Origin of the sequence: Cypionkella aquatica (assembly GCF_030161095.1) — a bacterium.
Classification (GTDB): Bacteria; Pseudomonadota; Alphaproteobacteria; order Rhodobacterales; family Rhodobacteraceae; genus Cypionkella; species Cypionkella aquatica.
In genome coordinates, this window is record NZ_BSPP01000004.1 from 165605 (window position 1) to 221560 (window position 55956).

A 55956-nucleotide genomic window follows, 5' to 3' on the forward strand; every position below is an offset into this window, starting at 1 on the left:
GTGATCTGTGGTCCGACGATCCCAACGATTTCGACTATAACCAACTCGTTCGCGCGCCCTACCCTTACAGCCACGAGCAGCTGACCCGTTCAGACCCGCAATATGATCTGATCCTGATCACCGATTGGAACTGGGACGACCCCACCCCCGGCGCAGGGTCCGCCATCTTCATCCACACATGGCGCAGCCCCAGCCACCCGACCGCAGGTTGCATTGGCCTGTCGCGTCACAGCCTGCTCTGGATCGCAAACCGCTTGCGCCCCGAAAGCCGCCTCATCGTGCGGTAAGGGGGTTGGCGTTTTGGTGGAACCAGATCAGAAAACGCCCAGTCCTTCGCGCGGATCCTCATTCAACATAAACGCAAACCGCCTCCAGACTTCCCAAAGCGGTTCGAGCAGCCTATTCTGGCCCCAAATCGGGGGGATAAGATGGCCAAAGCTGCAAAACCAGACGACCAGATTTTCACCCTGCGCATGGCCCGGTCTGCCCCTGATCTGTGGCCGATGCTGGAACAGCTTTACGGCACACACCCCAGCTTTGCTGAATTCTGCACCGATCTGAAAGCCGCCCTTGCCGAAGGCTGGCGCGACCGCCCAGCCGATCTTAAACTCTTGGATCTAAAGCGGGATCTGGAGCCTGATTGGTTCCAACGCGCCGATATGGCGGGTTATGTCTTCTACATCGACCGCTTTGCCGGAAACCTGCGCGGCGTGCTTGATCACCTCGACTATCTCGAGGATCTTGGGATCACCTACGTCCATTTCATGCCCTGCCTCACGCCCCGCCCCGGCGATTCTGATGGCGGATATTCGGTGATGGATTACCGCAATATCAACCCGGATTACGGCACGCTCGATGATTTCAAAGCGGTTTCAACCGCCCTGCGCCAGCGCGGCATCTCGCTCTGTATCGACCTTGTGCTGAACCACACCGCGAAAGAACACGCTTGGGCACAGGCCGCAGCGGCTGGCGACAAATCGGCGCAAGACCTGTATTGGATGTTCGACACCCCCGACCAGCCAAATGCCTATGCCAAAACCCTGGTCGAGGTTTTCCCCGACAATGCCCCCGGCAATTTCACCCATTACCCCGATTTCGGCAAATGGGTCTGGACCACCTTTAACGAACACCAATGGGATCTGAACTGGTCTAACCCAAAGGTTTTCCTGGAAATTACCAAGATCATGCTGCATCTCGCCAACACTGGCGTTGATGTGCTGCGCCTTGATGCGGTGGCTTTCATGTGGAAACGCCTCGGCACCCGCTGCCAGTCGGAACCCGAGGTGCATATGCTGCTGCAAGCCCTGCGCGCTTGTTGCCGCATAGCAGCGCCAGCGGTGATCCATTTGGAAGAGGCCATCGTCTCGCCACAAGAAATGCTGCCCTACCTTGGTCGCGGCAAACATGACGGGCGCGAGGGCAATCTGGCCTATCACAACTCTTTGATGGTGCAATTCTTCAGCGCAATGGCGACCCGCGACACCCGATTGATGACGCATGTGCTGTCCGCCCACTTTCCGGATCGGCTGACCAACGCGACCTATGCCACCTATATCCGCTGCCACGACGATATCGGCTGGGCGATCACCGATGAAGATGCCGCCGCCGTTGGCTTGAACGGCCGCGCCCACCGCCGCTTTCTGTCAGATTTCTACGAAGGCGGCTTTCCCGGCAGCTTCGCGCAAGGCACGCCGTTTCAGGTCAATGAGGCGACGGGCGACAAACGGATTTCCGGCAGCTTTGCCTCGCTTGCCGGGCTGGAAGCCAGCGACCCGCACGACCGCGAGATGGCCGTTCAGCGCATCTTGCTGGGCCACGCCCTGATCGCGGCCTTTGGCGGCATCCCGTTGATTTACATGGGCGACGAGTTGGCGATGCTGAACGACCACAGCTACCGCGCCGATCCCGCTCATGCGCATGACAGCCGCTGGATACACCGCCCCCGGATGGATTGGGCGCAGGCGGCGGATCGGCACTCGGGCGTCTCGGCCGCCTCGCAATGTTTCCTTGGCACCCAAACCATCCTTGCCCGCAGGCGCGCGACGCCGGGGCTGCATGGCGCAAACCCGGTCCAGATCGTGCCGATTGATAACCCAACGCTGTTCGTGGTGAAACGTGGTGCGCCGACCGGGCCGATTCTCTGCCTGTTCAACTTTTCGCAGCATTGGCAGCATGTCGCGGGCGGTTGGTTGCAAGCGCAGGGCATCACGCATTGGCACGACGCTTTGTCGGATCAGATCGTGACGCTGCATGGTGATTATCTGGCGCTGCCACCCTATGCGCGCGTGTGGCTGACCTAAGTGTAAGCCCGCGCGCCGAAAAGCGCCGAGCCGACCCGCACATGCGTCGCGCCCGCCGCGATTGCGGCTTCAAAATCACCGCTCATCCCCATGGAAAGACCTGTCAGCCCATTGCGCGCGGCCATCCCGGCAAGCATGGCGAAATGCGGCGCTGAATCCTCAGCTTCGGGTGGAATACACATCAGCCCGGCAAGGCCGAGATCCATCTTGCGACAGGTGGCAATGAAATCATCCAGCGCATCTGGCAGAACTCCGGCCTTCTGCGGTTCGAACCCGGTATTCACCTGCACGAACAACTCTGGACACGCCCCGCGCGCTTGCGCGAGCTTAGCCAGCTTTTCGGCCAAGGATGCCCGATCTACCGTGTGAATCGCGTCGAACACGTCCATCGCTTGTTTGGCTTTGTTGGTTTGCAGCGGGCCGATCATATGCACGCGCAAAGACCCCGGCGGCGCGTCAAACTCCGCCCGAAACCCCGGCCATTTGCCAGCGGCTTCCTGCACGTAATTCTCGCCAAACAGCCGATGGCCTTCCAATAGCACAGCGCGCACCCGTGCGTCGGGCTGCACTTTGCTGACCGCAATCAATTGCGCCGAACCCGCTGCCCGTCCGGCCAACGCCTCTGCCGCGCGCATCCGCGCTAGAATTTCCTGCAACGCCATGCCAGCCCCCTGTTTTGACGGCACTTGGCCACAGCCTTGCACAAAAGAAAAGAGCGGGCACAAGGCCCGCTCTTTCCATAACGTTTGATCGGTTAAGATCAGAACGACATACGCACGCCGAGGTCAGCCGACATATCGCCGGTGAAGCTCGAGTGAACAGCGCCAGCCAAGGTCGCGCCGCCGAGGTCGTAGGCAGCGCCCAGACCGTAAGCGGTGTCAGCACCATCGGTGTCCGAGTCGGAAACATAGCCAGCAACGGTGATGCCGTTGATGTTGTAGTTGCCGTACAGGGTGATGGTTTTGCCCAGAACGGACAGGCCGTTGTCGTTGTAGTTCAAGCCAACGTTAGCAACGTCGTTGATTGCATAAGCTGCGCCAACGAAGGTGATGTAGTTGCCTTCGATGCCAGCGCCTTGGTCAGCGTAAGCAGCTGCCAGGGTAACTTGGCCGAAGGTGTAGTCAGCAGCGATCGACGATTCGTCAACCGAGTTCGGATCGTCTTGGTTCGACTTGATGTACGAAGCCTTCAGGTTCACACCCGAGTACGAGTAAGCTGCGTAGATACCAACGCGGTCAACATCGTAGCCGCCGCTGGAGAACGAGTAGAACGCGCCTTGCGGATCGCCGAACGACGATTCGGTGAAGCCGATTTCCGGGTTGTACATCAGAGCAACCGAGTCGATTGCGGTGTTGGCGTTACCAACTTCGACGCGGACGCCCGAAGCTTCAACGTACAGCATTGCTGGCGAGAAGTAAGCTTCGCCTGCCGAGCCATCGTCTTGGAAGCGGATACGACCACCGTAGGTGACGCCGTTGTCAGCTTCGAACTTTGCGTTCACGTTGATACGCAGACGGTAAGCCAGTTGGGTTTCAACAGCTGCGGTTTCGTCGTAAACCAGACCGAAACGGCCGGTACCGCTCATGGTCACTTCTGCAGCAGCTGCACCAGCGGTCAGAGCCAGCAGGGTGGTGGAGAGAAGAATTTTTTTCATCGTGTTTCCTCGTTTTTTCTCAAAGACGCGACCATACTCAAGCAAGCCTGAAGCAGGTATGGCGCTGTTTTCCTCCTCCACGGGTCTGATTGCAACGGGAAGCGCACCAATCCGGCCAATCGCCCCTGCGGTGATGCACGCTTGCCACAGTGCTTTCCGGCGCCAAGACACTGGCTTTGGCGCAAAGCCGGGCAGTTTCACATCTTTGGTGCGCGCGGCACTTTGGCCAAACCCGCTGCTTCATGGCTCAATCTGTCCCCGCGGGGACAGACTTGATCGCGTCTGGTATAATCCACGATATCTAGGGCAAGGCACCTTATAGTGTGGCCAGTTGTGCGAGGCCTATACGCGCGGCATGGCTGGAAACCCTGCATCTGGGTGGAAAAGCCTTGGCACTGCGCAAGCTGTCAGTATAAACAGCGACAGGTTGGCATGGGGAAACCGGATGATCTTGCGTCGTATCATGGGTAAAGCGGTGAATTTCGGCTTGATGGCCGCGCTTTTGACCGGGATTTCCGCCTGTGGCGCGCTTGGCAACCGCCCTTATAGCGAAGCCACGCAAGCCCAGTTGTCGCGTGAGAACCGGGATGAGGCAAAGGGCCGTAAAACCGGCATCGGCCAGTTGTTCCGCAAATCGGACAATCCCAACACCACGGTCGAGGTCAATAAGTACCTTTGGAACGCCAGCCTTGATGTGCTGAACTTCCTGCCCATCGAATCGGTGGACCCGTTTTCGGGTGTGATCGTCACGGGCTATGGCACGCCTCCGGGTGGTGGCCGCTCTGTGCGCGCGACGATCTATGTGCAGGATCCGGCCTTGGATGCGCGCAGCCTGAAGATCGCGATGCAGGGCAGTGGCGGCGGTGCTGTCTCGCCCGAAACCATCCGCGCGGTGGAAGATGCGATCCTGACCCGTGCGCGTCAGCTGCGGATTCAGGACTCCAAACTCTAAGCTGCGGAATTGGGGGCGAGCCCTCCGCTGCTGCGGCGTATCTTCGCTTCTGCGCAGCAACCTCTGCGCACACCGGGATATTTGCGCACAGAGGATGAGGGCAGGCTGGACCTTGCCCCCCAAGCCAGTGTATTCGCGCCAAGGAACTAGCCTGAGGGGCCTGATATGTCGCGCTATGAACCCAAAACCATCGAGTCGAAATGGCAAGCGGCTTGGGACGCGGCCGAGACCTTCAAGGCGCGGCGCGATCCGGCCAAGCCGAAGTACTACGTTTTGGAGATGTTCCCCTATCCGTCAGGCCGCATCCATATGGGCCATGTGCGCAACTATACGATGGGCGATGTTGTGGCGCGCTATAAGGCCGCGCAGGGCTTTAGCGTGCTGCATCCGATGGGTTGGGATGCCTTCGGCATGCCCGCCGAGAACGCCGCGATGGAGCGGGGCGGCCATCCCAAGGAATGGACTTACGGCAACATCGCCGACATGCGCGCCCAGATGAAGCCCTTGGGTCTCAGCATCGACTGGTCCCGCGAATTTGCCACCTGCGACCCGGAATATTACGGCCAGCAGCAGGCCATGTTCATCGACATGATGGCCAAGGGTTTGGTGTATCGCAAGAATGCAGTGGTGAATTGGGATCCGGTCGATATGACCGTTCTCGCCAATGAACAGGTGATCGACGGCAAGGGCTGGCGCTCGAACGCCCCTGTGGTGCGGCGGGAACTTACGCAGTGGTTCTTCAAGATCAGCGATTATTCGGCGGAATTGCTGTCGGCTTTGGACGGCTTGAAGGATTGGCCTGAAAAGGTCCGCGTGATGCAGGCGAACTGGATCGGCCAATCGCGCGGCCTGCAATTTGCCTTCACCACCACCGGCGCCCCCGAGGGCTTTGATCGGCTTGAGGTGTACACCACCCGCCCCGATACCCTGCTGGGCGCGTCGTTTGCGGCCATCGCCGCCGATCACCCCTTGGCCAAACATCTGGAGCGTCACGACCCGGCTGTGGCAGAGTTCACCGCCGAATGTCGCAAGGGCGGCACCACCGCCGAGGCGATGGAGACGGCGGAAAAGATCGGCATGGATACCGGCATCCGCGTGCTGCATCCGTTTGATAACTCTGTCGAACTTCCGGTCTATATCGCCAATTTCATCCTGATGGATTACGGCACCGGCGCGATTTTCGGCTGCCCCGCGCATGACGCTCGCGATTTTGAATTTGCCACCAAATACGGCCTGCCGATCCCGGTGGTTTTCGTGCCGGAAGGTGCCGAGGAGGCCGATCTGGACGAACCCTTTGTCCCGATGAAATCCGAGCGTGTGCAGTATATCCGCGGTTTCGCTGGCAATGATCTGCAAACCGGCGAAGACGCCATCGCCGCCGCCATCGCCGAGTGCGAATCCCGTGGCATTGGTCGCGGTGTGACAAACTACCGCCTGCGCGATTGGGGCATCAGCCGCCAGCGCTACTGGGGCTGCCCGATCCCGGTGATCCATTGCGACGCCTGCGGTGTGGTGGCGGAAAAGAAAGAAAACCTGCCTGTCCGTCTTCCCGATGATGTCAGCTTTGACATCCCCGGCAACCCGCTGGACCGTCACCCGACCTGGCGGCAGTGCACCTGCCCGCAGTGCGGTGCCGATGCGCGGCGCGAAACCGACACGATGGATACGTTCGTCGATAGCAGCTGGTATTACGCCCGCTTCACTGCCCCGCATGCGACCACCCCCACCATCGCCGAAGATGCCGACTACTGGATGAACGTCGATCAATACATCGGCGGTATCGAGCATGCGATTCTGCACCTGCTCTATTCCCGCTTCTTCGCCCGCGCCATGCACGCCACCGGCCATCTGCCCGCCAAAGCCATCGAGCCGTTCAACGCTTTGTTCACCCAAGGCATGGTGACGCATGAGATTTACAAAACCACCGACGCCGCAGGCCGCCCGATCTATCATCTGCCCGAAGATGTCACCACCTTCACCGTCGGCGACCGCCGCGTCACCGTGCTGGGCGATGTGGCCCCGCCCGACCCAGATATGATCCCCGACATCAACGCATGGATGCAGGGCCTGAACGACGAGGGTGCGCTGGTCGAAGTCATCCCCTCTGCCAAAATGTCGAAATCGAAGAAAAACGTCGTCGATCCGATGAACATCATCGAAGCCTTCGGTGCCGATACCGCCCGCTGGTTCGTGATGTCCGACTCTCCGCCAGAGCGCGATGTGGAATGGACAGCCTCGGGCGCTGAAGCCACCTTCAAACATCTGTCGCGCGTCTGGGCCCTGTGTTCGCGCATCGGCGACATGCCCGCCGACCACGCAGGCGAGGGCGATGCCGAGATTGCCAAAGCCACTGCCAAAGCCGTGGATGAGATCACCCGCGCCATCGAAACCTTTGCCTTCAACAAGGCCATCGCGGCGCTTTACGGCCTGACCAACACGCTGGCCAAAGCCAACGGCTCAACCCCCGCGATGAAGCAGGCCATCCGCACGCTCGCGCAACTGATGTGCCCGATGACCCCGCATATCGCCGAATCGATCTGGACCTATCAGGGCGGCGCGGGCCTTTGCGCCACCGCCCCGTGGCCAAAGGCCGACCCGGCGCTGCTGGTCGACGATACCGTCACCCTGCCGATCCAGATCAACGGCAAACGCCGTGCGGAAATCAGCGTGCCAAAAGACATGCCTGCATCCGAGGTTGAAAAAATCGCGCTGGCGGATGAAGCTGTGGTCAAATTCCTTGCAGGTGCGCCTGTGAAGAAGATCATCGTTGTGCCGGGGCGCATCATCAATGTCGTCATTTAAAGCGTGCTGCATTAAAATGCCTTTCATTGCGAACCTGAACGCGGTTGCGGTGCAAGCGCTGCCTCAGGTTCGCAATGGAAAAGGTCAGTTTCAATGAACGCAACACGCCCGAACCGCCGCCTGTTCCTGCTGACACCGCTGGCGCTCGTGGCCTGCGGCTTCACACCCGCTTACGGCCCAAACGGCCCGGCGCAGGGCATCCAGACCAGCATCCGGGTCGCCGACCCCACAGACAAAAACGCCTTCGATCTGGTCGAGCGGCTTGAAGAACGCTTGGGCCGCCCGCAAAACCAACGCTTCAACCTGACCTACACCATCAAAACCACCGCCGTTGGCGTCGGCATCACCCCCGACAACGCCATCACCCGCTATAATCTGAACGGCGTCATCGACTGGGCGCTGATCAACCGCGCCACTGATGCCCGCGTCACCGGGGGGCAAGTCACCAGCTTCACCTCTTACTCTGCCATCGGGTCCACCGTCGCAGGCCTTGCAGCGCAAGAAGACGCCGCCCGCCGTTTGATGCGGATTCTTGCCGACCAGATCACCGCAAGGTTGTTGGCGACATCTGGCGTCTGGAACCAATGAAGCTCACCGGGCTTGCCGCCAGCCAATATTGCGCCAAGCCCGACACCAACCGCGCGGGCCTGCTGATCTTTGGCGCCGACACCATGCGCGTCGCGCTGAAACGGCAAGAAGCCATCGCCGCGCTGATCGGCCCGCAAGGCGAATCCGAGATGCGCCTGACCCGCATCCAAGCAGGCGATCTGCGCAAATCCCCCAGCCTGCTGACCGATGCCAGCCGCGAGATCGGCTTTTTCCCCGGCCCGCGCGTGGCCTTTCTAGAGGACGCGACCGACGGTCTGACCGCTTCCGTCGCCGCCACCCTGCAAGACTGGCGCGCGGGTGATGCGCAGATTGTGGTGACGGCTGGCAATCTGACAGGCAAATCCACCCTGAAAACCCTGTTTGAAAAGCATCTGAACGCCGTCAGCATCGGCCTTTATGACGACCCGCCGACGCGCGAGGAAATCGAAGCCGAACTCGCCAAAGCTGGCCTGAAGAACTTTGCGCCTTCGGCGATGGCTGATCTCACCACCCTTGCCCGCGCGCTGGATCCCGGCGATTTCCGCCAGACCTTGGAAAAGATCGCGCTCTACAAATACCAAGACCCCACGCCGCTGACCCCCGACGAAATCCACGCCCTTGCCCCCGCCACGATAGAGGCCGAGGTCGATGATCTGATCGCCGCCGCTGCAGATCAAAATGCCAGCCTGATCGGCCCGCTGCTGCGCCGTCTTGAAGGCCAAGGCATCCTGCCCGTCACTATCTGCATCGGCGCACTCCGCCATTTCCGCAGCTTGCATATCGCCGCCTCTGACCCCGGCGGCATCGCTTCGGGCATCATGAAGGCCCGCATCTTCGGCCCCCGCCGCGACGCGATGCAGCGGCAGGCCAGCACTTGGGGCATGATACGCCTTGAAGACGCGCTTGGCCTCTTGCTGGAAACCGACCTCACCCTGCGCTCGACCTCGCGCGCCCCCGCAATGGCAGTGATGGAACGCGCGCTGATCCGATTGGCGATGATGAAGCGCTAACCACCAAGTCGGCTAACCACCAATCCCCAAGCCAGCTAACCACCAATCCCCAAGCCGCCCGACCACCAATTCCCAAGCCGCCCCGGACTTGATCCGGGGCCTCATGCGTGCCCAAGGCCGCGACATGCTTGCGGATAGGCTAAACAGGGTAATTTCTACAGATTGAAACGCCTGACATCGTCGGCCATCACCATTGCCGCGATGCCATAGGCCAAACCAAACCAAACGGCAGCGCCACCAAAGCTAATGCGACAAACATCATCCCGCGCAGCTCCACCAGCCTCGGCGCAGGCCAAAACACCGCCACCGCCCAGATCAACAAAGCCACCGACAGTGCCACCCGCCGCACCCTCCGCCAATACGCCGGGCGTGACAACAAATGTTTGGGTAGCCAAAGCGGGCGCGGAATTTCTTCGGTCATCACCACCACACCAGATCACCCGCACGGCCGCGCGCCAAGGGCGGAAATCCCCACCCGATTCGCAAACACGGTTAACACCGCCCGCCGCCTGCACCACTGGAAAACTCTATGGCCGCTATATGGCCCTTTTCCATACGGTTTCTGGGTTATTAACCTTTGATAAATCCGCCGATTAACAATGCGTTCTCAATGGCTTGCCCAGACCACACCCCCGATCACCCTCACCCCCCTTAATCCCCCCTCTCCCCTCTCGAAACCCACCTATCGCCGAAAGCCTCACCCCCGGCTTGCCACTTCAGCGACCTTGACCAAGTCTCCCCTACCTGCTTCAACCCAAAGCGAACAAAGCAGGCCCCCATGCCCAACACCACCACACCCATCGAAACCTTCCTCGCCCCACTCAGCAAACTCGCCCTCAAACACCCCGAGGTCGAAGCCGAGGTGATCTGGGCCGCAGACGCCGAATGGGAGCCTCAGCAAGGCACAGATGCCCTGCTAGAGGCCGAGGAAATTCCCTTTTATGCCGAGGGTTTACTGCTCGAAGGCTTTCAGATGCACTACCAGATTCTCGCCGATACCGATGCGGCAAAGCTGCCCGCGCATGTCCGGCTGTTCTTCTGGCAAGCCGATCCACCAGCACTGCCAACCCCAGAACCGGGCCTGATCCTGCTCGCAGGTGCCACATGGACCGCCTAAGGCAAATTCTGCACAGCCTTGGCCCCTCGATGCCAGCCCCGACGCCCACCGAGGCATTGCGCGCAAGCTTGGGTGCAGCCCTTGGCCTCGCCCTCACCGCCGTGGTGCTGTGGCTGCTGAATCCCACGACCAGCCTGATGACCCACCCCGCCCTGATCGCCCCGTTCGGCGCATCGGCGTTCCTGATTTTTGCCGTGCCAAACAGCCCGATGGCGCAGCCTTGGGCGGTGGTCCTGGGCAACACCGCCGCCGCCCTCTGCGCCATCCTGATCCTGCACGCCAACCTGCCAATGCTGCCCACCGCAGCCCTTGCGGTGATGCTCGCAATGCTCGCCATGGCCAGCTTGCGCGCCATGCATCCCCCCGCCGGCGCAGTCGCGCTTGCAACCGTGCTTTCTGCCCACCCCGAGGCCCTGCCGGGCCTGCACTATCTGCTGCTTCCCGTCGCCAGCGGCAGCATTGCACTGGTCGGGCTTGGCGTGATTTGGAACCAAGCAACAGGTCGGCGCTACCCATTCCGGCTTAGCCCCACCCCCACCCCGCACGGCACCAAAGACCCCGCCCAAGATCGCCGTTTTATGCCGTCGCACCAAGTGCTTGCCGCCACCCTGACCCGATTGCGTCTTAGCGCCAACCTTGGCGTCGAAGACCTTGCCCGCCTGATCGAAACCGCCGAAACCGAGGCCAATGCCAGCCTTTTTGGCCCGATCACCGCCGCGCAAATGATGTCGCGCGACATCATCAGCGTCAGCCCTGATACCCCCCTGCCAGCGCTTGCCGAAAGCTTCCGCAGCCACCGCTTCAAGACCCTGCCGATCCGCAATCCTGACGGCAGCTTCGGCGGTCTGGTGTCACAATCCGCCCTTGTTGGCCGCGCCGATCCCGGCCTGACCGCAGCCATGCTGGCAGATGCAAACACCGTCACAGCCACCCCGCAAACCCCACTCGCGCAGCTGATTTCATGGCTGGCAGATGGCGGTCAACAAGCCATCCCGGTGCTCGAAGGCACGACGCTTGTCGGCCTGATCACCCGCTCGGACATGATCGCGTTGCTGTCCGGCCACATGCCAACTGACCCTTTCAGGAGCCTGCAATGACCCAAGTCTACGACACCCTTCACGCCGCTTGCGCCGCCCTTGGCACCCGGCTGTTTACCGTGACGGTGCAAGACCTTACGCTTGATGTCGCCCGCCGCGCCTATACCTCGCATCCGGTGGAATATCCTGTCTCCGGCACCAAGCCGCTGACCCGCGATGGCTGGTATGACTTCTGCATCACCGGTCAGCAAACCTTTGTCGCCAACACCACGCCCGAGTTTGCAAAATATTTCTTCGACCACGCGCTGATCAGCTCGCTTGGCCTTGGCTCTTGCATCAACATCCCGCTGGTGGACGGCGGTGCGGTGCTGGGCACTGTCAATCTGCTGGCCGAAGAGCATCACTTTACCCCCGAAAAACTGGCGGCTTATCAAGCGCTTGTCCAACAGAACCACGCAGCCCTCGCCGCAGAAATGGCCAAAGGCTAAGCATTGCCTAGGGGTGGGGCAGCCCCCCACCCGACCGCAAGCCTTATCGTTTGATCAAAAATCTGCGCGTCGTCGCTAATTTTTCATTGCCAAACAACACCACCCCGCTACCGTGATGCCAAGACCGGGAACCCGGCTTTCGCTCAATCACAGGGAGCTTTCGATGACCAAAACCCGTAAAACTGCCGCCGCTGCCGCCGTTTTGGCCAGCCTTGCCACCGCCATCACCCCCGCTTTCGCCCAGATGACCGAAGTGGGCGCGGGGGAAGGCCAGCTGAACATCGTCGCTTGGGCCGGCTATATCGAGCGCGGCGAAACCGACAAAGCCTTCGACTGGGTGACGAAATTTGAAGCCGCCAGCGGCTGCAAAGTTGCTGTCAAAACCGCCAATACCTCGGATGAGATGGTGGCCTTGATGAACGAGGGCGGCTTTGACGTTGTCACCGCTTCGGGCGATGCCTCGCTGCGCCTGATCGCAGGCAAACGGGTGCAGCCGATCAACACCGCGCTGATCCCCAGCTGGTCAAAAATCGACCCGCGTCTGGTGGATGCCAAATGGCATACCGTCGATGGCACCCACTATGGCACCCCCTATCTTTGGGGTCCTAACGTGTTGATGTATAACACCGATGTGTTCAAAGAAGCGCCGAAGTCGTGGAACGTGGTGTTTGAGAAAATGGACCTGCCCGACGGCAAGTCGAACGAAGGCCGCGTGCAGGCTTATGATGGCCCGATCCACATTGCCGATGCCGCGCAATACCTGATGTTCCACAAGCCCGAGCTGAAAATCACCTCGCCCTACGAGTTGAACGAAGAGCAATACAAGGCGGCACTGGACCTGCTGCGCGTCCAACGCACGCTGGTCAGCCGCTACTGGCACGACGCCTTTATCCAGATGGATGATTTCAAGAACGAGGGTGTGGTCGCCTCTGGCTCTTGGCCGTTCCAAGTTGGCCTGTTGCAATCAGAAAAGCTTCCGATTGCCTCGACGATCCCCGAGGAGGGTGCGACGGGCTGGGCCGATACCACCATGCTGGCCACCGATGCGGCAAACCCAAATTGCGCCTATAAGTGGATGGAGCATACGCTAAGCTCTAACCTGCAATCGGATCTGTCGGTCTGGTTTGGCGGCAATCCGGTGGTGCCAGCGGCTTGCACCGACAAATCGGGGATGCAGACGGCTGAAGGCTGCACTGCCAACGGCTTGGACAACTTCGATAAAATCCGGTTCTGGACCACGCCTGTCGCCAATTGTTCGCAAGGCGAAGGCGCTTGCGTGCCCTACTACCGCTGGGTGTCGGATTACATCGGCGTGATCGGCGGCCGGTAAACTTGGCCTGTGACCTTGCCTCAAAGGGTGCGTGACATCACGCACCCTACCCTCTTGCCGCCTTGCCGGATAAAGGCCTATCGTTCATGCCCGCAGCCGTAGAATTTCGCAGCGTTTCCCGCCATTTCGGCCCCAGTTCTGCCCCCGTGAAAGCCGTGGACAGCGTCGATCTGACCATAGCCGAGGGCGCATTTTTTGCCATGCTTGGGCCATCAGGGTCAGGCAAAACCACCTGCTTGCGGCTGATCTCGGGCTTTGAATCCCCCACAGCGGGTGAGATTTGCATCTTTGGCGAAAATGTCTCCAACACCCCGCCGCATCTGCGCAACGTCAACACCGTGTTCCAGGATTACGCCCTGTTCCCGCATATGAACGTGCGCGATAACGTCGCCTATGGCCTGATGGTCAAGGGCATGGCCAAGGCCCAACGCTATGCCAAGGCCGAAGAAATGCTCGCCCTTGTGCATCTTGACGCTTACGGCAGCCGCAAGCCCGGTCAGCTTTCCGGGGGCCAGCGCCAACGCGTCGCCCTCGCCCGCGCATTGGTGAATGAACCCAAAGTTTTGCTGCTGGATGAACCGCTTGGCGCGCTGGATCTGAAGCTTCGCGAAGCCATGCAGGACGAACTGAAATCCCTGCAACAGCGCCTTGGCATCACCTTTGTTTTCGTCACCCATGATCAGCACGAGGCGTTGTCGATGGCCGATAGCCTTGCCGTGTTCAACGATGGCAAGATCGCTCAGATCGGCACCCCAGCGCAAATCTATGCGCAACCGAAAACCCGCTTTGTGGCTGATTTCGTAGGCTCTTCCAACGTGCTGCCACCCGCCCTGACCCAAAACCTCGGCGGCCCGGCCAAATGGTCCAGCTTGCGCCCCGAATCCCTGCACCTTGACCCAAGCGGGCCGCTGCAAGGCACTGTCACCTCTTTGCGCTACCTCGGCTCCGGCCACCGTGTTGCCATCACCACCCAAGGCCAAGACATCGCCGCCATCCTGCCAGCAGGCAGCCCACTGCCCGAACCCGGCGCGCAAATCCAGCTTGGCTTTGCCCCGGCTGCTTTGCACATCATGGATGAAGTGTAATGGCCGCCGGTTTCATTCGTTTTCTAAATATCCCCGCCGGAGGCTCCCGTAGCGGCACCCGAAGCCTCCGGCGGGAGTATTTCAAAAAGAGCAAATCCAAGAGATGCGCGCGATGAGTGCCGTCCTGCCCGCCAAATCGCTGGCCGACCGGCTGACCACCTTGTTCTGGCGCAAGCCCAAGCTTTTGTTGGCGCTGCTGATCACCCCGCCTTTGCTTTGGCTTGGGGTGATCTATCTTGGGTCGCTGGCCGCCCTTCTGCTGCAATCTTTCTATTCGATCGACGAGTTCTCCGGCATGGTGGTGCCCGAGTTCACCCTGAAAACCTATGCAGAACTGCTGCGACCGCAGAACTATGACATCATTCTGCGCACGCTGATCATGTCCGCGACCGTCACCCTAGGCTCGGTGATCCTTGCGTTTCCAATCGCCTATTACGCCGCCCGCTATGCCAAAGGCCGCTGGAAGGCGGTGTTCTATTTGGGCATCATGCTGCCGCTGTGGTCGTCTTACCTTGTCAAAGTCTATGCGTGGAAGTTGATCCTTGCCAAGGAAGGCATCCTGACGTGGGCCGCCACGCAGACCCATACCAATTTCCTACTGGATGCCGCACTTGCGCTGCCGGGTATTGGCGGCAATTCGCTGTCGACCAGCTATATCGGTATGTTTCTGGTGTTCACCTATGTCTGGCTGCCGTTCATGATCCTGCCGATGCAGGCGTCGTTAGAGCGGGTGCCGACCTCGATGCTGGAAGCCTCCCAAGACCTCGGCGCCACCCGCGCGCAAACCTTCCGTACCGTTATCATCCCGCTTGCGCTGCCAGGCATCATCGCCGGGTCGATCTTTACCTTTTCGCTGACGATGGGCGATTACATCATCCCGCAGATCGTCGGAAATTCGGCCAATTTCATCGGCATGGCGGTGTATCAGCTGCAAGGCACTGCTGGGAACACCCCGCTTGCCGCCGCGTTCGCGGTAATCCCCATAGTGATCATGCTGATCTATCTCAGCCTCGCAAAACGCGCCGGAGCTTTCGATGCGCTCTGACCAAGCCCCGCTTTCGCTAAAAATTGCAGCCATCGGTGGCTTGTTGTTTCTGCATTTGCCGATCCTGCTGATTTTCCTCTATGCCTTCACCACCGAAGAGCGCACCTATGCCTTCCCACCCCCCGGCCTGACCCTGCACTGGTTCAGTGTGGCGTGGAACAGGCCCGATATCTGGGAAGCGCTGGCCCTGTCGGTGAAAGTGGCCACAGCGGCCACAGCGCTGGCGATGGTGCTTGGCACGTTGATTTCTGCCGCCATGGCGCAAGCGCGGTTCTTCGGGCGCGAGCAAATAAGCCTGCTGATCATCCTGCCCATCGCCCTGCCCGGCGTGATCACTGGCATGTCCTTGCGCTCGGCGTTCGGCCTGATGGATATTCCATTCTCGACCCTGACCATCATCCTTGGCCATGCCACCTTTTGCATCGTCATTGTCTATAACAACGCCGTCGCCCGCTTTCGCCGCCTGTCCGGTGGCGTGCTAGAAGCCTCTGCAGACCTTGGCGCCAATGCGTTTCAAACCTTCCGCTATATCCTGCTGCCGAACCTTGGCACCGCTTTGCTGGCAGGCGGTATGCTCGCCTTCGCGCTGTCGTTTGACGAGGTGATCGTCACCACCTTCACCGCAGGCCAGCAATCTACCCTGCCGATCTGGATGCTGGAGGAACTGATCCGCCCGCGCCAACGCCCCGTCACCAATGTCGTCGCCATGGTGGTGTTCGCCGCCACTTTCTTCCCGATCTTGCTGGCCTATTACTTGACCCGCAACGGATCAGAGACTGCGGGTTCGGGCAAATAACGCTGCCGCATTTTCGCCGGAAAGATAGAATATAAGGCAGATACGGTCCAACCGACCTCTGCGGTAGGCTCATAGCTCTGATGCGGCACCGCTAAGCGCGCCGCATCAGCGCGCCTTCCACCCAATCAGCAAGCCACTCCGGACTTGATCAGGGGACTCTGGCATCGTTTGGGCTGGGCAGAGGCCCCGGGGCAAGTCCGGGGCGGCTTGGGTTAAAACCCCAACACCATATCGCGATGATCAATGCCAGCATCGTCATAGACCGGGCCTATGGCTTGAAATCCCAGCGCCTTATAGAAGCCAAGCGCATGCACTTGCGCACCAAGTTTCGCCTGTGTCATCCCCGGCATCGCCCGAAACCGCTGAACCGCCGCGCGGATCAAGGCAGCGCCGATCCCCGAGCCTCGCGCACTGGCCAGCACGCAAACCCGGCCGATCTTGCCGGTATTGCCCTGCACCAGCAACCGGGCAGAGCCAACTGGCACGCCATCCAACAAGGCCAACAGATGCAGCGCCACATCGTCAAGGTCGTCAACCTCGTCCGCCTCAGAGACGCCCTGTTCCTCGATGAATACGATGCGACGCAGCTGGCGGCACAAAGCAATGTCGCGCGTCTCGGCAATCTCAAGCGTCATGCGAAATAGTCCCGCAAGATCCGGGTGTAGATCGCCTTCAGCGCATGGATCTGCGCCACTTCGACCCGCTCATCCACTTGGTGCATGGTCTTGCCGACCAGCCCAAATTCGACCACTGGGCAGTGATCCTTGACAAACCGCGCATCCGAGGTGCCGCCACTGGTGGAATATTCCGGTATCCGCCCGGTTTCAGCCTGCACGGCCTTGGCCACCAATGCCGAAAAATCACCCGGAGGCGTCAGAAAGCTTTCGCCCGACACCGTCACACGCATGGAAATCTCTACCCCAGTCGCGGCCTGCACCGCCGTCGCATGATCCTGCAACCAAGCCGTCAGAGACGCACCCGAATGGGCATCGTTAAAGCGGATATTCACGGTCGCAAAGCCCTTTGCAGGGATCACGTTCGTCGCCTTGTTTCCGCAATCAATCGTAGTGATCGCCAAGGTCGAGGCATCAAAATGCGCCGTGCCCTGATCCAAAGGCTCTGCCTCAAGCCGCGCCATCAGGGCGACAAGGGCGCTCATCGGGTTGCGGGCTCGGTGCGGATAGGCGGAATGACCCTGCACGCCCACTGCGGTGAAGTAACACGTCATGCTGCCGCGCCGGCCAATCTTCATCATCTCGCCCATCTCATTCGGGCTGGTGGGTTCGCCCACCAGACAATGCGTCATCCGCTCACCATTGCTGGCCATCCAATCCAACAACGCCACCGTGCCGTCGAGGGCATCGGCCTCTTCATCGCCCGTGATCGCCAAAATCACTGCGCCATCCGGCGGGGTCTGGCGCACGAAATCCACCGCGGCGGCGGCAAAGGCTGCCACGCCCGATTTCATGTCGGTTGCACCGCGGCCATACATAAAGCCATCAACCACAGCAGCGCCAAACGGGTCTTGCGTCCAAGCCGCAAGATCACCCACCGGCACCACATCGGTGTGGCCATTGAAACCGAAAGACTTGTTCGCCCCCGCCACCCCCCAGCGCGCATAGAGGTTGGCAATCCCGCCACGATCGACGCGGGTACAGGTAAAACCCGCCGTTTCCAACACACCGGCCAAAAGCACCAAGGCCCCGCCTTCTTGTGGCGTGACCGAGGCGCAGCGGATCAAATCGGCGGTTAGTTTCTCGGGATCGACCGGCGCATGGGCAAGCATCACTCTGACCTTTATGCTGAAAATCGCAGATTTCGGGATATAGCCTTGGCCAAACCAATGCAACGCCTGCCAAATCTGTGGCGGTTGCGCAACCATCGCAGCTTGGCCACCGCATAACCCGAAAATGCAATGGCAGCGCCCGCGCATCGCCCTTAGGCTTGCCTGCAATACCATGCGAAGGGGCCAACGCGCCCGCAAAACCAGCGCAATGGCAGTCGAGGCAGTGATGAAACCGGGCGTCCCAAGCACCCCGCCAGTGCAGAGCAGCGCCCCGCTTGTCGCGGGCAGATGGCGCGTGACTTGATGCTGCAGCCCCTTGATCAAGGCTGGGTGGCGCTGTCAGATCGCGGCCTGCTGGCATCCGCCGATCCGGCGCAGCTGATCCATCGCGGCCTGTTCGTGATGGAGCTGGCCCTGCCCTTGCAAAGCGTAAACCTGCTGCTTGACCACCAATCCAACCAGCACTGGCCGCGTACGTTTGCAATTTTCCATGACCCCGCAACCGGAATTGTCCTATTGCACCGTCAGGGCAAAGACGTGGTCCGGCATGTGTTGCCCGGCCCGCTGCCGCAAGGGCGCGGCACCGCTCGGTTGTCGTTCCAGTTCGATGCGCCCGCGCGGCACTGGAGCCTCAGCTTTGAGCTGCTTGGCAATGATCCTCCGGTGAAGATCGCCGCCCATGGCAGCAATCCGCTGCCGATGCCGTTGGCCGATCTGCAAGCGCTTTGCACAGCACCGCGCAAGCCCGGCCCGGTGCTGTGGTTCGGCATGACCAAAGGCGCGGCCCCACCCGGCACTGCACCATGGATAGGTCTGCGCACGCCCGTCGAAACCAGCCTTGGCACAGTCATGGCTGGGCATCTGAAACCGGGTGACATCCTGCTGACCGAAGATCGCGGCCCGGTGCCCCTGCTTGCCGCCACGCGGCTTGCCTTGCCAGCCCGCGGCAGCTTTGCCCCCGTGTTGCTGCGCGCGCCGTTCTTTGGGCAAACGCAAGATCAATTGGTTTCGGCCGATCAGTTGCTGGCGATCTCGGGGCACGAGGTTGAATACTTGTTCGGCAGCGATTCCGTGCTGATGCCCGCCGGGGTTTTGGTCGATGGCTGCACGGCCTTGTCGGACCAACGCCGCGCCATCACAGATTCTGTAGCGCTTGATCTGGGTCGACCGGCGCTGATCTTTGCCGATGGCTGCCTGCTGTCCATCGGCCATGATGCCGCAAATGAGATGCCGCTGCGCTGCCTGCAAACCCACGAAGTGCTGACATTGATGACGCTGCTGGGCCGCACACCACGACGCGCCGCGTGACTGCGTGAACTCTGCGCTCGCGGTTGGATCAGACCGCTGCTGCTGAGGCTTTCACCAAGTTCCGCACCAACACCAAAGCGGCTGGCGGCTTGCGACCTTACTGCCGTGAGATACTGCCAGCCGCGGCTATGCTCAGACGTTCTCGGCGCGGGTAAAAGAACAAAAGCAACCCGCGCTCGGACCGCACTTCAACTCTCGCTGCATTTTGCATGGCGGCGCCCCAGATCACATGGCGCTCGCCTTGGTCGATCACTTTGGTGCGCGGCTTGGCGGTCAATGCGCGCACAGCATGTATTAAAATACGATAAGGCATAGCAACCTCCGGTAACTATCTGGAACCACTATCAATCCGAAAACACGGATCGTCAGACTCTGATCTTGCATTAAAGATTAATTTACAATTAGGGCGGCGATGTGGCAACGCCAGCTGATCCCTGCCACAATTATGTTCAGACATTTCCCAAAGATATCGCCCGCCACGCAAGCCGCAGCTGTGTTGCAAGGCTTGCTTTTTTGCAGATCAGTCGAAAAACGGCATCATCTGCGCCACGACGACCGAGTTTTCGGCCAAAGCCCGCGCCATCAGATCGCGTTCTTCCGCCTCAATCTCGTCACCCGCAGCCAAGCGTTCGTCCAAAGTGCCATAGCCTGATACATCCAGCGGGGCGAGATCGGCCTGTTTCAAAATCGCCACGGTTTCACGCACCGCTTCGGCCTCATCCACGCCGCTGGCATAGATCATCAGCGCCGCGCCCGTGGATTTTTCGGGCAAACCGTCCCCCGGTTTGCGCCCCACTTCGACCATCAGCGTGTAGACCTGCTGTTTGCTGCCCTCGGACATATCAATCTCCTTCGCGCGACAAACGCGCTACCTTATTCAGTCGCGCAGCAACTCGTTGATGCTGGTCTTGCTGCGGGTTTTGGCATCGACCTTCTTCACGATCACCGCGCAGTACAGGTTAATCCCGTTCTTCGATGGCATCGACCCTGCCACCACGACCGACCCGGCAGGCACTTCGCCATACATCACAGCCCCGGTTTCACGATCAACAATCTTGGTGGACTGGCCGATGAACACACCCATCCCCAGCACGCTTCCTTCGCGGATGATGCAGCCTTCAACCACTTCGGACCGCGCGCCAATGAAGCAGTTGTCCTCGATGATCGTCGGGCCAGCCTGCATCGGCTCTAGGACGCCACCAATGCCAACGCCGCCAGACAAATGCACGTTCTTGCCGATCTGCGCGCAGGAACCTACCGTCGCCCAACCGTCCACCATCGCGCCCTCATCAACATAAGCGCCAATGTTGACGAAAGACGGCATCAGCACCACGCCCTTGGCGATATAGGCCGAGCGCCGCACAATGCTGCCCGGAACCGCCCGGAACCCCGCCTTGCGCCAGTCAGCCTCGGTCCAGCCCTGAAACTTCGAGGGCACCTTGTCCCACCAGTTCGAGCCGCCATTGCTGCCGGAAATCTCATACATATCGGTCAGGCGGAACGACAACAGCACCGCCTTTTTCGCCCATTGGTTGACATGCCAATCGCCAGTGTCGCGCTTTTCCGCCACCCGCAATGCGCCGCTATCCAGCGCGCTCAGCGTCGCTTCAATCGCATCGCGCGTCTCGCCTTTGGTGCTGGTCGAGATGCTATCCCGCGCCTCCCAGGCAGCTTCAATTGCAGTCTCCAACGCGGCATAGCTCATGGCAATCTCCTCAAAGCTTTGCAGCCCTATACCGATGCAGGCGCTACCATGCAATCGCTGTGGGCGGCATCAGGCCGGCCACAGACGACGCCCCAATATAGCAAACGCCGCCCGCCTCGATCCCGAAGCGGACGGCGTCAAAGGTAGACGCGTCGCGTTACTTCATAGCGCCAATCGACCAGAACAGCGTCTCGCCCGAGCTGTCATCAACGCCGTCATTGTCGGTCACCACAAACCCGGAGCCTGCCGCATCAATCGCAAAGCCTTCGATTTTGTCGACGTTATAGCCGTTCAACACGCCCAGATCGGGCAGAAGATCGCGCACCAGTTCCTTCTTCACCACCGGAAGCGTGCCGCCCAGTTCTGCCGGGGCCAGATCGCCCAGCGCCACGCGGTAGAGCTTCTTGGTCACAGCTTTGTCGGCGATCTGGTTGTCACGCTCGATGATATAGGCCCAATCGCCCTTCACCGTGATTTCCGACAGCCCCATCCAAGCGCCTTCAGCGGGAGCATCCAGCGGGTAATGCACCGCACCCCAGGTTTCGTCCTTGGTGTTATAGGCAAGCAGTTTGACCATGCCTTTCGGATCATCCTTCCACTCGCGCTGCACCGGCATCCACAAGGTATCACCCACAACCGTGATGCCCTCAAAGCCATAGCGAGTCTCATTGGCCAGCAGTGCCTCGGGCAAACCAATCTCTTGATCTATCGCGCCCTCGGCATCGACGTGGTAGATCGCATGTGGCACCAGCTTGTCGCTGCGCCCCTCCGAGGCCAGCCAAAAGCCGCCCTCGCCATCCGCCGCAATGCCTTCCAGATCCAACTTCTGCGCCGCATCGCCGCCGCGCGTCACGACCATGGCAGAGGTGATTTTTGCGGGGGTCTGCGTGGCATCAATGCTGAAAATCGTCGGCGCGGCCGCGTAGACGCTGTCCGACACCGCGTAAAGCTTGCCCGCTTCCTTCGGATCCGCCGCAAGGCCTGAAAGCGCGCCCCAGCCGATCAGCTCTTCACTGCCCGCCGACGTGATCATCGGATAGGCCGCAGGCCCTTCCGCCAGTTGGTAAATCATCACATGCGCAGGGGCCAAACCATCCTCGCGCAGATCAACCTCATTGGCCGAAACCAGCAGATTGCGCTGCGGAATGGCCACCATGCCTTCAGGCGAAACCCCCGACGGCAGCAGTTGCTTCAACACCGGCGCCTTCGGATCGGTCACATCATAAACGCCGATGACCGAACCACGCTCCGAGGCCACAAACGCCATCGGCACCTCGCCAAACGTCGCCACCTCGACCGATTCCAGCTCAACCCCCTTGGTCTTGCTGCGGTGCTCAGGGTAATGCCCGATCTCGGCAATCGCCCGTTCCAATGACGCTCCGCTTTCATACACAACCGAGCCATCGCGGTTGAAAATCGTCCAGCTGCGCGAGCCACCTTTGTAGTCGCCCTCATTCGCCACGGCAAAGTGATCGCCGTCGACCCATTTCACGCCGTCAGGCTCGCGCAAAGCGCCCTCGCGCTTGCCCGTGAAATCCATCTTACCGTCGCGCTTGGTATCAATGCCGTCCAGATCCACCGCCCCGGCGCTGAAATGCCCCGAAACCTTGCCATCCGCACCGATCAGAACAATCTCGTTGTTCTCTTGCATGGTCAGAACGATTTCGCCCGCCGCGTTGATATCCACAAACTCCGGCTCCGGATCGTCGCCATAAAGCTCGGCCAGCCCGGTCATGTCGATCTTCTGCAGGCCCGCGCAATCGACCGCGCCATCCTTGAGCGGCAGCTTCACCACAAAGCCCGCAGGCATCTGCGGCAGATCACCGTCATTCAGATCTTCGTCACGCTCATTTTCAATGGCAATCGCCAAGAAAGAGCCATCCTTCGCCGCCGCCACCGAATCCGGCTGACCGCCCAACTCACATTCCGCCACCACAGCCTTGGTCGCCAGATCAACGCTGACCAGCTTGCCCGAGGTATTCACATAATCCTTCGAGGTGTTCACCGCCGCAAACGCCGTCCCGCCGATGATCTTCGCCGTCGTCGGCTCACCGCCCATCGCGATATTGCCCAACGGCTTTGGTGCGGCAGGGTCGGTGATGTCGATCAAACCGATCACCCCCAGCGGGCTATCGGTGTAAACCAGCGTCATGCCATCTTCCGAGGCCGAGATGATCTCGGCGCTGCTGGCGCGGCTTTGATCCTCACCCGCCGCCATGTTCAAGGGCGTGGCAAAGCTGGCAATGCGGTTGAAGTTCGGCTCTGCCAGTGCAGGCAAAGCGGCGCAAATCGCCAAAGCAGAGGTCAGGCCGGAAATCGGAAAGCGCATGGGTTGGTCCTTGGTCGAAGAAAAATCACGGCCAGCCATGCAGGGGGCGCGTGAAATGCATGCGACAGTGGCGTGACAGTTTTGAAACACTGGCCCCGCGAAACCTTGGCCCCGCAAAGATGGCCGCGCGCGTGAGGTCAACGTGCCGCCCGCAGCGATCGCCGCCAAGTGCCCTACCCGGCGTGCCCTTTCCAAGCCCCTGAAAAGCCGCTACCTCTGACTGAACTCCGGCCCAGTGAAGGCAGCGTATCCGTGAAGAAAACCGACCCTCGCCCGCATCCCTTCCGCGACTCGAAGCAAGATGTCGCTGCCACCAAGCGCATCCCTGACACCCCGCAAACCCGATCCCCCGCCTATAAACTGGCGTTTGCTGATCAAGCGTTCCTGACCCGCGAAGATCTGCGCCCGGTGCGGCTGCAACTGGAACTGCTGAAACCGCAGCTGATCCTTGACGAGATGGGCATCAAATCGACGGTCGTGCTGTTTGGCGGCGCGCGGATTCCTGATCCGGCACACAAGGCTGCCGCGAAAACCCCGATGCTGGCCGAGCTGACCAAATACTACACCGAAGCCCGCACTTTCGCCCGTCTGATCACCGAAAGAAGCCTGCAATCTTACGGCCATGAAAATGTGATCTGCACGGGGGGTGGGCCGGGGGTGATGGAGGCAGGCAACCGCGGCGCCGACGATGCGGGCGGGCAGTCGATCGGGCTGAACATCGTGCTGCCGCACGAGCAGGCTCCGAACCAGTATGTGACGCCGGATCTGTCTTTCAACTTCCATTACTTCGCGATCAGAAAGATGCACTTCCTGATGCGGGCGCGGGCGATTTGCGTGTTTCCGGGCGGGTTTGGCACTTTGGATGAGATGTTTGAAAGCCTGACCCTGATCCAGACCGGCCGGATGAAACCGATCCCGTTTTTGCTGTTTGGGCGGGAGTTTTGGGAGCGGTTGATTGACTGGGATATGCTGGCCGAAGCGGGGGTGATCTCGGCTGCGGATTTGAAGCTGTTTCAGTTTGTCGAGACGGCAGAAGAGGCTGTCGCGGTGATGGATGGGTGGGGGCTGGAATAGGTGTCCACGCGTGGACAAGGGCTGCGCTTTATATTTATCAATGGGTTAGGATAGGGTCATTCATCAAATTTTAACACATTGGTCAGATTCCACGGCCCCTGGTTTTGCGCTGTTTTCGCTTGAACACGCACAACAAAGGGCAGCGCCTGACCGCCGGGTGGGCGAGCCACCGAAGTTCTAGGCACTTTATGCCTCAGCCAATCCCGCAGAAGTTCTAAGCGGGACAGCGCAGAAGCGCCCGCCCGAGGGGGCGGTCAGGCGCTGCCCGGCGGCGCTAAAGCGCCTTGATTCCGGGCGGGAGCTTTGCTTGAGAGGTGGGGGTTCCCCCTCTCAAACCGGAACAAACCCGCCCTTCGCGGGATCAAACTGCTCCAACCCGCCCTCGCCAGTATCTGTCCACAGCCCGTGCAGGGTGAGGCGGTCGCCTTCGACGGCTTCTTTGATGAAGGGGAAGGTCATCAGGTTTTCCAAGCTGACCAGCACCGCCTCGCGCTCCAGCGCGGGCTGTTGCAGTTCGGGCGGCAGGCCGGAAATGCGCTGATAGCCGGGGCGCAGAATGTCCATCCAGCGGCCGACGAAGCTGGTTTTCTCAAGAAGTTCAGGGGCATGGCCAGAGCACATATCCAGACAGCCCTTGACGCCGCCGCAGTTGGAATGGCCCAGCACGACGATATGCGCGACGCCCAGCGACTGCACCGCATATTCGATGGTGGCCGATGTGCCGTGATACTCGCCGTCCGGGTTATGCGGCGGCACGAGACCCGCGATATTGCGGTGGATGAAAAACTCGCCTTCGTCCGCGCCGAAGATCGAGGTGACATGCACGCGGCTGTCGCAGCAGGAAATCACCATGGCGCGGGGGTGTTGGCCATTGGCGGCAAGACGGCGATACCACGCCTTATTGTCGTTGTAGGTGGTGGCTTTCCAGCCGTGAAACCGTTGCACCAGATAGCTTGGCAGCGCGCGAATGTGGCTCATGGTCATCCTCTCGGCTTTGGTCTTGCCGTGTAGTTATGCTGCAATCGCAGAAAATTCGAGAGATTTCTTTGGCGGGCAGCAACGAATTGTTCAGCACAAGGGCGCAAAGTGAGGTCGGGTGTGTCGGAGGGTGTGATGGAAAATGTGGTGGCTTTGCGGCCAAAGGAACGGGTGCGGCAGGATGCCGAGCCGATTGCGACGATTTATCAAAACCTTGGCACCTCGGGGGCAGAGCAGGTGGTGACGCGGGCCTTGGGCGAATTGGCTTTGACGATGGCCGGGCTTGCGGCGCATGTCCGTGCGCATGAAATGGGCGATTTGCTGCGGCAGTTGCGACGGTTGCAGCGCATGGCCGAGAATTTGGGCATGGTATCCTTGGGGCTGGTGGCGGGCGATTTGCGGGTCTGCATGGACCGTTCGGATACCACGGCTTTTGCGGCGGTCTGGGCGCGCCTGCTGCGGATCGCCGAGCGGTCTTTGGCCTCGGACAAGGCGTTGATTGCGCAGATGGATCAGACGCCGTTTTAGGAGGGACGGCTGGCATCTATCGGGGTCTTGCGGCGGCGGATGGAAGCGGTAGGCTCGGGGCAGCTTGCAAAGGATACGCCGATGGTTCCCGTTTTTGCTGAAGATGCCGCCGTTGCGCGCCCCCTGTATGTGGTGGCCGCCGATGCGCTGGATGACTTTCTGGCGGCGCAGCCTGACACGGTGCGGGAGTGGCTGACGGGTTCGGGTTTTGCTGCGGCATTGGGTGATCTGCGGCTGATCCCGGGCGCGGGCGGCGTGGTGGCGGCGGTGGTGGGCTATGGCAATGCGGCTGCGCGGGCGCGCACGCGGTTTGCCTTGGCCAAAGCTGTGGGCCTGCCCGCAGGGGCTTGGCGGTTGGAGGGCGAACTTACCCAAGCCCAGCGAGACGAGATCGCCCTCGGCTGGCTGCTGGCGCAATATCGGTTTGACCGCTATCGCAGGGTGAAGGCGTCTGAGGCGACGCTTGTGCTGCCAGAGGGCTGCGACGGCGCGCGTCTGCTGGCGATGGCGGCGGGGGAATATCTGACCCGTGATCTGATCAACACTCCGGCACAGGATATGGGGCCGGATCAGCTTGAGGCCGCATTTGTGGCGCTGGCCACACGGTTCGGCGCGCGGGCGAAAGTGGTGAAGGGCGATGCGCTGCTAGAGCAGAACTTTCCGATGATCCATGCGGTGGGACGGGCCTCGCCGCGCGAACCGCGGTTGCTGGAATTGCATTGGGGCAATGCGGGGCCAAGCCTGACGCTTGTGGGCAAGGGTGTGTGTTTTGACACTGGCGGCTTGAACATCAAGACCGCTGGCATGCTGTTGATGAAGAAAGATATGGGTGGGGCTGCCACGGTGATGGGGCTGGCGCAGATGATCATGCAGCTGGGATTGCCGATCCGGCTGCGGGTGATTGTCGCTGCGGTTGAGAATGTGATCGCGGGCAATGCATTGAAACCAAAAGATATTCTTACCTCACGCAAGGGCCTGACGGTCGAGATCAACGATACCGACGCCGAAGGCCGTCTGGTGCTGGGCGATGCGCTTGCGTTGGCAACCGAAACGCCCGTCGATGTGCTGATCTCGATGGCGACGCTGACCGGGGCTGCGCGCACGGCGCTTGGGCCGGATCTCGCGCCCTATTACACGGATGATACCGAGATGGCGGCTGCTTTGGAGTCTGGGGCCGCCCAAAGCTTTGACCCGGTCTGGCGGCTGCCGTTCCACACCCCCTATGAGCATATCATCGAACCCGGCATTGCCGATCTGGACAATGCGCCGGGTTGGGGCTTTGCCGGGTCGGTGACGGCGGCGCTGTTCTTGCGGCGCTTTGCGGATCACCCGCGCTATATGCATTTCGACATCTACGGCCACACCCCCGCCGATGCCCCCGCGCGGCCCAAAGGCGGCGTTGGCCAAGGTGCGCGGGCCATTCTTGCGGGGCTGCCCGCCATGCTGGGGCTATAAGATGGATCGCCGCACCACACCCGCCACCCCGCGCGTCGCCCATATCTCGCTGAAAGGCTTGGTCGAGGCCCCCCGCTACACCGAAGGCGAAGCGCGCCGGGTCGCCATGCCTCTGGTCGATTTGCTGCGTGCCCCCGGCGGTGCCCGCGACCGGCAATTGCTGCTGGGCGAAGGCTTTACGGTCATCGACCATCAGGATGGCTATGCCTTTGGCTTTGCGACGAAAGACGGCTATTGCGGCTGGCTGCCCGAAACGGCGATTGGCGAGGGGCCGAAGCCCACGCATTGGATCGCCACCACCGGCACGCATCTTTATCCCGAACCGCGCGTGCAATCGCCCGAGATTGCCGCGCTGAGCATGGGCGCACAGGTGGCGGTGATCACCCAAGGCGCGAAATTCACTGAAACCACCCAAGGCTTTATCCCGACGCCGCATCTGCTGCCGATCGGCCAACACCACAAAGACCCGGTTGCTGTCGCCGAAAGCTTCCTTGGCACCCCATACCTGTGGGGCGGCAATTCCCGCGCCGGGATTGATTGCTCGGGTCTTGCACAAACGGCCTTGCTTGCCTGCGGCATCAAAGCCCCCGGCGATTCTGATTTGCAACAAAGCCTTGGCCATGCGCTTGCCGAAGACGCCGCCTTGCAGCGCGGCGATCTGTTGTTCTGGAAGGGCCATATCGCGCTGGTCGTCGATGCCAACCGCCTGATCCACGCCAACGGCCATACGATGTCGGTCGCATATGAAAACACGGAAAGCTGCATCGCCCGCATCCTTGCAGCAGATCACGCCCCCGTCAGCCACCGGCGCAGGCTTTAGGCTTTCTACCTATGCCACGCCGCCCCGGGGTTGATCTGGAGCCTCTTCGGACACCACGAGGCCCCAGATCAAGTCCGGGGCGGCGGGGCTTGGGCGGCAGTGCAGTTCAGTCCACCGGACGGATCAACTTTTGTTCTAACACCCGCAACACGCTGGCCAGATCATGGCCACGCCGCAGAATGAATCCATCCATCCCGACCACGGCATACATGCCCTGTTTGGCGCGCAGCTTGGGGCGCTTTTCGATGCGATACAAAGGAAATTCGGCGGTGCGGCGGAACACCGAAAACACCGCCACCTCACGCAGGAATGACAGGCCATAATCGCGCCACTCGCCCGCCGCGACCATCTGGCCATACAGCCGCAAAATCGCCCCCAACTCGTGGCGATCAAAAGTGACCTGATCCGGCAGGGGCTCGGGTGGTGGGAAAGGGGTCGGCGTTTGCACCGTCATATGGAAAGTCTACCCAAGGGCTTCCGCAAATCAAGCCCTGCAAAATATGGCGCGCACAACCGAGACGGGAAAATGCCGCTTCCCCGTTGAAATTCGCGCCCCGATTTGGCCACCACAATGCCCACAAATGGCCCCGCCTTCTTCGCATCCCCGCCGCCTTCGATCTTCATAAAGAACGGGCTACAGTGAAACGAAACCGGTGGAGCAGGTCTTTGCCCCCGCCCAGCTTGCTTCACCGGCGCTGTCGCAAGTGAGGCCTCTACCGCAAGGTGGGGGCCTTTTCCATGTTAGGCGTCAGAGTTATGCGTCAGACGAAACCCGAAGCCAGTCGCAATTCTCCGACCGTCAGGCCACGACAGTTGGTTTGCGGCGCGGGCAACCGCTTTTGCGCCATCGGATGCGCGGCATCCAACACCCCCAACTGCGCCAGAATCGCCACCAAAGCCGCTTCCGAGGCGCGGGAATTGCCGTCTTCGATCTTCAGGGCGATGCCGAGCTTCTTCTCGGGGATGATGGCGATAAACACCGCTTCGGCCCCGGTTTTGATCGCAACCCGCCCGCCCATTGCCCGCATCAACTCGGTACAGGCGCGCCCCTCTCCGGCGACCAGCTCCGGGTGCGCGGCCATGGATCGCGTCAGGCGGTGCATCGCGCGATCGCGCACCGAACCGCTCTGATCCGCTGCGGCAAATTTCGCCATACCGCGCGCCAAGCCCGCAACGCTCATCGCGAAATTAGGGGCCGAGCAGCCGTCGATGCCATAGCCTGCGGCGGTCTCATCGGTGACTTCTTCGGTCGCGGCCTTGATCGCCTTTTGCAGCGGGTGATCCAGCTCGACATATTCCGGACCGGCTTTCAGATGCCGCGTGGTGGTCAGAAAGCCCGAATGTTTGCCGGAACAGTTGTTGTGCAGCTGGCAGGGCGCTTCCTGCGCTAAAATCAGCCGATCACGCTCGGTGCGGTCATAGGGTTCGTGCGATCCGCAGCGCAGATCTGCTTCGCCCAGACCCAGATCAGCCAACCAGCGGCTGGCCATGTTGACATGCAGCGCGGCCCCCTGATGGCTGGCGCAGGACAAGGCAATATGCGCATCGCTCAGACCCGCCGCATCAGCCGCGCCGGATTCCAGCAAAGGCAGCGCTTGCAGCATCTTGCAGGATGAGCGCGGAAAGATCACCCGCCCCGGATCGCCCCAGGCCTGCACCACCTCGCCTGCCTGATCACAGACCACCGCATGGCCGCGATGGGTGCTTTCCAGCAGCCCGCCGCGCCAAAATTCGACCATTTCTGCCGCTGCCATATCTTCCCCCCAGCCAAATCTCGTCACATATGCGCGATTTTCTGCCCGTGATGCCCCGGCAGGGCTTTCACGGCACGTCATTTTTCGGTTATGAAGGCATATCGAGTGAAAATGCACCGCGCCACCGAAAAACCGCACCTGAAGCGGCAGTAGGGCGGGCAGAGGCAAAGCGGCTTGGAGGCTGTAGAATATGACAAGCTGGATGACGCGCGCGGCAGGCGTGGCGATGATTTCCATGACAGGGTTTGCGGCACTGGCCACTGGCGCTATGGCGCAGGAATCCAGCAATCGCGTTGCAACCATGACGGATTGGAGCGTTTTTGCCGACAAGAACCCCACCGAATGTTGGGGCGTGTCCAGCCCGAAGGAAACCGTGAACACCAAGGACGGCAAGCCCGTCTCGGTGCGGCGCGGCGATATTTTGCTGTTCGTCACCTTCCGCCCCGGCGCCAAGGGCGAAACCTCGTTCTCGGGCGGCTATCCGTTTGCGCCGGGTTCTACCGTGAAGTTGGACATCGACGGCACCGGTTTTGATCTGTTCGCGGATGGCGAATGGGCATGGCCGGGCACCGCTGAAGATGATGCGACGATTCTGGCGGCGCTGAAGAAAGGCACCACTGCGGTGCTGACGGCGCGTTCTGCCAAGGGCACCCAGACCAAAGACAGCTTCAGCCTGCGCGGATTTACCGCCGCGATGGACGAAGCCGGCAAGCAGTGCCAGTAAGCCATCTGGCGTTTTAACCATCTGATTGTTCAACGAATTTCGCAACCGGGGCATTGGCCTCGGTTGTTTGCATTTGGCGGATTTGTTCGCATTTTTAGCCGTCTGGTTGATTTTGTTCTCTTTATGTTCTATATTCGACTCAGTACGCTAAACTGAGGTGATGCTATGGAAGACACCACATTCGCCATCGCCGCGACGGAACGGCAAATTTCCTACGCCCGCGCACTGGCGCAGCGCAATGGCGTTAACCTGCCGTGGGAGGTGCAACTGGATCGCCGCAGACTCAGCACCTGGATCGACGCGCAGGCCAAGCAGCGGCCACTGGAAACCGATGGGCGGCCTTCGTCGAAACAGGTGGCCTTTGCCGAAAAGATCGCCCGGATCAAACGCCGCGCGGTGCCGGATGAATGTTTTCGGGATCGGCAATTGTTGTCGCGCTGGATCGACAGCAATCGTTAGGGCTAACATCCTGCACTGAATGGGTAGCAGGTCGGAAATGGCCGCAAAACCGTGTCAATCCGCGCATGCTGACTGCGCATTAATGCGGAACATGCAGCCATTGCCCCCGCCTTGCGCGAAAGCTATGCAGCGGGGGCAAATCCGCCAAACTGCGCCAATCCGCGCATCTGCATGGAAGCTAGCCGCATGAACCAGTCGTTGAAGCCCGCCCGTATCGCCTTTGTCAAAGCCCGTTGGCATGCCGAAATCGTCGATCAGGCGCATGAAGGCTTTGTCGCCGAAGCAAAGACCCTGCTGCCCGGCGCTGTGATTGACGCCTATGAGGTGCCCGGCGCGTTTGAAATGCCGCTGGTGGCGAAAAAGCTGGCGCAAAGCGGTCGCTATGATGCCATCGTTGCCGCCGCTTTGGTGGTCGATGGCGGGATTTACCGGCATGATTTCGTCGCCGGTGCGGTGGTGACTGGCCTGATGAATGTCGGCCTTGAAACTGGCGTGCCGTGCTTTTCGGTGTCGCTGACGCCGCATAACTTCCAGCCGGTTGAAAGCCTGATCGCCTATTACACCGCGCATTTCGTCAAAAAGGGCGCTGAGGCCGCGCATGCGGTGCAGCAGATTTTGGCGCTGCAACCGCAATTGGTGGCAAAATAACTTAAGGTTCGGCGCTGAACGGGACGGGACAGCCAGGCAAAGCCTGCATTGCATGGTTTTGTTTTGGCCGCTTATCGCCTATATGGGCATATTCACCGCCCAAGGACTCGTCATGACTGCGCCGATCATCGCCACACCGACCAAGCCAGCCCCGATCACGCAAGACGTGCTGACCATCCCCCGCAAGCTGGCAGAGGGCGGCAAGCCGAATCTCGTTGGCATGACGCGCGAGCAGATGCGCGATGCGTTGATCTCGGCGGGCACCGCCGAGAAAATGGCCAAGATGCGGGTCGGTCAGGTCTGGCAATGGATCTACCATTTCGGCGTGCGCGATTTTGACCGCATGACCAACCTTGCCAAGGACTACCGCGCGCTGCTGGCTGAGAATTTCGTGCTGGAGGTGCCGGAAATCGTCACCAAACAGGTTTCCAGCGATGGCACCCGCAAATATCTGGTGCGCATCGCTGGCGGGCACGAGGTTGAGGTGGTCTATATCCCCGAAACCGACCGTGGCACTTTGTGCATTTCCAGCCAGGTCGGCTGCACGCTGACCTGCAGCTTCTGCCACACCGGCACGCAAAAATTGGTGCGCAACCTGACGGCGGCGGAAATTGTCGGCCAAGTCATGCTGGCGCGCGATGATCTGGGTGAATGGCCGCAACCAGGCGACCGTAATCTGGGCAGCCGTCTGGTCAGCAATATCGTGCTGATGGGCATGGGCGAGCCGCTGTATAATTTTGAAAACGTCCGCGATGGCATGAAGGTCGTGATGGACAACGAAGGCATCGCTTTGGGCCGCCGTCGCATCACGCTTTCGACCAGCGGTGTGGTGCCGGAAATCGCCCGCACCGCGAATGAGATCGGCTGCCTGCTGGCGGTTTCCTTCCACGCCACCACAGACGAGGTGCGCGATGTGCTGGTGCCGATCAACAAGAAATGGAACATCGCGACCCTGCTGGATGCGCTGCGCGACTATCCGAACCTGACCAATTCCGAACGCATCACCTTTGAATATGTCATGCTCGATCATGTGAATGACAGCAAGGAAGACGCCTATAGGCTTGTTGAATTGCTGCGCGGCATCCCGGCCAAGGTCAATCTGATCCCGTTCAACGAATGGCCGGGCGCGCCGTATAAACGCTCATCTGGTAATCGCATCCATGCTTTCGCCGATATCTTGTATAACGCGGGTTTCGCCTCGCCGATCCGCACCCCGCGCGGGGAGGACATTATGGCGGCCTGTGGACAGTTGAAATCTGCAACCGAAAAGCAACGCAAATCGGCTTTGAAGGCTGCCGCGGCAGAATAATCGCCGATTGTGTGCGCACAATGGAACCTGCGACAACTTTACGCTTCCCAGCAAGCCATGCTGGCGTCATAACCATTTACGAAGCAGCAATCATGGTCTGGCATCATCGCCCGACCCAATCAACACAAGGCGCTATTCAGGCGCTGCGGCCCTCCGGTGGCAGACCGGGCGAGCGTAAGGGCGCTTTTGATGACACAGACCGAGACTACCGCGCAGGCAGTTGAGCGTTCCGCAAAAGAATGGGTGCTTGTGCTGGCGAAATACCGCGAGCCTTCTACCTTCCGCTCGGTCTTCGAGCTGATGGCGACCTTGGTGCCGTTTGTGATGTTGTGGGGCTTGGCTTGGGCCTCTCTCAGCGTCAGCTACTGGCTGGCCTTGGCGCTTGCCATGCTAAACGGGGTGTTTCTGGTGCGGATCTTCGTGATCCAGCATGATTGCGGCCATGCGTCTTATTTCAACAATCGCACCGCGCAAGACTGGCTGGGCCGCTGTCTGGGGGTGCTGACGCTGACGCCCTATGATGTGTGGAAACGCACCCATTCGATCCACCACTCGCATCACGGCAACCTTGATCAGCGCGGTATTGGGGATGTGTTGACGCTGACGGTCGAAGAATACCGCGCGCGCAGCCCGATGGGGCGTCTGCTGTATCGGCTGTATCGCAATCCGGTGGTTCTGTTTGTTCTGGGGCCAAGCTATCTGTTCATCCTGCAAAACCGTTTGCCGTTTGGGCTGATGGACAAGGGCTGGAAATACTGGACATCGGCGATGGGCACCAATGCGGTGATTGCGATTGTCTTGGGGCTGATGATCTGGCTCGGTGGTTTCATGCCGGTGCTGCTGATCTATCTGCCAACCTCGGTGATTGCGGCGACGATCGGGGTTTGGCTGTTCTATGTGCAGCATCAGTTTGAAGAAACGCATTGGTCGAAAACCGAAGAATGGCAGCTGCATGAGGCGGCTCTTGAAGGCTCGTCGCATTACGTTTTGCCGCAGCCTTTGCGCTGGTTGACCGCCAATATCGGCATCCATCATGTGCATCATCTGTACAGCCGCATCCCCTTCTATCGCCTGCCCGAAGTGTTAAAGGATAACAACGTGTTGGCAGAAGCGCAGCGCCTGACGATCTGGGAAAGCCTGCAATCTGTGAAGCTGCATCTGTGGGATGAAAAGCTGCAAAAGCTGATGTCGTTCCGCGAGGCGAAGCAACTATATGGGCGGCTATAACATGGGTGAGACGGTGCGACTGACTGCCTCGGATGGCTTTAGCTGTGATGCCTATGTGGCGCGGCCCGCCGGTGCGCCGAAGGGTGGCATCGTGGTGGTGCAAGAGATTTTCGGCGTGAACGCGCATATCCGCAGCGTCGCGGATCGCTATGCGGCGCTTGGGTATCTGGCGATTGCGCCCGCGCTGTTTGACCGGGCCGAGCCCGGGTTTCAATCCGGCTATCAACCCGAAGACATGCCGCGCGCTTATGAGATGATGGGCAAGGTCTCCAGCGGTCCCGCGCTGTTGGACATTGCCGCCGCGATCGGTTTCGCGGCAGAGGCTGGCAAGGTTGGGGTTGTGGGCTATTGCTGGGGTGGCACGTTGGCGTGGTCGGCTGCGGCCAATCTGCCCGGCCTGTCAGCGGCGGTCGGCTATTACGGCGGCGGCGTGCTGGGGTTGACCGATTTGCAACCCGCCTGCCCGGTGATGCTGCATTTCGGTGCGCTCGATGGTCATATTCCGGTCGACAAAGTGCAGGAATTTGCCGCCTCACGGCCCGAAATCCCGGTATTTATCTATGATGGCGCGGATCACGGTTTCAACTGCGATGCCCGCGGGTCTTATAACGCCGCCGCGGCGCAATTGGCCCAAGAGCGCACTTCGGCGCATTTCGCAAAGTATCTTCTGTAGCAAAAGCAACCCAGTGCCGATCAGGCGCTGGGGTTACGGCACCACATAGCCCAACGCCAAAGCGCCACGGTCGAATTCCGCAGCAGTCAGATACCCGTCATCGTCAAAGTCGAACATTTTGGCGATGCCATTGCTGCCCCGGCCATAGCGGCGGTTTTGTGACCGCGCATCCACCGCCGCGCGCAGCTCTTCTGGCGACAACACGTTGTCTTCATTTGCATCCGACGTGAAAACGCATCGGACACCCCCTCTGACGGCATGAATTCCAGCGTGTCTTTCAGCTCTTGCTTGGTGATCTGGCCATCATTGTTCAGATCAGCCCCCAGCATTTGCCCCCAAAGTTGCGCGCGTTGTCTGGCATCTTGCACTTGGTCGAAGGCAACGTAATGAAAGGGTTTATCCAGCACATTCATGCCCATCTCGCCCATGCGACCAAACACCTGTTGGCGCAGGTTTTCCACGCCGCGACCTGGGCGGCTGATTTGCATGACCATCTGCAAAATCTGCCGCGATTCGGCACTTCCGCTCGCCTTGGACATCATCACCTCAAGATCGGCCGAGGGTTTGAAACCGGGGGGCGGATCAATGCCCATCGCCAGCATCTCTACCTCAAACTGCCGGGGTGATTGCGACAGCACCACTTCGGCACTGGCTGGATGACTGGTCAGCAAGGCCAGACTGGCGCAGAAAGCTTTGACGCCGCGCGACATGCGGAAACTCCTGTGAACACACTATCGCCCTGCAGTCGCATCGGATTCTGGCACAACTAAGGCCAGCGCCCTAAGCCCCAAGATCGGCGCGAATATCTTCCAGCCGCCGGATCTGCTGGCCATCCGCATCGAAATTTTCAGGCGCCAGCCAAGCCTGATAAGCGGGCTTCAACACCGCCCAGTCCTTGTCGATCATCGCAAACCAAGCGGTGTCACGATTCAGGCCCTTGGCGATCATGTGCTGGCGAAACACGCCCTCGGCCTGAAACCCGAAGCGTAGCGCGGCTTTCTTCGACGGCAGGTTGTCGTCGTTGCACTTCCATTCAAAACGCCGGTAGCCCAAGCGATCAAAAGCGTAATCTGCGAACAGAAACAATGCCTCGGTTGCCGCGGGTTTGCGCGCGATCAGCGGTCCCCAATAGATGTTGCCGATTTCGACCACACCATTGCCCGCATCAATCCGCATCAGTGTCTGACGACCCGCGACCTTGCCCGTCGCCTTGTCGATGACGGCAAAAAAGATCGGATCTTCGCTGAGCGTCACCCGATCCACCCAAGCCGTCAGAGTGGCGCGATCCTGTGGCGGGGCCTCGAACAGCCATGTGAATTTTGCATCGGCATCAGTGGGGGTCGAGGCATCGAACAGCTGATCCGCATGCGCTGGCACCAGCTTTTCCAGCCGCACATAGCGGCCCTCCAGCGTCACGGCCTCGGGGCGGCGACGCGGTGTCCAGTGCTGCATATCTTCGGCCATTGTCCGCTCCTGCTGTATTTTCCGCTACGCTATCCCGACAGGCCGCGCCTCGAACAGGGCCAGATCGTGCAAACTGACCAGACCAGAGCAGATCACCAGCTTGGCATTGGCCTTTCGCGCGCAACTGCCTAATCTGCGCCGCAAAAGAGGGTGGTGATGAAGACAATCTTTCTGGCGATGGCGCTCAGCTTGGCGGCGAAAGCTGCCGCAGCGCATCCGCATGTCTTTATCGACACCGGGCTTGAGCTGATTTTCGACGATCAACGCCGCGCCACGGGTCTGCGGGTGACGTGGAGCTATGATGATCTGACCTCGCTGCAGATCATCACCGATCAGGGTCTTGATGCGGATTTTGACGGCGTGCTGACGGCAGAGGAAAATGCCCAGCTGAACGGTTTTGATATGCATTGGGATGCGGGCTATCCGGGCGACACCTATGCGTCGATGGGCGGCATGCCATTGCCGCTGTCGGGGCCTGCCGATTGGTCCACCGATTACAAAGACGCCAAAATCACCTCGACCCACTATCGCAGCTTTGCCAGCCCGATTGTCATTTCGGCGCAACCCCTGTTGGTGCAGATCTACGACCAGACCCTTTATGTCGGCTATTACCTCAAGTTGGGCACTGTGCTGACCAATGCCCCCGGCTGCACGGCACGGGTGGTGCTGCCAGACCTTGATGCGGCCCGCGCCAAGCTGGATGCGGCGATCGCGGCGCTGCCTTTGGATGCCGAAAACGCCTATCCTGAACTTGGTGCCGATTTTGCCGAAGCGATGGAGGTCATATGCGCCGCGCCGTCTTAACTCTGGGGGTGATACTTGCCCTGCTGCTCTGCGCGCTTTGGCTGTCGGGCGGTTTTCGGCTGCTGGAACACTGGGTGATCGACGCGCAGCGCGGCGTGCAGAACCAACTGGCCGCCGGGGTGCGGGCGATCAAACAGGGCCAGCCCGGCGCGCTGCTGGGATTGCTGTCGGTGTGCTTCACTTACGGCGTTTTGCATGCGGCTGGGCCGGGGCATGGCAAGGTGCTGATCGGCGGTTATGGCGTGGGCAGACGGGTGCCGCTGGCCGCGCTGGCCAGCATCTCTTTGGCGGCAAGCCTTGCGCAATCGGCGGTCGCTGTGGCCTTGGTGTATGCCGGAGTGGCTTTGCTGGATTGGCGCAGGGATGACGCGCAGGAGGTGGCCCAGCAGGTGATGGCACCGCTTGGCACGCTTGCGATTGCGGCGGTTGGTCTGTGGCTGGCGTCGCGCGGTCTGCGCAGCATCTGGCGGCAATCGCGGCCCGCCCCACATCAAAACGCCGCGCATCAAAACGCCCCGCATCATCACCACGACCATCATCACGATGAAACCTGCGGTTGCGGCCACAGCCACGGCCCCAGTCTGGCCGAGGTTGCAAGTGCTACCACTTGGCGCGACCGCGCCGCTTTGATCGCCGGGGTTGCGATGCGTCCCTGCTCTGGCGCGTTGTTTTTGCTGATTTTGACATGGCAGCTTGGCATTGCCTTGGCGGGCATCGCTGGTGCGTTTGCGATGGGTCTGGGCACTGCACTTGTCACGGTCGGGGTGGCCATCATGGCCGTTTGGGCACGCGAGGGCGCTTTGGCGAACTTGCCGTTTGACCGCGCCGCTTCGGTACTGCCTTGGGTCGAGGTGATTGCGGGCTGCACCATTGCATTGGTGGCGCTGACCCTGCTTGTGCAACCGCTATAGCCTTAGCTGGCGCTGCAGCCTTAACTGCAATGCACCACAGTGCCCCAATTGGCGCACCGCTGCATCAGATCGGCAGGGAAAGGGCGGTCGGTGAAGACGGTGCTGACCTCGCTCAGCGACGCCAGCCGCGCCGGGGCCGCCCGCGCCAGTTTGGAATGGTCGCAGACCAGATAGGTGCTGCGCGCCTGCCGGATGATGGCTTTCGACACCCGAACTTCGGCCAGATCATAGTCCAGCAGATCGCCGTCAGCGTCCAAAGCCGAGGCCCCGATGATGGCATAATCGACCTTGAACTGCTCAAAGAACTGGGTGGTCAGCTCTCCCACCAAGCCGCCATCTGATCGCCGGAAAGCCCCGCCTGCCACCATGATCTCGCAGCTGGGATTGGCGACCAAGATGTTGGCCACGTTCATGTTATTTGTGATCACGGTGATATTGCTGTGATGCAGCAATTCGCGCGCGACAGCTTCGGTGGTGGTGCCAAGATTGATGATGATCGAGCAATTGTCCGGGATCGCCGCCGCACAGGCTTTGGCAATCGCGGCCTTCGCGGCCTCGTGCATGTTGCGGCGTTCTTCATAGCCCAGATTGCTGACGCCAATGCGCGGCACCGCCCCGCCATGCACCCGATCAAGCAGCCCCGAATCGGCCAATTCGGTCAGATCGCGCCGAATGGTCTGCAAGGTCACATCAAAACGCTGCGCCAGATCCTCGACCACCACACGGCCATCGGCACGCGCGATTTCGACAATTTCACTCTGCCGAAAGCTAAGGGCCACGGGGTTTCCTTTCGCGCTTGTGACGCTGGGTCAGCGGCATCTTTCGGGCAAGTGGCGCTGCCAATCAAGGCCGAAAACACGCCGCAGCGCGGTGAAATCTTTCGCTGCAGCGCGGCGCGAATTTGCGCGAATTTCAGAATTTCCGCATGAAATCAACGGCGTTAGCGCCATCAGGACGGCTCAAATGTTCGTTTTATTTCAATTCGCGCAAAAGCGAAAATAATAGTTGACCGCCCTGCGCGATTGCTTCAGCCTAGTTCTCGCTAGGGAGGAGACCTAAGCTTGACCACGCAGCAACGGCCCGAAACGGTCGACCTTTTCATCATCGGTGGCGGCATCAATGGCTGCGGGATCGCACGCGATGCGGTGGGCCGTGGTCTGTCCGTAACGCTGTGCGAACAGGGTGATCTGGCGCAAGCAACCTCTTCCGCCAGCACCAAACTGTTTCATGGCGGGCTGCGGTATCTGGAGTATTTTGAGTTCCGTCTGGTCCGCGAAGCTTTGGCCGAACGCGAAACCCTGCTGGTGGCAATGCCCCATATCTCTTGGCCAATGCGCTTCGTTCTGCCCTATCACCCCGATATGCGGTTTGAAGGCGAAACCCCGACGGGCAAGCTGATGTCGCGCCTGATGCCGTGGATGCGCGGGCGGCGTCCGGCTTGGCTGATCCGGTTGGGCCTGTTCATGTATGACACCCTCGGTGGCCGCAAAATCCTGCCCGCCACCCGCACGCTGGATCTGAAAACCGATCCTGCAGGCGCACCCCTGCAAAAGCGCTTTGCGCATGCCTATGAATATTCCGATTGCTGGATCGAAGACGCCAAACTGGTGTCGCTGAACGCCCGTGACGCCGCTCAACGTGGGGCTTCGATCAACACCCGCACTCGTGTTGTCAGCGCATCCCGCGACGGTGATCTGTGGCACGTCACAACCGAAAACGCGCAGGGCCAAACCATCCACACCGCGCGTGCGCTGGTCAATGCTGGTGGTCCTTGGGTGGAAGAGGTGATCCGCAACGTCGCCCGCATCAACTCGACCGAGGGCGTGCGGCTGGTGCGCGGCAGCCATATCGTCACCCGCAAGCTTTATGACCACGACCGCTGCTATTTCTTCCAAGGCACCGATGGCCGCATCATCTTTGCTATCCCGTATGAGCAGGATTTCACCCTGATCGGCACCACCGACAAAGATCACCAATCCGCCCCCGGCAACGCGCAATGCACCGAGGAAGAACGCGACTACCTGCTGAATTTCGCCAGCCAGTATTTCGCCAAACCCATCACCGTGGATGATGTGGTCTGGAGCTATTCCGGCGTCCGCCCGCTGTATAACGATGGCGCATCATCCGCCACCGCCGCCACCCGCGATTATGTGCTGTCACTGGATCAGAACGGCGCGCCTTTGCTGAACGTGTTCGGCGGCAAGATCACCACCCACCGCCGCTTGGCCGAATCCGCGCTGGCCAAACTCGCGCCATTCTTCGCCCATGCCAAACCCGCTTGGACCGCGCGCGCGCCGCTGCCCGGCGGCGATTTCCCGCATAATGATGTGGCGAAACTGACCACCACCCTTGCTCAGAACTACCCTTTCCTGACCCCATATTGGGCCGCCCGCCTGATCCGCGCCTATGGGGCCGAGGCCGCGACCCTGCTTGGAACGGCCAAAACCGCAGCCGACCTTGGCCAAGACTTCGGCGCCACCCTGACCGAGGCCGAAGTGCGCTGGCTGATCACCCATGAATTCGCCCGTGAAGCCAATGACATCATCTGGCGGCGCACAAAACTCGGCCTGCGACTGAATGATGTGCAAATCGCACAACTTTCAGGCTTTATGTCGGCTATGCTAAACCAAAGGGCGATCAGCCCTGCGGCGGAATGAGGAACAGACATGTCGATTGAACTGCAATCCGTCTCGCGTGTGGTGAAGGGGCAAAGCTATATCCAGCCCACCAGCCTGACGTTGGAAAACGGCACGATGAACGTGCTGCTGGGGCCAACTTTATCGGGCAAGACCAGCCTGATGCGGCTGATGGCGGGGCTTGATCAACCGACCACGGGCAAGATTTTCTGGCAGGGCAAAGATGTCACCGGCATGCGCGTGCAAGACCGCAAGGTGGCGATGGTCTACCAGCAATTCATCAACTATCCCGGCATGAGCGTGTATGACAACATCGCCTCGCCGCTGCGTCTGATCGGCAAATCCACCGCCGAGATTGACCGCGCCGTGCGCGAAGTGGCCGATATGCTGAAACTCACCCCGATGCTGCAACGCAAACCGTTGGAGCTTTCGGGTGGCCAGCAACAGCGCTGCGCCCTTGCCCGCGCTTTGGTGAAAGAAGCCGGTCTTGTGCTGCTGGATGAACCGCTTGCCAACCTCGACTATAAACTGCGCGAGGAGTTGCGCGCCGAGATCCCGCGCATCTTCGAGAAATCTGGCGCGATTTTCGTCTATGCTACCACCGAACCCGAAGAAGCCTTGCTGCTGGGCGGTAACACCGCAACCCTTTGGCAAGGCCGCGTGACGCAATTTGGCCCGACGCCGCAGGTCTATCGCAACCCGGTCGATGCCACCACGGCGCGCGTGTTCAGCGATCCGCCGATGAACTTCCTGCCCTTCACCAAGCGCGGCGCGGCCCTTAGCCTGAACGCGCCAGCCTTCGCGCATCTTCCCGATGGCAGCTATACCGCAGGCTTCCGCCCGAACCATTTGCAACTGCACAAGCCCAGCGCGGATGCGATTGAGTTGCCCTGCACCACCATCGCGTCTGAGATCACCGGATCGGAAAGCTTCCTGCATCTGCAACACGGGCCAGACCGCTGGGTCGCCTTGGTGCATGGCGTGCAATCCTTGAAATCGGGCGACGCGGTCAGCCTCTGGCTCGACCCCGCCCATATCTATGTCTTTGATGGCGACGGGCGCTTGGCGCAATCCGCCTCTTACGCGGTGGCTGCATAATGGCGCAAATTACCCTCAAAAACCTTGCGCACAGCTACAGCGCTACCCCCACCAGCGATGCTGATTTCGCGCTGAAACAGATGGATCACGTCTGGCAGGATGGTGGCGCTTATGCGCTGCTCGGCTCGTCCGGCTGTGGCAAGACCACGCTTTTGAACATCATCTCGGGCCTGCTGCGCCCCAGCCAAGGCCGCGTGCTGTTTGGCGACCGCGACGTGACCGACGCCGCCACCGCCGAGCGTAACATCGCGCAAGTGTTCCAGTTTCCCGTGGTTTACGACACCATGACCGTGCGCGAAAACCTTGCCTTTCCCCTGCGCAACCGGGGCATGGACCCCGCTTATATCAAGGCCCGCGTCCAAGCCATCGCCCAAACCATCGGGATGGAGGCGACACTGGATCGCAAGGCGCGCGGTCTGACCGCCGATGCCAAGCAAAAGATCAGTCTGGGCCGTGGCATGGTGCGCGAAGACGTCAACGCCATCCTGTTTGACGAACCCCTGACCGTGATCGACCCGCATATGAAGTGGGAACTGCGCACGCAACTGAAACAACTGCACCGCGATTTCGGCCACACGATGATCTATGTGACGCATGACCAGACCGAGGCCCTGACCTTCGCCGACAAAGTTGTGGTGATGTATGATGGGCGCGTCGTGCAAATGGGCACGCCAGAAGAATTGTTCGAGGCCCCCGCGCATACTTTCGTCGGCTATTTCATCGGATCACCCGGCATGAACCTGCTGGATGCCAGCGTTACAGGTAATGTCGCACAAGTGCTGGGGGCTGAGGTGCCCTTGGGTGCCGCCTACGCCCCGATCAAGGGCCGCACGCAAATCGGCATCCGCCCCGAATACTGCGAATTGTCCGCCACCGAAGGCCTGCCGATCACAGTCCGCCGCATCGAGGACGTGGGCCGTCACCGCATCATTCGCGGCGAGGTCGGGGGCCAAGCTTTCAACGTCATCGCGCCTGAAGGCAGCCCGATTGCCGCCGATCAAACCCGCGTCCGCTTCGAGCCAAACCGGATCAACGTCTACGCCGACGACTGGCGCGTGCAAGGGGGGGCCGTCTGATGGACAAGACCCAGAACAACAAGGCGTGGTTCCTGATCCTGCCAGTGCTGATCCTTGTGGCGTTTTCCGCCGTGATCCCGCTGATGACGGTGGTGAACTATTCGGTGAATGACACGTTTGGCTCGAACGATTTCTTCTGGAACGGTCTTGGCTGGTTTGAAGAAATGATCGCCTCGGACCGGATGCACGCAGCTTTGGGGCGGCAGGTGCTGTTCTCGGGCATCATCCTTGCCATCGAGGTGCCTTTGGGGATTTTCGTCGCCCTGAACATGCCGAAAAAAGGCTTCTGGGCCAGCTTCTGCCTTGTGCTGATGGCGCTGCCGCTGCTGATCCCGTTCAACGTGGTGGGCACGATCTGGCAAATCTTCTGCCGCATCGACATCGGCCTGCTTGGCCACAGCCTTGCCGCGCTTGGCATCGACTACAATTATACCAACGACGCTTTGGATGCGTGGATCACCATCATCGTGATGGATGTCTGGCACTGGACCTCGCTGGTCGCATTGCTCTGCTACGCTGGCCTGCAGTCGATCCCGCAAGCCTACTACCAAGCCGCCAAGATCGACCAAGCCAGCCGCTGGAGCGTGTTCCGCTATATCGAGCTGCCGAAAATGTCCGGCGTGCTGCTGATCGCTGTGCTGTTGCGGTTCATGGACAGCTTTATGATCTACACCGAGCCGTTCGTGCTGACCGGCGGCGGCCCCGGCAACTCCACCACCTTCCTGTCGATCGACCTTGTGAAAATGGCCGTCGGCCAGTTCGACCTCGGCCCCGCCGCTGCCTTCTCGATCATGTATTTCCTTGTGATCCTGTTGGTGAGCTGGGTGTTCTACACCGTGATGACAACGCTTGACGCGCAGGAGACGAAATAATGAAAAACCGCGCCTCGCTGATCACCATGACGCTGTATCTCTTGTTCCTGCTGATCCCGATCTATTGGCTGGTCAACATGAGCCTGAAGACCAACACCGAGATCACCTCGACCTTCTCGATCTACCCGCAGACCCTGACCTTCGCCAATTACATCACCATCCTGACCGATCCGTCGTGGTATATGGGGTATGTCAATTCGATGATCTATGTGGTGCTGAACACTGTGATCTCGATCACCGTGGCACTGCCCGCCGCCTATGCCTTCAGCCGCTACAGCTTCATGGGTGACAAACACCTGTTCTTCTGGTTGCTGACCAACCGGATGTCGCCGCCCGCCGTGTTCGCGCTGCCGTTCTTTCAGCTTTATAGCTCTATCGGCCTGTTCGACACCCATATCGCCGTGGCGCTGGCACATTGTTTGTTCAACGTGCCGCTGGCGGTGTGGATCCTCGAAGGCTTCATGCGCGGCGTGCCGAAAGAGATCGACGAAACCGCCTATATCGACGGCTATTCCTTCCCGCGCTTTTTCATCCGCATCTTCATGCCGCTGGTGGCATCGGGCATCGGTGTGGCCGCGTTCTTCTGCTTTATGTTCTCTTGGGTGGAACTGCTTTTGTCCCGCACCCTGACGGCTGTGGATGCCAAATCCATCGCCGCCACCATGACCCGCACCGTGTCTGCATCCGGCATGGATTGGGGCGTGCTTGCTGCCGCAGGGGTGCTGACCATCATCCCCGGAGCCCTCGTGATCTACTTCGTGCGCAACTACATCGCCAAGGGCTTTGCCCTCGGGAGGGTTTGATATGACCGCATCACTCAAGTATCGGATTGATGGCTATGATGGATCAGAACTTTTATTTTCCAAGATGATTCCGTCTGGCCATATCACCGAAGCGCAACTTGAAGCGCTTTTGCAAAGACTAGCCAGTCTGCATCTAAACTACGACGAGATTGTCGAATCGTCACTAAAACTGGGTACTGCGGGTAGGAAATCTCTTCTTGATGTTCAACGCAGTGGCGTTGGTCAAAAATTCACCATGTCCGTTGGTGAGGGGCATCACTTTGTGGCGACCATAGAGGAAAATCACAAATGACCGCCTCACGCTGGAACACCATCTTCGCCGCCACCGCCGCCGTCATGGCAGCCTTCCTTGGCTTCCTGATCTGGGCAACCCCGCGCAATGACGAAGGCTTTCAATGGTTTGACCCGATGATCCCCGGCGGCTGGATGGCATGGACCTTCCCGGTTGCGCTGTTCTTCTACATCATCGCGGCATTGCTGATCACCTTCACATTGCTGGCGATCCGCTATCCCGAAACACCCCGTCGCGGCATCCTCACCATTGAGACGACGCGCGGCGACCGGTTGTTCATCACCCTACTCGGCTCGGCCTTCATCAATCTGGCCTGGCTGTTCTTCTTCGGCGCCCCGCTGACGGTCGCGCTGATCCTCTGCCTCGTCTACGCCTTTGCGGTCTTCCGCTGGGTCTGACGGCAGCCGAACCACCCCGGCGGCCAACCGCCGGGCCATAACGACGCTCAACATTCTGGGAGGAATCGAATGAGACTGCGCACAACATCCACCGCCATGGCGCTTGCGCTGATGGCCTACGGCATGCCGGCGCTTGCCGACATGGAAGCCGGAAAGGCGTTCCTTGATAAGGAAATCGGCGATCTGTCGGTGCTTTCGCGCGCCGATCAGGAAGCCGAACTGCAATGGTTTGAAACCGCTGCCAAGCCCTATGCTGGTATGGAGATCAAGGTTGCCTCGGAAACCCTGACCACCCACGAATACGAATCCAAAGTGCTGGCCCCGGCGTTTGAAGCGCTGACTGGCATCAAAGTCACCCACGACCTGATCGGCGAGGGCGACGTGGTTGAAAAGCTGCAAACCCAAATGCAGTCGGGCGAAAATATCTACGACGCCTATATCAACGACTCGGACCTGATCGGCACCCACTGGCGCTATAAACAAGCCCGCAGCCTGACCGAATTCATGTCCGGCGAAGGCAAAGACGTGACCAACCCCGGTCTCGATCTGGCTGACTTTATCGGCACCAAGTTCACCACCGCGCCGGATGGTCAGCTGTATCAGTTGCCCGACCAGCAGTTCGCCAACCTTTACTGGTTCCGCTACGACTGGTTCAACGATCAGAAAACCAAGGACGATTTCAAAGCCAAATATGGCTATGATCTGGGCGTTCCGATCAACTGGTCGGCCTATGAGGACATCGCCGAATTCTTCACTGGCCGCGACATGACCTATGCGGGCGGGCCGGACAAAGTCTATGGCAACATGGATTACGGCAAGAAAGACCCGTCGCTTGGCTGGCGCTACACCGACGCGTGGATGTCGATGGCCGGGATGGGCGACAAGGGCGAGCCGAACGGTCTGCCGGTTGACGAATGGGGCGTGCGCGTTGACGAAAACTCGCGTCCTGTCGGTTCTTGCGTGGCCCGTGGTGGTGCGACCAACGACGCAGCGGCTGTCTATGCTGTGACCAAAGCGATTGACTGGTTGCAGAAATACTCGCCACCCGAAGCCGCAGGCATGGTGTTTGGCGAAGCTGGCCCGGTTCCGGCGCAAGGCCAGATCGCCCAGCAGATGTTCTGGTACACCGCTTTCACCGCCGATATGGTGAAACCCGGTCTGCCGGTGATGAACGATGACGGCACGCCGAAATGGCGCATGGCCCCCAGCCCGCATGGCGCGTACTGGTCGGAAGGCACCAAGGTTGGCTATCAGGACGTGGGCTCGTGGACGTTGATGAAATCGACGCCGCTGGACCGCGCGCAGGCGGCTTGGCTTTATGCGCAGTTCGTCACCTCGAAAACCGTCGATATGAAAAAGTCGGATGTCGGCCTGACTTTTACCCGTCAATCGACCATCGACAGCCAGCACTTCACCGATCGCGCGCCCAAGTTGGGTGGCCTGATCGAATTCTACCGCTCGCCAGCCCGCGTTGCATGGTCGCCCACCGGCACCAACATCCCGGATTATCCGAAGATGGCGCAGCTGTGGTGGCAGAACATCGGCGACGCCATGTCGGGTGAGAAAACCCCGCAGGAAGCGCTGGATGCTTTGTGCGCCGAGCAGGAAAAAGTGCTGGGACGGCTTGAGAAAGCTGGCGTCCAAGGCGACATCGGCCCGAAGCTGAACGACGAGCAAGACGCGCAAGTCTGGCTGGATGCACCGGGCGCGCCTGTGGCCAAGCTGGAGAATGAGAAGCCGCAGGGTGAGACGATTGCCTATGACGAGCTGATCAAGTCTTGGCAGAAGTAAGCTGGGCAGAAGTGATCTGACTGGCTGACAAAAGGGGGCGGGGTGCAAGCCTCGCCCTTTTGCTATGGTGGGTGGGCAGTGGCCTTCGAACCGAAAGAAAACTCTGCGGCGCAGAGTTTTGGGGTTCGTTGCTCATAAGGCGGAACGCCGTTGAGCGAGGGGTGTTGTCCCGCAAACCGTCGCGCAATAATCTGGCCGCGCCTGACTTGGCTGGCGCGGAAACGCGCCTGCCACGGGCAGGCAGGCGCGGCCAGATTTGTCTGCGGCCAAATCTGGCAAGACAAAACGCCATTTCCCTCCAAACCAAACCTGCTCTACGCTCGCCTGCAATCCAGCCTAAACCTGCTCAGAACTTAGAAAATCCCTAAATCCACCACCCCAACCCGCTGATATACCAAAAAGTCCCGCGTTAGGACCACACCACCCCGGAGGCCACATGACCCACATCCTCGCCATCGACCAAGGCACCACCTCGTCCCGCGCGATTCTGTTTGATGCGGGCCTGAAAGTGATCTCCTCTGCCCAACAGGAATTCCCCCAGCACTACCCCCAGCCCGGCTGGGTTGAACATGACCCGGCAGACCTGTGGTCCACGGTCGCCGCCACGACCCGCGCTGCCATTGAGAAATCCGGCATCCCTGCCCGTGACATCGCCGCCATCGGCATCACCAACCAACGCGAGACCACCCTGCTGTGGGACCGCGCCACCGGCCATCCCCTGCACAACGCCATCGTCTGGCAAGATCGCCGCACCGCTGACACCTGCACCGCCCTGAAAGAGGCAGGGCACGAGCCGATGATCACCGCGAAAACCGGGCTGCTGCTCGACCCCTACTTCTCGGGCACCAAACTGAAATGGCTGCTGGATACCATCCCCAATGCCCGCGCCCGCGCAAGCGCCGGAGAACTCGCGTTTGGGACCGTCGATACCTACCTCATCTGGCAACTGACCGGTGGGCGCACCCATGCCACCGATGCCACCAACGCCGCCCGCACCCTTCTTTACAACATCGCCGAAGGACGCTGGGATGCCGATATCTGCGCCCTGCTGGACATCCCGATGCAATTGCTGCCCGAGGTCCGCGACAGCTCGGCTGATTTCGGCCTGACCCGTGCTGATCTGTTCGGCCACGAAATCCCGATCCTAGGCGTTGCAGGCGATCAACAGGCCGCCACGGTTGGCCAAGCATGCTTTGATCCCGGCATGATGAAATCCACCTATGGCACCGGATGCTTTGCCTTGCTGAACACCGGCGACAAGATGGTGCCGTCGAAGAACCGCTTGCTGACCACCATCGCCTATCAGTTGGACGGCAAGCCGACCTATGCGCTGGAGGGCTCGATCTTTATCGCGGGTGCGGTGGTGCAATGGCTGCGCGACGGTCTTAAGATCATCCGCGACGCCAAGGAAACCCAGCCCCTTGCCGAAGCCGCCGACCCTGCCCAAGACGTGATCCTTGTGCCGGCTTTCACCGGGCTTGGTGCGCCCTATTGGCGGCCTGATTGCCGGGGGGCGATCTATGGGCTGAACCGCAATTCGGGGCCTGCCGAGCTGGCGAAAGCCGCCTTGGAAAGCGTCGGCTATCAGACCCGCGATCTGCTAGAGGCGATGCGCGCCGATTGGGGCGTGGCCGCAGAGGGCGTGTTGCGGGTCGATGGCGGGATGACGGCATCCGACTGGGCCATGCAGTTTTTGTCTGACATTCTGGGCGCCCCGGTGGATCGTCCAGTGATCACCGAAACCACCGCCTTGGGCGCGGCTTATCTGGCCGGGCTGAAGGCCGGGATTTGCCCGAAGCCTGCGGATTTCCAGAAATCATGGGCGCTGCAACATCGCTTTGCGCCGCAGATGGATGCCACCACACGGGATCAGAAATACGCCCGCTGGAGCCGTGCTGTGGCGGCGACAATGGCGGTTTAATCTGTCCCAGCTGGGACAATTTTCTATAGGGTGTGGTTTTGTGAAATCACACCACATCATGTTGTTTTTTACGCATGAAAAAGCCCGGTCGCAAAGCAAAACTGCGACCGGGCCTGAAGGTGTCGTTTAGAGGTTACTTGACCTGCGCCTTGACGGTTTCGACATCGGTGGTCGACATTTCACCCACGGTTGTCACCACGCCGTCAACGATCTGCCACAGCCGGAACGGCCCTGCGATATCGCCGTATTGGTCAAAGTTGACCGGGCCGATGACGCCTTCGTAGCGGATCGCTTTGCCTTCGGCGATCAACTTCAGCGCCTTGGCAAACTCGTCCTTGCCCGCGTGGATCACCTCGCCCGCCGGATCGACGGCTTTGCGCAAAGCCTCGGGCAGTTTGGCGGCGTCGGGGCCGCCTGCGATGGCCACGGCAAGGCCCACCAAAGCGCCCGCGTCATAGCTGCGGTCGGCGGCGGGCGCTGCCGGATCAAGACCCGAAAACGCATTGTAATTGGCGTTGAAATACTCGGTCGAGGCGGTGGGATTGGTGCCCGAAGAGGTGCCAAACGCGTTGCCAAGATACTCTTTGCCGACCGCTGCGATGAAATCTTCGCTGTTCATGCCATCGTTCAGCAGGAATTTCTGCACCCCGCCCTGCGACACCCAAGTGCGTGCGATGGTCGCGCCATCAATCGGATCAGAGATCAGATACAGCGCATCCGGCTCGCCCGCCATCGCGGCGGTGACTTCGGACGCATAGCTGGATTGCTTGGCGTTATAGGGCGTGACGGACACCACGGTGCCGCCCAAAGCGGTGTAGGGGTCGCTGAATTCCTTGACCAGATTGACGCCGAAATCGTTGTTCTGATGAATGATCACGATTTTCTTCATGCCGTTGTCGATGGCGAATTTCGCCGCAGCCACACCTTGCAGTGCATCCGAGGTGATGGTGCGGAAGAACACACCGTTGGTTTTGCCTTCGCGGCCCAGCGCGGTCAGGGTCGGAGAAGAGGATGCGGGCGAGACTTGCAGAACCTTTGCCGGGCCCGTGACCGAGGTGAGGATCGGGATAGACATCGGGCTGATGATGCCGCCGATGATTGCGGGCACTTTGGCGACCTGCACCAGTTGCGTGGCGGCATCAACCGCGACATTGGCTTGGGTCTGGCTGTCGCGGGTATCGGTTTTCAGCATACAGCCCGCAACGCCGCCTGCGTCGTTCAGATCGCGGAACGCCATTTCCACAGATTTAGCACCGGCTTGACCGTAGGCACCTGCCTCGCCGGTCAGTTCAAGCACAAGGCCGATGGTGATGTCGCAGGCTTGGGCGGCGGCGGGCAGCAGCGCCAAGGCTGCGACGGTGGCGAGGAGTGTTTTTTTCATTTTGTGTCTCTCTGTTGCGAAGTTGGGATTGTTACCCTTGTTTTATTTCCGCCGGGCTGGGCCTGCCCGGCGGCTGTTTCGCGCCTTAACTTGCGGCGTTGAGGTTGTATTTGATGATATTGCCGTGGCGACCGTGGCGGTCACGTTCCAGCGTGTAGGTGTCGCCTTCGGGGATCTGGCCTTGGGCTTGCACGGCGGCAATCTCGGCCAGATCTTGCGGCGTCAGCGTCAGTTCTGAAATCGCCACGTTGCGCGCCAAATGGCTGCGGTTGCGCGCGCCAACGATCACGGCGGCGACGGCGGGGCGGTTCAGCATCGCCGCACTGGCGACTGTGGCGATATCTGACCCGTGCCTGTCGGCGATGCGGCGCAGGGTTTGCAGCAGGCTCTGGAACAGATCCCAGCCGCCGAAATCGTCAATGATCAGCTTGTATTTGGTCAGGGAACGGTTTTCCAGCGGGTGCTGCGGCTCTGCTTGCCCCAGCCAAGGATCGCCCAAGAAGCCGCCCGCAACGGTGCCATAACACAGGATCGACATATCGTTTGCGCTGGCGGCTTTCGCCAAAAGCCGTTCGGCGCGCAGATCAATCAGGCTGTATTGCACCTGCATCGACACCAAAGGCACGCCGGAGTTGATGATTTCCAAGCTGGTTGCGGTGTCAAAATTGGTGCCGCCGACATGCGCAACTTTGCCTTCAAGCCGAAGCTCGTTCAGCCAGCCGATCGCGTCAAGATAGCGCGGCACGGTGTAATCCCACCAGTGAAACTGCACCAGATCAAGACGCTCGGTCTGCAGGCGTTTCAGCGAGGTCTCCACGATGCCCCGGATATAGGAGCGATCCACAGTGGCGAGGCGGGACAGGTCGGGCACCAGTTTTGTGTGCACTTTCATACGCGCCAAAGCATCCGCGCCAAAGCGGTTGGCGTATTCTGTGCGGAATTGGCCGATCAGCTCTTCAACGCCGGTATAGATGTCGGCGCAATCAAACGTGGTGATACCGGCCTCGGCAAAGGCGATCATATCCTCGATCTGGGCGGCGGCATCGACGGGGCCGTGGCCGCCTGCCAATTGCCAGCCGCCCCGGATCACGCGGGAAATTTCGTGGCCGGGGCGCAGGGTGATGCGGGAAACGGTCATTCTTCCTCCGATGGCAGGGGCACGGCGGTGGTGTCGGCATGGCTGAAGCTGCGTTTGCCGATGCGGGAGATGCGGAACCGCGAGGGGCAATGCGGATCGGGGCAGGCGATTTCGGCGTCAGAGGTCATCCAATCATGCGGGTGGGTCTGGCGCTGTTTGGCGGGCAGCAGCGGCATGATGGCCGACAGCGAATAGATCGAGAAACTTTGGCCCGGCGGCAGGTGCAACTGTTCGCCGCGCAACTCGAACCAATCGCCGACGGTGCCGCAGTAGATCTTGGCACCCTCGGGGGCTACGATTTCGACCCGCAGATCGTAGAGTTCAAAGCTATCGTCCATCATGGCTCCAATGCGAAAGTGATCTCGCAAGCGCCGCTGCGACGGATGCGGTTGCAGGCGTCGGCGAGGGATGCGCGGTCTTCGGGGCGCACTTGGGCGATAACGGACCCCGCGTGCCAGCCGATCGGGAACAGCATCCGCGCGCCGGGGCCGTAGAACAGGCCGATGTCAAAGATCGGATCGGGATTGCCACCCCAGACCCGTGCCGGGATATAGGCCAGCACAATATCGCCCGGCTGCGGGTTCAGCGTGGCATTTTCGGGTGGCAGGGGTTGGGCGTAGGCGGCCCCTGCCAAATGAGGCGGCGGGATCGGGCAGGAAATCTCGGGGCCAGTCCACATTGCATGCAGGCCGGGGACGTGGCGAGGCGTGGCGAGGTAAGCGCGCAGAAAGGCGATGTTTTCCGGGGCTTTGGCATCCAGAAATTCGGCTTTCACCGAAAGATCGGCGCTGGGGCAGGTGATCAGCAGGCTCATGCGGCTTCCTCTTGTTGCAGTTTGTCGCGCAGATAGGCGAAGGGACGGCTGATGTCGGCGACCAAGGCGGCGCGGGCGGCAGCGCCATCGCCCCGGTGCAGTGCCGACAGAATATCGTTGTGAAACCGCGCGGCATCCTGCGCTCCGGCTTCGGAAAAGGCATAGATCGCGGCGCGGGTCAGCGGGCCGGATTGCAACCACAGGCTTTCGATCATCGGGATCAGAACGGTCGAGCCGCAGGCGCGGTAAATCTCAAAATGGAAAGCGTGGTTTAACGTGACTTCGCGGTCCACCGCCGCGGGATCGCCCCCTTGGCGCATTTCTTCCCATTCGGCCATGATCACCCCAATGGTCGCCAAAAGCTGCGGCGTCATCCGGCTTGCTGCAAGGCTCATCGCCTCACCCTCCAGCAGCACGCGGGTGCGCAGCAGGTCTTCGATGCGTTCAAGCGTGATGGGCGGGACGCGGATGGTGCGGTTTGGCATAGCTTCGAGCGCCTGTTCGGTGATCAGGCGGCCAAGCGCGTCGCGCACCGGCATGGTTGAGGTCGCCAAGGCATCGGCCAACTGGCGGATCGTCAGCACCTGCCCCGGCGCGAACAGCCCGCCGATCAACGCCCGGCGCAGTTCCTGATAGACCCGGTCTTGCACCGTATCGCGGCCAACCGGGGCCAATCCGACAGCTGTTTCCACCCTGATTCCCTCCGGTGACGAATCACTTGCTTTTCAGAATTAGACGCTTCTACTGTGATCAAATCAAGTGTGATCACAGATCAAACATCAGAGGCACCATGGCGGCTGAGACAGTTCTAGAGGCGCAGGGGTTGACCAAACGCTTTGGCGGCGTGGCGGCGGTGAATGGCATGTCGCTGTCGGTCGGCAAGGGCGAGATTCTGGGACTGATCGGGCCGAATGGCGCGGGCAAGACCACGATGTTTGACCTGCTGGCAGGATCGGTTGGCGTAAGCGCAGGCACGATCCGGCTGATGGGCCGCGATATTACCGGAGAGCCTGCGCACAAGCGTCTGGCGGGTGGCATGGCGCGGACGTTTCAAATTCCGCGTCCGTTTCCTGAGCTGACTTTGCTGGAAAACATGCTGATCGCGCGGCAGGCGCAGACGGGTGAGCGGCTTTGGGCGAATTTCACCGCGCCACGCCGGATTGCAGCGGAAGAAGCGGCGGCCAAGGAAAAGGCATTGGGATTGCTGGATCTGGTGGCACTGCGGCGCTTGGCGGATGAGCCTGCGCGGGTGCTGTCGGGCGGGCAACGCAAGCTGTTGGAATTGGCCCGCGTGATGATGGCCGACCCCAAGGTGATCTTGCTGGACGAACCTGCGGCGGGGGTGAACCCGGCTTTGCTAGAGGTGCTGATCGCGCGGATCCAAGAGATCAACGCAAGCGGCGTCACCTTTGTGCTGATCGAGCATAACATCGACATGGTGTCGCGGCTGTGCAGCCGCATCGTCGTGATGGCGCAAGGTGCGCTGCTGTTTCAGGGCCGCCCGGATGAAGTGGCGCGCGAGCCTCGGGTGATTGAAGCATATCTGGGGGGCAGCGGCGCATGAGCATTTTGCAGGTCAGTGCTTTGGTTGCGGGATACGAGCCGGGGCTATCCATCGTCAAAGGCGCGTCAATGCACGCAGCCGAAGCCGAGATTGTGGTTATCCTTGGCCCGAATGGCGCGGGGAAATCCAGCTTTATCAAGGCTATCGCCGGGCTGGTGCCGATTTCAGGCGGTCAGGTTCTGCTGGATGGCCGCGATATCACAATGGTGCCTGCGCATCTGAAAATCCGTCAAGGTCTGGCGTTTGTGCCGCAGACCGAGAACATTTTTCCGCTGATGACCGTCGAAGAAAACCTGCATGTCGCGGGCGGTATTCTGCCACGGCCAGAGGTCGCGCCGCGCATTGCCGAGATGTTTGACACGTTTCCAGACCTTGCCCGCCAGCGCGCTTTGATGGCAGGCAGCTTGTCGGGCGGGCAGCGGCAGATGCTGGCGGTGGCGCGGGCGCTGATCGTGCGGCCCCGGGTGTTGATGCTGGATGAACCCTCGGCGGGCCTGTCGCCAAAACTGGTCGAGCAGGTGTTCGCGCAGCTGTCGGCGATCCGGCAGGCAGGATTGACGATTGTGCTGGTGGAGCAGAACGCGCGGGCCGCGTTGGCCATTGGCGACCGCGCTTATGTGCTGGTCGAGGGCCGCGAGGCGCACGAGGGCCCCGCCAAAACCCTGTGGGACAACCCTTTGATCGCCGAGTTGTATCTCGGTCACCGCAAGGAGGCATCATGAACCTGCAATTTCTGCTGGATGGTCTGATCGCAGGCTCGATGATCGGACTGGGTGCGATTGGGGTGACGCTGACCTACTCGATCCTGCGGTTTTCCAACTTTGCGCATGGCGATTTCATGGCTTGGGGCGCTTATGCGGCGCTGGCCGTGGTGGGGGCGATTGGCGGCAGTCTTCCGATGGCACCCTTGTCGTTCGGCTGGCCGTTGTTGCTGGCGATGGTGGTGGCGATGGGGCTGACGGCACTGCTGGCTTTGACGTTGGACTGGCTGCTGTTCGCAAGGCTGCGGGCGCGCGGGCAGTCGATCATTGTGGTGATGGCGTCGTTTGGCGCGTCGATGGCGCTGCGCAGTCTGCTGGAGTTCATGTTCACCTCGCGCCCCACCTATTTCTCGCGCGCCATTCAGATTGCGCAGCCGGTGGGATTTGGCATCAGGGTGACGGCCGATCAGGTGGCTTTGTTGCTGCTGACTTTGGCGCTGGTGGTGGGGATGCACTTGTTCATGCAGCGCAGTCAGCGCGGGCGCGAGATGCGGGCCTATAGCCAGAACCCGGCGCTGGCGCGGGTGGTGGGGATCGACGTTGACAAGGTGGTGCGCGCGACCTGGATCATCGGGGCGGCCCTTGCCTGTGCTTCGGGCGTAATGGTGGGGGTTTTGGTGCAGATCAGGCCGTTGATGGGGCTGGACCTGCTGCTGCCGATCTTTGCGGCGGCGATTTTGGGTGGCATCGGATCGGTGCCCGGCGCGGTCTTGGGCGGGCTGATCATTGGGCTATCCGAGGCTGCTGCGGTGCAATTCGTCGGTGCAGAATGGCGGGCGGCGGTGGCGTTCGTGATCCTGATGGCGGTGCTGTTGGTGCGCCCGATGGGCCTATTCGGAGTGGCAGAGCGATGATTGATCTTCTGGGGTATGGCGCGTTTTTCACCTCGACTGCGCTGATTTTCGGGCTGATCGCTTTGGGGCTGAACCTGCAATGGGGCCTGACCGGGCTGTTCAACGTCGGCATTGCGGGGTTTGTGGCGATTGGGGCCTATAGCTCGGCCATTCTGACGACGCCGGATGCGGCAGATCGGGTTGGCGGCTTTGGCTGGCCGATTTTGGCGGGCTGGCTGGCAGCGGCCTGCATCACGGCGCTCGCGGCGGCGTTTACGGGTTATGCGACCCTGCGGCTTAAATCGGATTATCTGGCGATCACAACCTTTGGCGTGGCCGTGGTGGTGCAGTTGGTGGCGCTGAATGCGCAGGGGCTGACGGGCGGGCCGTTTGGGGTGGCATTTATTCCTCGGCCTTT

58 protein-coding genes (2 of these 58 only partly in view) are annotated in these 55956 nt (G+C 60.5%); 39 read left to right on the forward strand and 19 right to left on the reverse strand.

What is annotated here, in order from left to right:
* Positions 1 to 287, forward strand: the 3' portion of a protein-coding gene (locus QQJ98_RS04390; RefSeq protein WP_284324108.1) for a L,D-transpeptidase family protein. The gene continues 214 nt to the left of window position 1, outside the view; the window shows 287 of its 501 coding nt (coding positions 215-501); its start codon lies off the left edge, out of view; the stop codon is at positions 285 to 287.
* Positions 288 to 428: 141 nt separating this feature from the next.
* Complete coding sequence (locus QQJ98_RS04395; protein ID WP_284324109.1) at positions 429 to 2300, forward strand: alpha-amylase family protein; 1872 nt, start codon at positions 429 to 431, stop codon at positions 2298 to 2300.
* On the opposite strand, the gene QQJ98_RS04400 is transcribed toward QQJ98_RS04395, so the two are convergent.
* A complete protein-coding gene (locus QQJ98_RS04400; RefSeq protein WP_284324598.1) occupies positions 2297 to 2962 on the reverse strand; it encodes a YggS family pyridoxal phosphate-dependent enzyme in 666 nt (221 codons plus the stop codon). The two genes, QQJ98_RS04395 and QQJ98_RS04400, sit on opposite strands and share 4 nt — an antisense overlap.
* A 98-nt stretch (positions 2963 to 3060) precedes the next feature.
* Entirely contained in the window at positions 3061 to 3954 is an 894-nt protein-coding gene (locus QQJ98_RS04405; RefSeq protein WP_284324110.1) for a porin, read from the reverse strand.
* Between the two features lie 445 nt (positions 3955 to 4399).
* Here QQJ98_RS04405 and QQJ98_RS04410 point away from each other — a divergent pair, with 445 nt between their 5' ends.
* The 4 genes from QQJ98_RS04410 (at position 4400) to holA (ending at position 9306) form a co-directional block, all read left to right on the forward strand.
* Entirely contained in the window at positions 4400 to 4906 is a 507-nt protein-coding gene (locus tag QQJ98_RS04410) for a DUF3576 domain-containing protein (RefSeq protein WP_284324111.1), read from the forward strand.
* Between the two features lie 165 nt (positions 4907 to 5071).
* Positions 5072 to 7708 (forward strand): leucine--tRNA ligase, encoded by a 2637-nt coding sequence (leuS, locus tag QQJ98_RS04415; protein WP_284324112.1) that lies wholly within the window; start codon positions 5072 to 5074, stop codon positions 7706 to 7708.
* A 93-nt stretch (positions 7709 to 7801) separates the two neighbouring features.
* Positions 7802 to 8296, forward strand: coding sequence for an LPS assembly lipoprotein LptE (gene lptE, locus QQJ98_RS04420; RefSeq protein ID WP_284324113.1), 495 nt, complete (start codon positions 7802 to 7804; stop codon positions 8294 to 8296).
* Positions 8293 to 9306, forward strand: coding sequence for a DNA polymerase III subunit delta (holA, locus tag QQJ98_RS04425; RefSeq protein WP_284324114.1), 1014 nt, complete (start codon positions 8293 to 8295; stop codon positions 9304 to 9306). The genes lptE and holA overlap by 4 nt, the downstream gene beginning before the upstream one ends.
* Before the next feature lie 155 nt (positions 9307 to 9461).
* Here holA and QQJ98_RS04430 read toward each other — a convergent pair whose 3' ends face one another.
* Positions 9462 to 9701 carry a hypothetical protein gene (locus tag QQJ98_RS04430; protein WP_284324115.1) on the reverse strand — a complete coding sequence of 80 codons (240 nt, stop codon included), beginning with the start codon at positions 9699 to 9701 and terminating at the stop codon, positions 9462 to 9464.
* 383 nt (positions 9702 to 10084) lie between these two features.
* On the opposite strand from QQJ98_RS04430, the gene QQJ98_RS04435 reads away from it, so the two are divergent.
* From QQJ98_RS04435 to QQJ98_RS04465, 7 genes are all read left to right on the forward strand, one after another.
* Positions 10085 to 10423: a hypothetical protein gene (locus QQJ98_RS04435; protein ID WP_284324116.1), complete on the forward strand. Its 339-nt coding sequence runs from the start codon at positions 10085 to 10087 to the stop codon at positions 10421 to 10423.
* The gene (locus QQJ98_RS04440; protein WP_284324117.1) at positions 10411 to 11520 is read left to right on the forward strand and encodes an HPP family protein; all 1110 of its coding nucleotides are present in this window, start codon (positions 10411 to 10413) and stop codon (positions 11518 to 11520) included. The genes QQJ98_RS04435 and QQJ98_RS04440 overlap by 13 nt, the downstream gene beginning before the upstream one ends.
* On the forward strand, positions 11517 to 11948 hold the full coding sequence (locus QQJ98_RS04445; RefSeq protein WP_284324118.1) for a GAF domain-containing protein: 432 nt from the start codon (positions 11517 to 11519) through the stop codon (positions 11946 to 11948). Before QQJ98_RS04440 ends, QQJ98_RS04445 begins: the two co-directional genes overlap by 4 nt.
* 163 nt (positions 11949 to 12111) lie before the next feature.
* Entirely contained in the window at positions 12112 to 13278 is a 1167-nt protein-coding gene (locus QQJ98_RS04450) for an ABC transporter substrate-binding protein (RefSeq protein WP_284324119.1), read from the forward strand.
* Between the two features lie 86 nt (positions 13279 to 13364).
* A complete protein-coding gene (locus QQJ98_RS04455; protein WP_284324120.1) occupies positions 13365 to 14363 on the forward strand; it encodes an ABC transporter ATP-binding protein in 999 nt (332 codons plus the stop codon).
* 112 nt (positions 14364 to 14475) lie between these two features.
* Positions 14476 to 15408: an ABC transporter permease gene (locus QQJ98_RS04460; protein WP_284324121.1), complete on the forward strand. Its 933-nt coding sequence runs from the start codon at positions 14476 to 14478 to the stop codon at positions 15406 to 15408.
* Complete coding sequence (locus QQJ98_RS04465; RefSeq protein ID WP_284324122.1) at positions 15398 to 16204, forward strand: ABC transporter permease; 807 nt, start codon at positions 15398 to 15400, stop codon at positions 16202 to 16204. Before QQJ98_RS04460 ends, QQJ98_RS04465 begins: the two co-directional genes overlap by 11 nt.
* A gap of 212 nt (positions 16205 to 16416) precedes the next feature.
* On the opposite strand, the gene QQJ98_RS04470 is transcribed toward QQJ98_RS04465, so the two are convergent.
* Both QQJ98_RS04470 and dapE read right to left on the reverse strand, forming a co-directional pair.
* Positions 16417 to 16839: a GNAT family N-acetyltransferase gene (locus QQJ98_RS04470; RefSeq protein ID WP_284324123.1), complete on the reverse strand. Its 423-nt coding sequence runs from the start codon at positions 16837 to 16839 to the stop codon at positions 16417 to 16419.
* Positions 16836 to 17990, reverse strand: a complete 1155-nt coding sequence (gene dapE / locus QQJ98_RS04475) for a succinyl-diaminopimelate desuccinylase (RefSeq protein WP_284324599.1) — start codon at positions 17988 to 17990, stop codon at positions 16836 to 16838. The genes QQJ98_RS04470 and dapE overlap by 4 nt, the downstream gene beginning before the upstream one ends.
* Before the next feature lie 303 nt (positions 17991 to 18293).
* On the opposite strand from dapE, the gene QQJ98_RS04480 reads away from it, so the two are divergent.
* Positions 18294 to 19298 carry a Hint domain-containing protein gene (locus tag QQJ98_RS04480; protein WP_284324124.1) on the forward strand — a complete coding sequence of 335 codons (1005 nt, stop codon included), beginning with the start codon at positions 18294 to 18296 and terminating at the stop codon, positions 19296 to 19298.
* A gap of 520 nt (positions 19299 to 19818) precedes the next feature.
* On the opposite strand, the gene QQJ98_RS04485 is transcribed toward QQJ98_RS04480, so the two are convergent.
* The 3 genes from QQJ98_RS04485 to QQJ98_RS04495 form a co-directional block, all read right to left on the reverse strand.
* The gene (locus QQJ98_RS04485; RefSeq protein ID WP_284324125.1) at positions 19819 to 20139 is read right to left on the reverse strand and encodes a DUF8846 family protein; all 321 of its coding nucleotides are present in this window, start codon (positions 20137 to 20139) and stop codon (positions 19819 to 19821) included.
* Between the two features lie 36 nt (positions 20140 to 20175).
* Positions 20176 to 21003: a 2,3,4,5-tetrahydropyridine-2,6-dicarboxylate N-succinyltransferase gene (gene dapD / locus QQJ98_RS04490; protein ID WP_284324126.1), complete on the reverse strand. Its 828-nt coding sequence runs from the start codon at positions 21001 to 21003 to the stop codon at positions 20176 to 20178.
* Between the two features lie 157 nt (positions 21004 to 21160).
* Entirely contained in the window at positions 21161 to 23332 is a 2172-nt protein-coding gene (locus QQJ98_RS04495; RefSeq protein ID WP_284324127.1) for an esterase-like activity of phytase family protein, read from the reverse strand.
* 252 nt (positions 23333 to 23584) lie between these two features.
* On the opposite strand from QQJ98_RS04495, the gene QQJ98_RS04500 reads away from it, so the two are divergent.
* Positions 23585 to 24406, forward strand: a complete 822-nt coding sequence (locus QQJ98_RS04500; protein WP_284324128.1) for an LOG family protein — start codon at positions 23585 to 23587, stop codon at positions 24404 to 24406.
* 330 nt (positions 24407 to 24736) lie between these two features.
* On the opposite strand, the gene QQJ98_RS04505 is transcribed toward QQJ98_RS04500, so the two are convergent.
* Positions 24737 to 25384 carry a carbonic anhydrase gene (locus tag QQJ98_RS04505; RefSeq protein WP_284324129.1) on the reverse strand — a complete coding sequence of 216 codons (648 nt, stop codon included), beginning with the start codon at positions 25382 to 25384 and terminating at the stop codon, positions 24737 to 24739.
* A gap of 135 nt (positions 25385 to 25519) precedes the next feature.
* On the opposite strand from QQJ98_RS04505, the gene QQJ98_RS04510 reads away from it, so the two are divergent.
* The 3 genes from QQJ98_RS04510 (at position 25520) to QQJ98_RS04520 (ending at position 28187) form a co-directional block, all read left to right on the forward strand.
* Positions 25520 to 25912, forward strand: coding sequence for a hypothetical protein (locus tag QQJ98_RS04510; protein WP_284324130.1), 393 nt, complete (start codon positions 25520 to 25522; stop codon positions 25910 to 25912).
* 81 nt (positions 25913 to 25993) lie between these two features.
* Positions 25994 to 27367: a leucyl aminopeptidase family protein gene (locus tag QQJ98_RS04515; protein ID WP_284324131.1), complete on the forward strand. Its 1374-nt coding sequence runs from the start codon at positions 25994 to 25996 to the stop codon at positions 27365 to 27367.
* 1 nt (position 27368) lies between these two features.
* A complete protein-coding gene (locus QQJ98_RS04520; protein ID WP_284324132.1) occupies positions 27369 to 28187 on the forward strand; it encodes a C40 family peptidase in 819 nt (272 codons plus the stop codon).
* Between the two features lie 106 nt (positions 28188 to 28293).
* Here QQJ98_RS04520 and QQJ98_RS04525 read toward each other — a convergent pair whose 3' ends face one another.
* Both QQJ98_RS04525 and QQJ98_RS04530 read right to left on the reverse strand, forming a co-directional pair.
* Positions 28294 to 28641 (reverse strand): DUF2794 domain-containing protein, encoded by a 348-nt coding sequence (locus QQJ98_RS04525; protein ID WP_284324133.1) that lies wholly within the window; start codon positions 28639 to 28641, stop codon positions 28294 to 28296.
* Positions 28642 to 28948: 307 nt separating this feature from the next.
* Positions 28949 to 29941: an asparaginase gene (locus QQJ98_RS04530; protein WP_284324134.1), complete on the reverse strand. Its 993-nt coding sequence runs from the start codon at positions 29939 to 29941 to the stop codon at positions 28949 to 28951.
* A gap of 190 nt (positions 29942 to 30131) precedes the next feature.
* On the opposite strand from QQJ98_RS04530, the gene QQJ98_RS04535 reads away from it, so the two are divergent.
* The 6 genes from QQJ98_RS04535 (at position 30132) to QQJ98_RS04560 (ending at position 34981) form a co-directional block, all read left to right on the forward strand.
* Complete coding sequence (locus tag QQJ98_RS04535) at positions 30132 to 30665, forward strand: invasion associated locus B family protein (RefSeq protein WP_284324135.1); 534 nt, start codon at positions 30132 to 30134, stop codon at positions 30663 to 30665.
* Positions 30666 to 30830: 165 nt separating this feature from the next.
* Positions 30831 to 31124: a hypothetical protein gene (locus tag QQJ98_RS04540; protein WP_284324136.1), complete on the forward strand. Its 294-nt coding sequence runs from the start codon at positions 30831 to 30833 to the stop codon at positions 31122 to 31124.
* A gap of 186 nt (positions 31125 to 31310) precedes the next feature.
* Positions 31311 to 31772 carry a 6,7-dimethyl-8-ribityllumazine synthase gene (locus QQJ98_RS04545; protein ID WP_284324137.1) on the forward strand — a complete coding sequence of 154 codons (462 nt, stop codon included), beginning with the start codon at positions 31311 to 31313 and terminating at the stop codon, positions 31770 to 31772.
* Positions 31773 to 31884: 112 nt separating this feature from the next.
* The gene (gene rlmN, locus QQJ98_RS04550; protein ID WP_284324138.1) at positions 31885 to 33081 is read left to right on the forward strand and encodes a dual-specificity RNA methyltransferase RlmN; all 1197 of its coding nucleotides are present in this window, start codon (positions 31885 to 31887) and stop codon (positions 33079 to 33081) included.
* Positions 33082 to 33270: 189 nt separating this feature from the next.
* Complete coding sequence (locus QQJ98_RS04555; RefSeq protein ID WP_284324139.1) at positions 33271 to 34308, forward strand: fatty acid desaturase; 1038 nt, start codon at positions 33271 to 33273, stop codon at positions 34306 to 34308.
* On the forward strand, positions 34295 to 34981 hold the full coding sequence (locus QQJ98_RS04560) for a dienelactone hydrolase family protein (protein ID WP_284324140.1): 687 nt from the start codon (positions 34295 to 34297) through the stop codon (positions 34979 to 34981). Before QQJ98_RS04555 ends, QQJ98_RS04560 begins: the two co-directional genes overlap by 14 nt.
* A gap of 86 nt (positions 34982 to 35067) precedes the next feature.
* On the opposite strand, the gene QQJ98_RS04565 is transcribed toward QQJ98_RS04560, so the two are convergent.
* Together QQJ98_RS04565 and QQJ98_RS04570 are read right to left on the reverse strand one after the other, a co-directional pair.
* Positions 35068 to 35691, reverse strand: a complete 624-nt coding sequence (locus QQJ98_RS04565) for a hypothetical protein (protein WP_284324141.1) — start codon at positions 35689 to 35691, stop codon at positions 35068 to 35070.
* A gap of 70 nt (positions 35692 to 35761) precedes the next feature.
* The gene (locus QQJ98_RS04570) at positions 35762 to 36445 is read right to left on the reverse strand and encodes a GNAT family N-acetyltransferase (protein ID WP_284324142.1); all 684 of its coding nucleotides are present in this window, start codon (positions 36443 to 36445) and stop codon (positions 35762 to 35764) included.
* 156 nt (positions 36446 to 36601) lie between these two features.
* Here QQJ98_RS04570 and QQJ98_RS04575 point away from each other — a divergent pair, with 156 nt between their 5' ends.
* Both QQJ98_RS04575 and QQJ98_RS04580 read left to right on the forward strand, forming a co-directional pair.
* Positions 36602 to 37249, forward strand: a complete 648-nt coding sequence (locus tag QQJ98_RS04575; protein WP_284324143.1) for a DUF1007 family protein — start codon at positions 36602 to 36604, stop codon at positions 37247 to 37249.
* Positions 37231 to 38160, forward strand: coding sequence for a nickel/cobalt transporter (locus QQJ98_RS04580; protein ID WP_284324144.1), 930 nt, complete (start codon positions 37231 to 37233; stop codon positions 38158 to 38160). Before QQJ98_RS04575 ends, QQJ98_RS04580 begins: the two co-directional genes overlap by 19 nt.
* Before the next feature lie 20 nt (positions 38161 to 38180).
* Here the strand turns inward: QQJ98_RS04580 and QQJ98_RS04585 are convergent, their stop codons facing one another.
* On the reverse strand, positions 38181 to 38939 hold the full coding sequence (locus QQJ98_RS04585; RefSeq protein WP_284324145.1) for a DeoR/GlpR family DNA-binding transcription regulator: 759 nt from the start codon (positions 38937 to 38939) through the stop codon (positions 38181 to 38183).
* Positions 38940 to 39221: 282 nt separating this feature from the next.
* Here QQJ98_RS04585 and glpD point away from each other — a divergent pair, with 282 nt between their 5' ends.
* The 9 genes from glpD to glpK all read left to right on the forward strand — a co-directional run bounded on the left by glpD (position 39222) and on the right by glpK (position 49047).
* Positions 39222 to 40817 (forward strand): glycerol-3-phosphate dehydrogenase, encoded by a 1596-nt coding sequence (gene glpD / locus QQJ98_RS04590; RefSeq protein WP_284324146.1) that lies wholly within the window; start codon positions 39222 to 39224, stop codon positions 40815 to 40817.
* A 9-nt stretch (positions 40818 to 40826) separates the two neighbouring features.
* Positions 40827 to 41894 carry an ABC transporter ATP-binding protein gene (locus QQJ98_RS04595; RefSeq protein ID WP_284324147.1) on the forward strand — a complete coding sequence of 356 codons (1068 nt, stop codon included), beginning with the start codon at positions 40827 to 40829 and terminating at the stop codon, positions 41892 to 41894.
* Positions 41894 to 42970, forward strand: coding sequence for an ABC transporter ATP-binding protein (locus QQJ98_RS04600; RefSeq protein ID WP_284324148.1), 1077 nt, complete (start codon positions 41894 to 41896; stop codon positions 42968 to 42970). The genes QQJ98_RS04595 and QQJ98_RS04600 overlap by 1 nt, the downstream gene beginning before the upstream one ends.
* Positions 42970 to 43842 carry a carbohydrate ABC transporter permease gene (locus tag QQJ98_RS04605; protein WP_284324149.1) on the forward strand — a complete coding sequence of 291 codons (873 nt, stop codon included), beginning with the start codon at positions 42970 to 42972 and terminating at the stop codon, positions 43840 to 43842. Before QQJ98_RS04600 ends, QQJ98_RS04605 begins: the two co-directional genes overlap by 1 nt.
* Positions 43842 to 44645 (forward strand): carbohydrate ABC transporter permease, encoded by an 804-nt coding sequence (locus tag QQJ98_RS04610; protein ID WP_284324150.1) that lies wholly within the window; start codon positions 43842 to 43844, stop codon positions 44643 to 44645. Before QQJ98_RS04605 ends, QQJ98_RS04610 begins: the two co-directional genes overlap by 1 nt.
* Before the next feature lies 1 nt (position 44646).
* Complete coding sequence (locus QQJ98_RS04615) at positions 44647 to 44937, forward strand: hypothetical protein (RefSeq protein ID WP_284324151.1); 291 nt, start codon at positions 44647 to 44649, stop codon at positions 44935 to 44937.
* Complete coding sequence (locus QQJ98_RS04620) at positions 44934 to 45335, forward strand: DUF2160 domain-containing protein (protein ID WP_284324152.1); 402 nt, start codon at positions 44934 to 44936, stop codon at positions 45333 to 45335. Before QQJ98_RS04615 ends, QQJ98_RS04620 begins: the two co-directional genes overlap by 4 nt.
* Before the next feature lie 69 nt (positions 45336 to 45404).
* Positions 45405 to 47126 (forward strand): ABC transporter substrate-binding protein, encoded by a 1722-nt coding sequence (locus QQJ98_RS04625; protein WP_284324153.1) that lies wholly within the window; start codon positions 45405 to 45407, stop codon positions 47124 to 47126.
* 436 nt (positions 47127 to 47562) lie between these two features.
* Positions 47563 to 49047: a glycerol kinase GlpK gene (gene glpK / locus QQJ98_RS04630; RefSeq protein ID WP_284324154.1), complete on the forward strand. Its 1485-nt coding sequence runs from the start codon at positions 47563 to 47565 to the stop codon at positions 49045 to 49047.
* Positions 49048 to 49180: 133 nt separating this feature from the next.
* Here the strand turns inward: glpK and QQJ98_RS04635 are convergent, their stop codons facing one another.
* From QQJ98_RS04635 to QQJ98_RS04655, 5 genes are all read right to left on the reverse strand, one after another.
* The gene (locus QQJ98_RS04635; protein WP_284324155.1) at positions 49181 to 50428 is read right to left on the reverse strand and encodes an ABC transporter substrate-binding protein; all 1248 of its coding nucleotides are present in this window, start codon (positions 50426 to 50428) and stop codon (positions 49181 to 49183) included.
* A gap of 85 nt (positions 50429 to 50513) precedes the next feature.
* Complete coding sequence (locus QQJ98_RS04640) at positions 50514 to 51566, reverse strand: aldo/keto reductase (RefSeq protein WP_284324156.1); 1053 nt, start codon at positions 51564 to 51566, stop codon at positions 50514 to 50516.
* Complete coding sequence (locus QQJ98_RS04645) at positions 51563 to 51904, reverse strand: TIGR04076 family protein (protein ID WP_284324157.1); 342 nt, start codon at positions 51902 to 51904, stop codon at positions 51563 to 51565. Before QQJ98_RS04645 ends, QQJ98_RS04640 begins: the two co-directional genes overlap by 4 nt.
* Complete coding sequence (locus QQJ98_RS04650; RefSeq protein ID WP_284324158.1) at positions 51904 to 52380, reverse strand: DUF3830 family protein; 477 nt, start codon at positions 52378 to 52380, stop codon at positions 51904 to 51906. Before QQJ98_RS04650 ends, QQJ98_RS04645 begins: the two co-directional genes overlap by 1 nt.
* Positions 52377 to 53072, reverse strand: coding sequence for a GntR family transcriptional regulator (locus tag QQJ98_RS04655; RefSeq protein ID WP_284324159.1), 696 nt, complete (start codon positions 53070 to 53072; stop codon positions 52377 to 52379). The genes QQJ98_RS04650 and QQJ98_RS04655 overlap by 4 nt, the downstream gene beginning before the upstream one ends.
* A 98-nt stretch (positions 53073 to 53170) precedes the next feature.
* On the opposite strand from QQJ98_RS04655, the gene QQJ98_RS04660 reads away from it, so the two are divergent.
* The 4 genes in view from QQJ98_RS04660 to QQJ98_RS04675 are tightly spaced (each overlapping or abutting the next) and all read left to right on the forward strand, a layout consistent with a single transcriptional unit that may run on beyond the window.
* Positions 53171 to 53944, forward strand: a complete 774-nt coding sequence (locus QQJ98_RS04660; protein ID WP_284324160.1) for an ABC transporter ATP-binding protein — start codon at positions 53171 to 53173, stop codon at positions 53942 to 53944.
* Positions 53941 to 54666, forward strand: coding sequence for an ABC transporter ATP-binding protein (locus tag QQJ98_RS04665; RefSeq protein WP_284324161.1), 726 nt, complete (start codon positions 53941 to 53943; stop codon positions 54664 to 54666). Before QQJ98_RS04660 ends, QQJ98_RS04665 begins: the two co-directional genes overlap by 4 nt.
* Positions 54663 to 55559: a branched-chain amino acid ABC transporter permease gene (locus tag QQJ98_RS04670; protein ID WP_284324162.1), complete on the forward strand. Its 897-nt coding sequence runs from the start codon at positions 54663 to 54665 to the stop codon at positions 55557 to 55559. Before QQJ98_RS04665 ends, QQJ98_RS04670 begins: the two co-directional genes overlap by 4 nt.
* Positions 55556 to 55956 carry the beginning of a branched-chain amino acid ABC transporter permease gene (locus QQJ98_RS04675; protein ID WP_284324163.1) on the forward strand. Its footprint extends 529 nt past the window's final position, so only the first 401 of its 930 coding nucleotides appear in the window; it begins with the start codon at positions 55556 to 55558; the stop codon falls past the right edge of the window. Before QQJ98_RS04670 ends, QQJ98_RS04675 begins: the two co-directional genes overlap by 4 nt.

Coding starts and splice junctions, on each gene's coding strand:
- QQJ98_RS04395 (WP_284324109.1), top strand. CDS start 429: ATGGCCAAAGCTGCAAAACCAGACGACCAGATTTTCACCCTGCGCATG.
- QQJ98_RS04400 (WP_284324598.1), bottom strand. CDS start 2,962: ATGGCGTTGCAGGAAATTCTAGCGCGGATGCGCGCGGCAGAGGCGTTG.
- QQJ98_RS04405 (WP_284324110.1), bottom strand. CDS start 3,954: ATGAAAAAAATTCTTCTCTCCACCACCCTGCTGGCTCTGACCGCTGGT.
- QQJ98_RS04410 (WP_284324111.1), top strand. CDS start 4,400: ATGATCTTGCGTCGTATCATGGGTAAAGCGGTGAATTTCGGCTTGATG.
- leuS (WP_284324112.1), top strand. CDS start 5,072: ATGTCGCGCTATGAACCCAAAACCATCGAGTCGAAATGGCAAGCGGCT.
- lptE (WP_284324113.1), top strand. CDS start 7,802: ATGAACGCAACACGCCCGAACCGCCGCCTGTTCCTGCTGACACCGCTG.
- holA (WP_284324114.1), top strand. CDS start 8,293: ATGAAGCTCACCGGGCTTGCCGCCAGCCAATATTGCGCCAAGCCCGAC.
- QQJ98_RS04435 (WP_284324116.1), top strand. CDS start 10,085: ATGCCCAACACCACCACACCCATCGAAACCTTCCTCGCCCCACTCAGC.
- QQJ98_RS04440 (WP_284324117.1), top strand. CDS start 10,411: ATGGACCGCCTAAGGCAAATTCTGCACAGCCTTGGCCCCTCGATGCCA.
- QQJ98_RS04445 (WP_284324118.1), top strand. CDS start 11,517: ATGACCCAAGTCTACGACACCCTTCACGCCGCTTGCGCCGCCCTTGGC.
- QQJ98_RS04450 (WP_284324119.1), top strand. CDS start 12,112: ATGACCAAAACCCGTAAAACTGCCGCCGCTGCCGCCGTTTTGGCCAGC.
- QQJ98_RS04455 (WP_284324120.1), top strand. CDS start 13,365: ATGCCCGCAGCCGTAGAATTTCGCAGCGTTTCCCGCCATTTCGGCCCC.
- QQJ98_RS04460 (WP_284324121.1), top strand. CDS start 14,476: ATGAGTGCCGTCCTGCCCGCCAAATCGCTGGCCGACCGGCTGACCACC.
- QQJ98_RS04465 (WP_284324122.1), top strand. CDS start 15,398: ATGCGCTCTGACCAAGCCCCGCTTTCGCTAAAAATTGCAGCCATCGGT.
- QQJ98_RS04470 (WP_284324123.1), bottom strand. CDS start 16,839: ATGACGCTTGAGATTGCCGAGACGCGCGACATTGCTTTGTGCCGCCAG.
- dapE (WP_284324599.1), bottom strand. CDS start 17,990: ATGCTTGCCCATGCGCCGGTCGATCCCGAGAAACTAACCGCCGATTTG.
- QQJ98_RS04480 (WP_284324124.1), top strand. CDS start 18,294: ATGCTGCAGCCCCTTGATCAAGGCTGGGTGGCGCTGTCAGATCGCGGC.
- QQJ98_RS04485 (WP_284324125.1), bottom strand. CDS start 20,139: ATGTCCGAGGGCAGCAAACAGCAGGTCTACACGCTGATGGTCGAAGTG.
- dapD (WP_284324126.1), bottom strand. CDS start 21,003: ATGAGCTATGCCGCGTTGGAGACTGCAATTGAAGCTGCCTGGGAGGCG.
- QQJ98_RS04495 (WP_284324127.1), bottom strand. CDS start 23,332: ATGCGCTTTCCGATTTCCGGCCTGACCTCTGCTTTGGCGATTTGCGCC.
- QQJ98_RS04505 (WP_284324129.1), bottom strand. CDS start 25,384: ATGAGCCACATTCGCGCGCTGCCAAGCTATCTGGTGCAACGGTTTCAC.
- QQJ98_RS04510 (WP_284324130.1), top strand. CDS start 25,520: ATGGAAAATGTGGTGGCTTTGCGGCCAAAGGAACGGGTGCGGCAGGAT.
- QQJ98_RS04515 (WP_284324131.1), top strand. CDS start 25,994: ATGGTTCCCGTTTTTGCTGAAGATGCCGCCGTTGCGCGCCCCCTGTAT.
- QQJ98_RS04520 (WP_284324132.1), top strand. CDS start 27,369: ATGGATCGCCGCACCACACCCGCCACCCCGCGCGTCGCCCATATCTCG.
- QQJ98_RS04525 (WP_284324133.1), bottom strand. CDS start 28,641: ATGACGGTGCAAACGCCGACCCCTTTCCCACCACCCGAGCCCCTGCCG.
- QQJ98_RS04530 (WP_284324134.1), bottom strand. CDS start 29,941: ATGGCAGCGGCAGAAATGGTCGAATTTTGGCGCGGCGGGCTGCTGGAA.
- QQJ98_RS04535 (WP_284324135.1), top strand. CDS start 30,132: ATGACAAGCTGGATGACGCGCGCGGCAGGCGTGGCGATGATTTCCATG.
- QQJ98_RS04540 (WP_284324136.1), top strand. CDS start 30,831: ATGGAAGACACCACATTCGCCATCGCCGCGACGGAACGGCAAATTTCC.
- QQJ98_RS04545 (WP_284324137.1), top strand. CDS start 31,311: ATGAACCAGTCGTTGAAGCCCGCCCGTATCGCCTTTGTCAAAGCCCGT.
- rlmN (WP_284324138.1), top strand. CDS start 31,885: ATGACTGCGCCGATCATCGCCACACCGACCAAGCCAGCCCCGATCACG.
- QQJ98_RS04555 (WP_284324139.1), top strand. CDS start 33,271: ATGACACAGACCGAGACTACCGCGCAGGCAGTTGAGCGTTCCGCAAAA.
- QQJ98_RS04560 (WP_284324140.1), top strand. CDS start 34,295: ATGGGCGGCTATAACATGGGTGAGACGGTGCGACTGACTGCCTCGGAT.
- QQJ98_RS04565 (WP_284324141.1), bottom strand. CDS start 35,691: ATGTCGCGCGGCGTCAAAGCTTTCTGCGCCAGTCTGGCCTTGCTGACC.
- QQJ98_RS04570 (WP_284324142.1), bottom strand. CDS start 36,445: ATGGCCGAAGATATGCAGCACTGGACACCGCGTCGCCGCCCCGAGGCC.
- QQJ98_RS04575 (WP_284324143.1), top strand. CDS start 36,602: ATGAAGACAATCTTTCTGGCGATGGCGCTCAGCTTGGCGGCGAAAGCT.
- QQJ98_RS04580 (WP_284324144.1), top strand. CDS start 37,231: ATGCGCCGCGCCGTCTTAACTCTGGGGGTGATACTTGCCCTGCTGCTC.
- QQJ98_RS04595 (WP_284324147.1), top strand. CDS start 40,827: ATGTCGATTGAACTGCAATCCGTCTCGCGTGTGGTGAAGGGGCAAAGC.
- QQJ98_RS04600 (WP_284324148.1), top strand. CDS start 41,894: ATGGCGCAAATTACCCTCAAAAACCTTGCGCACAGCTACAGCGCTACC.
- QQJ98_RS04605 (WP_284324149.1), top strand. CDS start 42,970: ATGGACAAGACCCAGAACAACAAGGCGTGGTTCCTGATCCTGCCAGTG.
- QQJ98_RS04610 (WP_284324150.1), top strand. CDS start 43,842: ATGAAAAACCGCGCCTCGCTGATCACCATGACGCTGTATCTCTTGTTC.
- QQJ98_RS04615 (WP_284324151.1), top strand. CDS start 44,647: ATGACCGCATCACTCAAGTATCGGATTGATGGCTATGATGGATCAGAA.
- QQJ98_RS04620 (WP_284324152.1), top strand. CDS start 44,934: ATGACCGCCTCACGCTGGAACACCATCTTCGCCGCCACCGCCGCCGTC.
- QQJ98_RS04625 (WP_284324153.1), top strand. CDS start 45,405: ATGAGACTGCGCACAACATCCACCGCCATGGCGCTTGCGCTGATGGCC.
- glpK (WP_284324154.1), top strand. CDS start 47,563: ATGACCCACATCCTCGCCATCGACCAAGGCACCACCTCGTCCCGCGCG.
- QQJ98_RS04635 (WP_284324155.1), bottom strand. CDS start 50,428: ATGAAAAAAACACTCCTCGCCACCGTCGCAGCCTTGGCGCTGCTGCCC.
- QQJ98_RS04640 (WP_284324156.1), bottom strand. CDS start 51,566: ATGACCGTTTCCCGCATCACCCTGCGCCCCGGCCACGAAATTTCCCGC.
- QQJ98_RS04645 (WP_284324157.1), bottom strand. CDS start 51,904: ATGGACGATAGCTTTGAACTCTACGATCTGCGGGTCGAAATCGTAGCC.
- QQJ98_RS04650 (WP_284324158.1), bottom strand. CDS start 52,380: ATGAGCCTGCTGATCACCTGCCCCAGCGCCGATCTTTCGGTGAAAGCC.
- QQJ98_RS04660 (WP_284324160.1), top strand. CDS start 53,171: ATGGCGGCTGAGACAGTTCTAGAGGCGCAGGGGTTGACCAAACGCTTT.
- QQJ98_RS04665 (WP_284324161.1), top strand. CDS start 53,941: ATGAGCATTTTGCAGGTCAGTGCTTTGGTTGCGGGATACGAGCCGGGG.
- QQJ98_RS04670 (WP_284324162.1), top strand. CDS start 54,663: ATGAACCTGCAATTTCTGCTGGATGGTCTGATCGCAGGCTCGATGATC.